The following is a 57,671-nucleotide window of genomic DNA, read 5'->3' on the forward strand; positions in this document are numbered from 1 at the left end:
TGGCTTTTGAAGCCCCAAGCACCGAGGCGGCGGCAGGCCAGAGCCCGGCCACAGTCAGCACCCAGAAGATGGGCGTGGCAATGATCGAGCTGCCAAGGGCCATCAGGACCACCGTTCCGGCGAGCACCGACACCATGGCCCACAACGGGATGGCCCTGCTCCTGTACAGCGCCACCGCCAAGAGTGGAAACCACAACGCAATGCCGGCGATCGCGGGCACAATCACCATGGCCGTGGCCCAGTGCAGGTTCAGCGCATCGTACAAGCGTGCGGCACCGCCCGTTCCGAGCTGGTCGGCCAGGATCAGCGGCAGCCCGTACGCCGTAAACGTGTGGGTCACCCTCCCGAAGACAAAAAGCACTCCGAGGACCGCGGCGGCCCAGGCCATGACCCGTGCCGTTGGGGCACCGAGCCGCCAGCCAAGGATGACGGCGGGAACGGCGGTGAACGCGGCAGCAAACGTCAGGACGGCTGCCACGCCAAAGAGTTCGGGATTGTCCTGGATGGACTCCATCATGGATTCCGTGGCCGCGGGGCCGCCCTCGCCGCCGAGGCCTCCCGTCGCCTGGACGCTGCCGTCAGCTGCCATCCGCAGCAGGTCCGCCACGACCACCAGGATAGGAGTCGCCAGCAAGGCCAGCGCCGCCGCCACTGCCTGCCGGCCCCGGGGAATGGGTTGTCCTTCAGATCCGTTGCGTTGCCTGGTCATTGCCGTGCCTCATTTCTTTTTGTCTTTCCGCGTTGGTCCGCGTTGGTCCGGTTTCAAGCCGCGTCCGGGGTTCTGGCGTCCGTTGCGGCGGATCGGGTTGATGGCTTGAGTCTGCCGCGGGCAGGCCGTCCGCGGATCAGCCGCGGCGCACCCTCCTTCCCGCTGCGGGCCAGTCCGGCACCATCCCAAAGCAGGTGCCCGGGTCATCCGAAAGTTGGTCGATTGTTTCCACCGCTTCCCGTATCCTCAGGGCATGGGACGGTCCTGGAACATCTGGGAGCAATGTTTGGCGGCAGCTGCGGCCGGCCTCTGGGCGGCCGGGTTCCTCGCGGCAGATGGTCCGGCAACCGCGCCAGCTTCCTTCGGCCCCATTGCCATCACGGCCCTGTCCCTGGCCTGGGCCGCTTCAGCATTCCTCGCCCGCCGGTTACCGCTGCCTGCGGCCGCACTGTGCGGGGCAGTGCAGGCGGCCGCGGTGCTGCTCGGCCTGTCCATGGAAAACCCTGCGCCGCTGGCCGCCGCCCTGCTCTCCGCCTATGCTTGCGGGCGCTTCGTGGCCGACGCCGCCGGCCTGCTGGGGCTTCCCCTCCTGTTGGCTGCACTGGCCCTCCCTGCTGCCGGAACGCAGGCCGGCGACGCCTTGTTCGGGTCCGTCCTCTACGGCATGGCGTTCGCGTACGGCCGCCTGGTCCGCCGGCGGTTCACGGCATCCATGCAGGCAGCGCTGGCCGAGTCACGCCTGGCCGCGGCTGATCCGCAGCAGGCGGCCGAGGCGCAGGCCGCAACCGAGCGGGAGCGGACCACCGCCGACGTACTGGCCGTGGTGGGCACCGCCATGGACTCGATGCATCGGGCGGCCCTGCGGGCCGCGAAAACCTTGGCGCCCGCCGACATCCAGCGCATCACAGCCGACGGTGCGGCCGCCGTGGGACAGCTGAAGATGCTGCTGGTGGCGCTGCGCGGCGGTGCCGCCGCCCCGCTTCCGGTGCCCGCCTTGGGCGAAGCGGCTGGTGCGACCCACGCGAAAGCCGGGGGCAGGCGTCGGGCCACGTCCGGGGCGGCCTCCCTGGCCGGATGGCTGGCGCCGACGGCGGTGGTCCTGGCACTTCTGGCGTCCGAGTGGCCGTTCCTTCCGCCGGGGCCTGCCGTGACCGGTGCGGCGCTGGGCATTTTCACGGCCGCGCTGCTGCTTGTACGCCGCCGCAGCCCGGCCCTGGCGTGCCTGGCGTCGGCCGGTTTGCTCGGCGCCGGCGGGCTGGCCGGCATTCCGCTGCCGCAGGGCTTGGGCCTGGCGGCCGCCTGCGTAGTGCTGACATGGGCGGCGCTTGCGGACGGGCGGCTGGCGGTTCTGCTTGCCTGGTGCGTCTTTGCCGCCGCCCTGCTGCTGGTCCTGGCCGCGCAGGCGCCGCAGAATGTGCCAATCAACCTGGGCATTGTCGGATTCACCGGATTTGCCGCACATGCGTGGCGGACACACGGCCGGGCCGAGTGGGCCGCGCTGGGCCGTTCGGAGGTCCTCGCCCTGCGATTTGCAGCCGACGTCGACGCTGGGCTGGCCGCGGAGCGGCTGGAGCTGGCCCGCACCGTCCATGACCTCGCCAGCCATGCCCTTGGCGGCATGGTGATGCAGGCCGGCGCTGCCTCCGTCCTGGCCCAAGGGGACCCCGCGGAGGCCCGCCGGGCGCTGGCCCTCGTGACGGAAATCGGCAGCAGCGCCCGGGCTGGGCTGGCAACCCTGGCCGCCGGTTCGGGCGATGCCGGCCAGTGGTTTGGCGGCCAGGAACACGGCAGCCCGGAAACCCTGGAGCAGGCCCTGACCAGGGCGCACACGGCCGGGCTGGTGGTTGAGGTGGCCCGCGCCGACACCACCCCACCTCACCAAGCCGTCCTGGTGCACCGGATCGTGCGGGAAGCCCTGTCCAATGCGATCCGGCATGCCCCCGGCAGCACCGTGAGGATTTCCGTATGTGCCGGCCCGACCGGCTGCACGGTGACGGTGGAAAACGGTCGGTCCACGGCGCCCTCCCCCGGGCCCGGCGCCGGCTTTGGGCTGCGCGGACTCCGCGAGCTGCTTCACGCACGCGGCGGCTCCCTCGACGCCGGGCCCACCGCCGGGCCGGCACCCGCTGCCGTCACCTCCCCGGCCCCGGCAGCCGGCGCCGCCCGGACCCGGGGGTCGAGTCCGGCGTCGGGCTTTGTTGTGCGCGCGGTCCTTCCGGCACTCCCCCAAGCCGTTCCCGGGCCCCGGAAGGCGGCGCCATGGGGGCCGTGAAGGTGGTGGTCGCCGACGACCAGGACCTCATCCGCGCCGGGCTGGGGGCAATCCTCGCCACCGCGCCCGGGCTCGAGGTGGTGGGCCTGGCGCACGACGGCGGCACGGCAGCCGCGCTGGCCCGCCACCACAGTGCCGACATGGTTTTGATGGACATCCAAATGCCGGGCGTGGACGGCCTGGAGGGGCTGGCGCGGATCGCGGCCGCTGGCCTTGCCACGCGGGTGCTGATGCTGACGATGTTTGACCTTGACGAGTACGTGTACGCGGCGCTGCGGACCGGGGCGAGCGGCTTCCTGCTGAAGACCACCCCGCCGGCCGAACTGATCCGGTCAATCTTTGCCTGCCACGCCGGGGACGTGCTGTTTGCGCCGGAGGTGACACGGAAACTCGTCGAGTCATATGTGGCGCGGCCCCCCGCTGTGGCCGGGGTGCCGGTGGAACTTGCCGCGCTGACATCCCGGGAGCTGGACGTGTTCCGCAGCCTGGCGCGGGGCCTCTCGAACGCTGAAATTGGCGCCAGGCTGTACCTGGGCGAGCCCACGGTGAAGACGCATGTGACCAGGATCCTGGCGAAGCTGGGGCTGCGGGACAGGGTGCAGGCGGTGGTGCTGGCATACGAGTGCGGGCTGCGGCAGGCAGGTGCAAGGATGGACCCATGACCCACAAATTTGACGCCGCGTACTGGGACGAACGCTATGCAGGTCGCGGCAACATCTGGAGCGGCCACCCCAACCCGCAGCTGGTGGCCGAGGCGGCAGGCCTTGCCCCCGGGACCGCACTCGATGTTGGGTGTGGCGAGGGGGCCGACGCCGTCTGGCTCGCCGCCCGTGGGTGGCGGGTGACCGGCGTCGACATTTCCAGTGTTGCCCTCGAGCGGGCTGCCGGGCATGCCTCAGGATTGACACTGTCCGGTTCCATCGACTGGCAGCACCGGGACCTGCTGAAGTGGACTCCCCCGGCGCTGTCCTTCGAGCTCGTCTCGGCACAATTCATGCAGCTTCCTCTGGAAGACCGGCAACCTCTTTTCACCGGGCTGGCAGCCGCGGTGGCACCCGGCGGGACGCTGTTGGTGGTGGGGCACGCGCCGTCGGACATTGAATCCGGCGCCCACCGGCCGAACCGGGCGGATGTCTTTTACACGGCCCAGGAGGTGGCGGCGTTGCTGGATCCCCCACTGTGGAAGATTTTCGTTGCGGAGTCGCGCCCGCGCGATTCCGCGGGGCACGGCGGCGGGCCCGTCACCGTCCACGACGAGGTCCTGCGCGCAGTCCGGAGTCCCTGACAGCTCCCCGATCCAGAACCGGACGTTGCCTGGCTACGCCATAAATTTGTCAAGGTAGGACCCTTGCGGTTTACACGCGCCGCTGGCCCCCGCAGCCGGGGACGCGCCACTGTCCTGGTCCGGGTCGACCGGCCCCGCACCGGGCCGCGGTGGGCAGGCGGCCCCTGGGGCTGCGGCAGGCCAGCCGACGGGTATTGCGAGGCCAACGGCCTGGCGACCACGTGGTGGTCAAGTAGACCTGGGCTGACTTCACCAATACCGGACTTGCCGGGCACCTTGCGGCACTGGGCGTCGATGCCACGACGGACATGAGCGCCGACGCGCACAACAACAGCGTTGACAGAATCTTCCCGCGGTTCGGCGAATCCGGCAGCACCAGCCGGGGCCACGGCTCCTTCATCCCTGCCGCAGGAACCACTCCTTCGCCGAGCCGGATTCCGCGTAGTCCAGGAATGCGCAGCCCTGTTTGATGACCATGCGTTCGGCCAGGTCCAAGTCGAGCCCGTAGTGTGAATTTCAGGGCTCTGGATGCGCAAGAGGCGGCCGGCGGACATCCGCCCGTTCTTCCACCCGCGCCCTCCGCACTTCTGGAAGACACGCCCTGCGTGGCCCGCCGGCGGCTTTCCCAGGGAGAGCCAGAAAAGGCTTCGGCATTGCCTGCGCTGTCAACGTCGCCGGCGTTGTCTGCGAAGCGTGGAGCCCGGCAAGGGCGGTGCGACAGCCGCATAGTGGTGGCCGGTGGGTGTGGTGGTCACGGTGCGGGGCAGCCCGGGGCCGTCGGTTCCAACGACGTTCGTTTCACCCGCGGGCGGCCGCAGTCTGGATGGCGGGGCGCCGCCTGGTTCCGCACTCCACCCGGGGGATTCCCGTTCCTGGTTGCACGCCGCACACAGGCCCCTCCCATTGGCAATGCTGGTGGCGCCGCCGGCCGCCCAGGACTTGATGTGGTCGTAGTGGCGGATGGGCGCGCCACAATAGGGGTTCGCGCAGCGCTGGTACTGGATCCGTAGGAATTCCTTCATCCCGTCGGGGAAGATCCGCGACCGGGAATCCATGGTGAGCAGGGCTCCGCTGTCAGGGTGGGTGAAGAGCCGGCGGAGCCACAGCCGCGGCGAGAACCCGGACCTCCCGGGTTTTTCGACGGTCTGGGATTGGCCGGTGGACCCGCTGCCACCTGATGCGGAGCCACCCTCGCTGCCCGCGGCCGGCCCACGTGGTTCCAGCCTGGGACTGCCGGGCTCGGGGCCGAGGTCGGGTCCGAGCCCGAGCCCGAGGCCGAGGCCGAGGACCATGGCACGTGCCTCGGGAGCGGGGATTGGCTCGTAACCGACAATTATTGCGGGGTCGTTGGCGCCGTCAAATAGTGCGCGGTCGGTCATGACGAGCTCGATCATGATGTCGGGTTCGGCCACAATGGTGCACAGCCCCGGGTTCCGTGGCCGGGCCACGTCCGACTGGCCTGAATCCCCCGCGGAACCCATCTTGGAGGTCTTTCCCCCAGCCACCAGAGAGGTTGCATCTCCGGCCCCGACAGGTCCAGCGGTGGCGTGGCCCAGATCCGGGCCGCGGTGGTCGCCGGTGGTGCCGGCACCTTTGTCGCAGGGCGCATGTTGTGTGAGGCGGTGGATGAGGGCGTCGGCCATGAGCTGGCCCCGGCCGCGCCCGTCACTGGCGGCAACGGCTGAGTCTGCCACTTGGGTCAGGGTATTGATGATGGTGACCCCGTGCCTGAGTGGGATCAGGGCGGTGAGCAGGGTCATGCCGTCTGCGGCCGGGCGCAGCGACACATAGCGGTCCGTTACAGCCTTGTCCCGGCGCTTGACGAAGGCCTCGGGGTCGAGCCGGTATGCGGCGCTTCTTGACGCGGTGGCCAGTTCCCGCGAGCCCATGCCCGCCAATTTTTCCTGGTCGCCGCTGATGAGGGAATCGACTTCGGCACGGTGCTCGGCAGAGAGGAAAACGGTTTCGGCCGCTATGACTCGCGCCCGGTCCTCACCGATGATTCCGGCAGTCATGGCGTCCATGGTGTGGGGCAGTTCGCGCACCACGATGGTGGCAAGCTCCGCCAATTGGCGGCCCCGATGGGCGGATTCGTGCCGTGCGAGCCCGATTTGCGTTCCCACCCCATTGCCGAGCTTGTCTTTGGGCACCCCGGCCCTTGCCTGTTCCAGTCGCTGATGGGCGGCGAAGAGCGCCTCAGCCTTGATTTGTGCGGCCGCAAGCGCGTTCTTGGCTTGTTCCAGCCCGGAGATGAGGTCCACCAGGGCCGGCCCGGAAACCTTGTCGACCACCGCCGGATCAAAGCCCTCGGGTCCCACGCTGCCGCCGAAGGCGGTCACCACGGACGTCGCTTCCGAGGCGAGATCGCCGGCCTTGGTGGCCGCGGCCTTGCCCGCCCCGGCGCAGGCGGCCATCCTCGCGAGTGCCTCCGCAGCCTGGCCGGCCCGAATTCCGTGGTCCAAACGCGCGGCGGCGTCTCCGGCGCGTTCGAGTGCCCGGCGGGCCAACTCATGAGCCAGTGCCGCGTCCAGCTGTGCCAGCACGGCCGGTTCGAAGAACCTTCCGCATATTTCCACCAATGCCAGGGCCGACGCGGCCAGCTCCCGTGTGGAGCTGACTGGGCGGGCGGTGCCGGCAGCGGACTCGACTGCCCCTTCCGCGCCATCTTCCAGTGTGGGGCCGGAGACGGACGCAGGACCTATGGCAGGACCTGTGGCGGGACCTGTGGCGGCGGGACCTGTGGTGGCGGGACCTGTGGCAGGGCATGTGGCGGCGGGACCTGTGGCAGGGCCTGAGCCCGGGCCTGGGACCACGACGGCCGAAGCGTCGCCACTGCGCCATCCCGGTGCGGCCATGGCACCCACCCCCTGCCCGTTCCCTCCAGTTCCGTCCGCCAGCTGCACCCCGGAAGGGGAAACTGTGTTCGGAAAGCCGTAACTTCATCAATGGGTCAAGGCTAGAAGAAAAGGCGCACAGGCGGGGAGCTGACAACCGGAAATGTCGACTGTCACGCACCCGGCACCCCCTGTGGAGGAGCAAGTCGCCAAAAATTCTGCCGGCGACGGGTGAATCGGCGCACCTGCCACACCAGCGGAGCGCCGGTGCGAGGAGCCCCGCTGTCCGGGCCCCTACAGGACCATCTTGAATCCGGCGTGCGAGTGTGCAAAGCCGAGCCGCCCGTAGAAACGGTGGGCGTCGTGCCGGGAGAGGTCGGAAGTGAGCTGGATGAGGGCGGCCCCCCGGCGCCGCCCCTCGGCCACGGCCCACTCCATCATCGCTGTGCCGAGCCCGTTGCCGCGCAGCCGTCCGGCCACGCGAACTGCCTCGAGCTGCAGGCGGCTGGCCCCGCCGCGCGCCAGCCCCGGAAGAAGCGTCAGCTGCATGGTCGCGACCACGGAACCGGCGGCGTCGTCAACCACGCACAGAAGATGCGCGGGATCGGCGTCGATGGCGTGGAACGCCGCCACATAGGGCGCGCGCCGTTCGGGCGCGTCGGAATCGACCGAGGAACGCAGCTGGTCCCGGGCCATCATGCCAACAATGGGCCCAACATCGGCTTCAACGGCCCTGCGGAGCCTGAAATCGCCACCTGCGAGCGCGAATGTTGCCAGTGCCGTGGGTTCCGGGATCATGGCCCCATCCTGCCAGACAGAGGGGGACTGGGCGCAGCAAAATGACGCGCAGCCCCCTGCCGTGTACTAATGGAACACCACACGAAAGGTTCTCCATGACACGCCTGATTGTCCTGCTCGCCGTGCTCGCGGTTACGGGGATGGCCGTTTCCGCCGTTGCCACCAGGATTTCCCGCAGGAAGGCACCGCTTGCCATCACCGCTGGCCCTTCGGTGGCGAGCAGGTCGTCCGAGGACCGTGCCATGCTCGCCGCGCAGCTGCGCGCCGTGGCCGGGATCGCCTTTGCGGTGGTCATGTTCGTGTCCCTCTTCCGCGTGTCCATCGGCGTGACAGGGCAGGTTGGACTGCCCATGGCGCTCACCGCAGGGGTCTCGGCCAGCGGCGGACTGCTGCTGTTTTCGGCATTGCCTGCCGGCGGGAGGAAGGCCGTGAGGAAGGCCTGGCGGAAGGCAGGGAGGAAGGACGGACGGAACCAGCAGGCGGCAGACGCCACTCCAGGCCCCCAAGCCCGTTGGGCCGGCCTCAAGCCCCTCACGCTTGCCCTGCCGCTCCTCACCATGGCCGCCTACGCGGCCCTCCTCGTCGCGACGGGCCTGACCTCCTCCCCGGACAGCCAGGGCCGGTACCGCCTGCTCCACCTTGCGAACACAAACGCAAGCACCGCGGGCCCCTACCCCGGCTGGTATTACGGGGTCCCGCTGCTGCTGGTCACCATGGTCCTGGCGGGCTCGGCATTCCTTGCCCTGCAACGCATTGCCGGCGCCCCGTCCCTTCCCGATCCCCGCATGGCCGCCCTGGACCGGCGCTGGCGCGAAATTTCCGCCACGGTAGTGGTCCGCCTGGCCACCGGGGTGCTGCTTGGCTACCTCGGCGGCACGTCCGTGGTGGCCGGGCAGGCCATGGCAAGCGTTGCCTGGGCGCACGACGGCGGCCACCCCCTCCAGCCGCTCCTCGCCCTGGGCTTCGGCACCGGCGCGCTGGGAGCGCTGCTGGCACTGGCAGGGGCGGCCCTTGTGGTGTTGGCCGCCCGGGGCGCGCTGACCATCCGGGCCGCCGCCCGGGCGCCCCGGCCCTCAAAGGGGCCCCCGCAGCCGTAACGGCATAAACTGGATGGCACCATGACTTTGACTATCACCTACCCCGCCGCGCTTCCCGTCTCGGAGCGCCGCGAGGACCTCATGGCCGCCATCGCCGCCAACCAGGTCACCATCATCGCCGGCGAGACGGGCTCCGGAAAGACCACCCAGATCCCCAAAATGTGCGTGGAGCTGGGATTGGCGGAGAAGGGCCTGATCGGCCACACCCAGCCGCGCCGCCTCGCCGCCCGCACGGTGGCTGAGCGCATCGCCAGCGAACTCGACGTCAAGATCGGCGAGGAAGTGGGCTTCCAGGTCCGCTTTACCGGCCACGTGGGACCGCAGACCAAGATCAAGCTCATGACGGACGGCATCCTGCTCGCCGAAATCCAGCGCGACCGCCTCCTGCGCAAATATTCCGTCATCATCATCGACGAGGCCCACGAGCGCTCCCTGAACATCGACTTCATCCTCGGCTACCTGCGCCAGATCCTGCCCCAGCGCAAGGACCTGAAGGTCATCATCACCTCGGCCACGATCGATCCTGAGCGCTTCGCCGAGCACTTCGCCTCCCCCGAGGGGCCGGCCCCCATCATCGAGGTCTCCGGGCGCACCTTCCCCGTGGAGATCCGCTACCGCCCGCTGTCCGGCCCCGCCTCCGGGGAGAACGACGACGACCCCGCCTCCCCTCCCGACAGCCGGGCGGCGGACCGGCACCGCGACGGCGGCAACGACGAGGAGGACCGGGACCCGCTCGACGCCGTGTGCGACGCCGTGGACGAACTCTCCCGCGAAGCGCCCGGGGACATCCTGATCTTCTTCTCCGGCGAGCGCGAAATCCGCGACGCGGCAGAAGCCCTGCGCGGCCGGGCCAAGACCAATCCGCGGCTCCGCGACGTCCAGATCCTGCCGCTCTTCGCCCGGCTGTCGCTGGCCGAACAGCACGCCGTATTCACCCCCGGCAGCCGCAGGCGGATCGTGCTGGCCACCAACGTCGCGGAAACCTCGCTGACCGTGCCCGGCATCAAGTACGTCATCGACCCCGGCACAGCCCGCATTTCGCGCTACTCGCACCGGACCAAGGTCCAGCGCCTGCCCATCGAGCGGGTGTCGCAGGCCTCCGCGAACCAGCGCTCGGGCCGCTGCGGCCGCGTGTCCGACGGCATCTGCATCCGCCTGTACTCCGAGGAGGACTTCAAAGCCCGCAGCGAGTTCACCGACCCGGAAATACTGCGCACCAACCTGGCGGCCGTCATCCTGCAGATGGCTGCCATGGGCGTGGCGAAGGGGCCCAAGGACGTGGAGCAGTTCCCGTTCGTCCAGCCGCCTGACTCCCGGGCGATCACCGACGGCGTCACCCTGCTGCGCGAGCTGGGCGCGGTGGACGCCCAAGGCGCGATCACCGGCGTCGGACGCCAACTCTCCCAGCTCCCGGTGGATCCGCGGCTGGGACGGATGATTGTGGAGGCCGCGAAGCGCGGTGTGGCCGCGGAAGTCATGGTGCTCGCGGCCGCCCTGACCATCCAGGACCCGCGCGAGCGCCCCCAGGGGGACGCCACCAACAAGCAGCAGCTCGCCACGGAAAAGCACAAGCGCTTCCAGGACGAAAATTCAGACTTCACCGGCTTCCTGAACCTCTGGCGGTACATCAAGGACAAGCAGTCCGAGCTGTCCTCCAGCGCGTTCCGGCGCCTGTGCAAGGCCGAATTCATCAACTACCTGCGGGTGCGCGAGTGGCAGGACCTGTTCGCCCAGCTCAAGCAGATGGGCAAGCCCCTGGGCATCAAGGTCTCCGGCAACGACCTTGACCCGGTGGCGAACCACGACGCCATCCACATGTCCCTGCTGACCGGGCTGCTGAGCCACATTGGGCTCTACGACCAACGCAAGCGCGAGTATGCCGGCGCGCGGGGCACCAGGTTCATGGTGTTCCCGGGCTCGGCCCTGTTCAAGAAGTCCCCCGACTGGGTCATGGCCGCCGAACTGGTGGAAACATCCCGGCTGTGGGCCCGCGTGGCCGCGAAGTTCGATCCCCTGTGGGCCGAGCAGGTGGCCCCGGACCTGGTCAAGCGCAGCTACAGCGAGCCGCACTGGTCCAAGAAGATGGGCTCCGTCATGGCGCACGAGAAGGTCACCCTGTACGGGGTGCCGATCGTGCCGGACCGGCGCATCCACTACGGCCGGATCGACCCCGAGCTCAGCCGTGAGCTGTTCATCCGCCATGCCCTCGTGGAGGGCGACTGGCACACCAGCCACAAGTTCTTCCACCGCAACCAGGCCGTGCTGGCCGAGGTGGAGGAGCTCGAGACGCGCATGCGTCGCCGCGACCTGCGCGTGGACGATGAAACCCTGTTTGAGTTTTATGACGAGCGCGTGGGCGCCGAGGTGGTCTCCGAGCGCCACTTCGACAAGTGGTGGAAGGCCGCGCGTCACGAAAACCCCGCGTTGCTCGACTTCGACACCCACGTGGTCATGGCCGAGGAAGCCGGGCTCGACGAGGCGGCGTTCCCCAAGACCTGGACCGAGGGCGAGTTTGAGCTGCCCCTCTCCTACGAGTTCCATCCCACGGCGCCCGGGGCCACCCCCAACCCGTCCGACGGCGTGACCGTGCAGGTGCCGCTGCTTTTCCTGAACCAGCTGCACGAGGCGCCGTTCCGCTGGCAGATACCGGGGCTGCGGGCGGAGCTGGTGACGGCACTCATCAAGTCGCTGCCCAAGGCCGTGCGGAAGAACTTCATCCCGGCACCCGATGTGGGACGGCAGGCGGCCGCTGCGCTGGCCGAGGACTTTGACCCGGCGGTGGACGCCCTGGAACCGTCCCTGGAGCTGGCCCTGCGGCGGATCAAGGGGCACATCATCCCGCCGGGCTCCTGGAACTGGGACGCCGTGCCGTCGCACCTGCGCATGGCGTTCTCCGTCGTGGACAGGGACGGCCGCATTCTGGAGGAGGGCCAGAACCTCGCCGAGCTGCAGTCGACGCTCGCCGGCGCCACGCGCCGCGCCATCGCCGAACAGCTGGGGGCCACGCCGAAGACGGTTTCGCCCCGTGGATCGAGCCCGTCAAGATCGGGGGTTTCGCTCCCCAGCCGCTCCCCCCACTCGCAAGCTCGCGGCGGGTCCCTCGCGGCCGTGGGCCCAGGCTCAACCACCGAAAGCATTCAGGAACGCTCGGGGCTCACCAACTGGAACGTCGGAGCGCTGCCGCGCGAGGTGAAACGGCTCGTGTCGGGGCACACCGTGACGGGCTATCCGGCACTGGTGGACGAAGGCGCCGCGGCGGGGCTGCGCGTGTTCCAGCGCCAGGACGTGCAGGAGTCCGCCATGCGCGGCGGCGTGATCCGCCTGCTCGCATTGAAGGTCCCCTCCCCCGACAGATATGTCCTGGACCACCTGAGCAACACCGAAAAGCTCACGTTCAGCCAAAACCCGCACGGCTCCGTCACGGACCTGATCGCGGACTGCACGCTCGCCACGATCGACAAGCTGACGCCGGCGGAACTGCCGTGGAACGAGGCGGACTTCAACGCGCTGTACGAGGTGGTCCGGGCGGAGCTCATTGACACGGTGTTCTCGGTGACCGCCGTCGTTGAACGCGTCCTGGCCTCGAAGCTGCGCATCGACAAGGCGCTGCGGGCCAGCAACAGCCTGCCGCTCATCAGCGCGCTCAATGACATCAAACAGCAGCTGGAACTGCTGGTCTTTCCGGGATTTGTGGCGAAGACCGGCTTCGCCCAGCTGAGCCAGCTGCCGCGCTACCTGGCCGCGATCGAGCGGAGGCTGGAGAAGCTGCCGTCCAACGTGGCCCGGGACGGGCAGTCGATGGCCGCGGTGCAGCGGCTGGAGGACGAGTACGACGACGCCATGGCGGCCCTGCTGCCCGGCCAGCGCTCCACCGCGGGGCTGGAGCACGTGCGCTGGATGCTTGAGGAGCTGCGTGTCAGCCTGTTCGCGGTGGAGCTGGGGACCGCCTATTCGGTGTCTGAGAAGCGGGTCCGCGTGGCGCTGTCCAAGGCCCTGGCCGGCTGATCAGCGGGACCCGGACGCCCTTTTCGGACGCTCCCGCAACTCCGGGGCACGGCCGCCGGACGCTCCCGCAGTTTCCAGAAGACGGCCCGCCGGCTCCGTGCCAGCGGAGGGCCTGCCCTTGACCAGGAACAGCGGGGCCGCGAGCGCCAGGACGATCCCTGCCACGACCAGGGCAAGCCCGGTGGAGGCGCCGGTCGCCAGCAGGCCCAGGACGACGGCGCCGAGCGATCCGGCAGGCTGGAGCACCATGGAGGCGAGGGAGAGGACCGTGGCCCGGTGTCCGGCGTCGACCTCGCCATGGAGCATGGTCTCGTAGACCGCCCCAAGGGCGCTGTGCACGGCGTACGTGGCGAAGAACGCCGCCATCAGGCCCAGCGGGCCGGCCACCAGTCCCATGACCACGACCATGGCCCCCTGGCAGGCCACGAGGACCATGGACACGGCAGGCATGGACCAGCGGCGCAGCAGCAGGGGGACGGCCGCGGCCCCCGCCGCGGAAATGCCCCACGCGGCGGCGGACACGGGGCCCATCATTGTCCCGGCCGAATCGGCGCTGCCGAGGATTTCCGACAGCCGGATGGGCATGAACTGTTCAAAGCCAACCATGCCGAATCCGAGGAACAGGCCCACCGCCAGCAGGGCCCGCAGCGCACGGTTTCCGGCGACAATGCGGGCCCCGTCCAGAATTCCCCGGGGCGTTTGGAGGATTGAAGCGAACAGCTTCCCCGCCCGGGCGCTGCGGTCCTCGTGCATCAGCAGAGCGGTCAGCGTGATCTGGAACAGCGTCAGTGCCGCCGCCACCAGGTACGGCGTGCCCAAGGCGTCGAAGGCGGCCACAGGATGCCAGGCAACCAGCCCGCCCCCGAGGACGGCTCCGCTGGCGATGGCCAGCCCGGTCACCGTCCCTGCACCGGAAATGCCGGTGGCCACCGTCTCCCCCGCGCCAGCCGCGATGGTTTCATCGACGTACCAGGCGTTCAGGGGCCCGCTGTCCAGGGCACGGAACACGCCGGCCAGCGCGGACGCCGCCATGAACCAGCCCAGGCTGTGCGCGAAGGCGAAGACCCCGTACGAGGCCAGCGCAAACACGGACGAGGCAACCAGCAGCGGCTTCCGCCCCAGCGAATCGGCGAAGCCGCCGGTGGGGAGTTCCAGGAACAGCACCACGATCCCCTGCACGGCCACCACGGCGCCGAGTTCGGCAATGCTCAGGCCGCGCTCGAGCGGCAGCAGGGCATAGATGGGAATGAGCATTCCGGTGGGCAGCCAGCGCAGTCCCGTCAGGACCCAGAATTTACGCCGGAGGGTCATGACGGCTTCTTCGGCAGGGCCAGCAGGTGCCAGGCGACTGGCTTGGCCCGCGGGTCACTGGACCCGCGGGCCCGGTAGCTCTCAACGAGCTCCTCCATGCGGGCCAGCAGTTCCGCCGCATCCTCGGCGGTGATCCTGAGCAGGTAGTCATTCACGCCCAAGATTCCCTGCCATTCCGGCGCAAAATCTCCGCGCAGGTACTCCTCCACGTTGCCCAGCAGATATTGCACGTTGGAGCGGACAGCGGACTCCATCAGCGTCCGGCCACCCTCGTCGCCGCTGAACTTCCCCGCATGGAAGTTCGTCTGCGCGTGCAACGCCTTCCACCGCCTTTCCCGCCGCGAGTGCTGTTCGTCGTCATCGCCGACGAAGCCGTAGCGTTCCAGCTGGCGAAGGTGGTACGACGTCGAGCCGCTGGATTCCCCCAGCCGCCGGCCGAGCTCGGATGCCGTGGCCGGACCGGACTCGCGCAGAAGGCCCAGAATCTTCATGCGCAGCGGACTCGCGATTGCCTTGAGCGTGTCAAGGTCGTCAACAATCTTCTCTGACTTGTCCATGCCCCCAAGAATAGACCGCAAAGAAACCTTTGCAAAGATAAATTTGCAAAAACTTTATTGCGCCTACACCCGTCCGCCCGGGCCCGGGCTGGCGTGCGCCTGAACGATGCGGGGCGCCTGCGGGTCCGCGTTGTCCACCACCCTCGTGGCGTGCATCCAAGGGCTGGCGTCAGCGAAGTACAGCCGCTGGCCCCCGACATACCGGCGCATGCCTGGATCGTCCGGGTTTTCCGGTGTGCCGTCGCGCAGGGCCATGCGGCGGGCCGTCTCGGTGAACGGCACGTCAAGGAATACTGAGTAATCCCACCGCCGGGCCAGTTCGCGGCGGTGCAGGAACATGCCCTCCACGATGCACACCGTGCCGGGGGCCGCATGCACCAGCGGCGCGTCCAGCCGGACGTCCCGGCCGTGGTCGGTCGCGGCAGCGCGGTAGACGCCGTCGCCCTGCAGGCCGAACGGAGCGAGGACGTGCCGTGCCAGGGACGGGTAGTCGTAGCTGTCCAGCCAAAACCCTTCCGGCGAGTGGCGCCCGCGGCGGTGTCGCACGGCCCGAAGGTTCAGAAAATCATCGGCGTGGATGAGGACCACGCGGCGTCCGAGCTTTTTCAGTGCGGCCGCATATGCCGTGGCGAAGGTCGTTTTCCCGCTGCCGTCCACACCGTCAACTGCCACCAGCATGTAGCCGGAGGCACAGGCAGGCGTTTCGGCGGCCAGCGCGTTGACCAGTTGGTCACGGATTCCCAAGGCCATGCGCCTCACCCAATTTTCGCCGCTCCACAAACCCCCGCAGCTGCGGGAGCGTCACGACTCCGGGACGAACTCACCGTGCCCGGCGGCGCGCAGGGCCCCGCGGATCTTCTCGGCGCTGGCGTCCATCACGACGGGGTCCGGGTGGTTGTCCACGGCCTTGAAGTCGAAGTTCTCCAGCCCGTAGGCCGGGAACACGTGCACGTGCAGGTGCTCCACCTCAAAGCCGGCGATGATGACCCCGGCCCGGGGCGCACCGAACGCCGAAACCTGCGCCTGCCCGATGGTCTGGGAAACGGCCATCAGCTTGCCAACCAGCGCTGGCGACGCGTCGGTCCACTTGTCGACCTCGAGGCGCGGAACCACCAGCACGTGCCCTTCGGTCAGCGGCCCTATGGTCATGAAGGACACGCAGGACTCGTCCTTCCAGACAAATCGGCCGGGAATCTCGCCATTGATGATCTTGGTAAACAGCGTGCTCAAGAAATGCTCCTAAAGGGTCGAGTTGTCCAGGACGAAGCGGTACTTGACGTCGCCGGCCACCATGCGGTCGTACGCCTGGTCCAGCTCGGCGGCGGTGACCAATTCGATGTCGGAGACAATGCCGTGTTCGGCGCAGAAGTCCAGCATTTCCTGGGTCTCGGCAATGCCGCCAATCAGGGATCCACCGTAGGCCAGGCGCCTGCGGATCAGCAGTCCGGGCTCCACGGGCGGCATTTCCGCCGGCGGCAGGCCCAGCTGGATGAGGGCGCCGTCCCGGGCCAGCGTGCGCAGGTACGGGTTGAGGTCGTGGACGGCGGCCACGGTGTCGATGACGACGTTCAAGGTGCCGTTGGCCCCTGCCATCTGCGCCGGGTCGGTGGAGACCACCACGGCATCGGCACCCAGCTCGAACGCGGCGGAGGCCTTGGCCGGGGAGGTGGTGAAGGCGGTGACGGTGGCGCCGAGCGCCTTGGCGATCTTGACGGCCATGTGGCCCAGCCCGCCGAGCCCCACCACGCCCACGGAATCGCCCTCCTGCACGTCCAGGTAGCGCAGCGGCGAGTAGGTGGTGATGCCCGCGCACAGCAGGGGGGCGACGCCGGCCGGGTCCAGTCCGGCGGGCACGTTCAGCACATAGTTCTCATCCACCACGATCGAGGAGGAGTAGCCGCCCTGCGTGAGGCCGCCCCCGTTGCGCCGGTCGGGCGCGCCGTAGGTGCCGGTGTTCCCGTTTTCGCAGTACTGTTCAAACCCCTCGAGGCAGGAGTCGCACTCCCGGCAGGAGTCGACCATGCAGCCCACGCCCACGGTGTCCCCCTCGGCAAAGGCGACCACGTCGGGGCCCACCCGGGTGACGGTGCCCACAATTTCGTGGCCCGGCACCAGCGGGTACGTCGGGGCGGCCCATTCGGAGCGGACGGTGTGGACGTCCGAGTGGCACAGCCCGCAGAACTGGATGGCGATCTCGACGTCGTGCGGCCCGGGTTCGCGGCGGTCGATGGCGCCCGGGGCCAGGCCGGAGGTGGCGGAGGCTGCGGCATAGGCTTTTGCTTGCGTCATGGTTCAACCCTATCGCCCCCCACGCCGGTCTCCACGGGGCGCTCGGGGCGGTTGGACCAGGCCGACCACGACCCCGGATACAGTGCTGCCGTGAACCCGGCAATCTCCAGCGCCGCAATTTCGTGGGCCGCCGTGACGCCGGAACCGCAGTACACGGCCACCTCGGAGCCGTCCCCGACGCCCAGCGCCGCAAAGCGCTCCCGCAGCTCCTCCGGCGGAAGGAACGTGCCGTCGGGCGCCAGGTTGCCCGTGGTCGGTGCGCTGACGGCGCCCGGAATGTGCCCTGCCCGCGGGTCGATCGGCTCGGCCACCCCCCGGTACCGCTCCCCCGCCCGGGCGTCCAGCAGGATGCCCGGCCAGTTCGCCGCGCCGTCCGTGTCCACGGCGGCCCTCGCCCCGTAATGTACGACGGCGTCGCCCGGCACCGCGTGTTCCTCGCCTTGGGCGAGCGGGAGGCGGGCGGCGCGCCAGGCCGCCAGTCCGCCGTCGAGCAGGCGGACATTGCCGACGCCCGCGTACCCCAGGAGCCACCAGGCGCGGGCGGCGGCGGCGGCTCCGGCGTCGTCGTAGGCCACCACGGTGTCCCCGGCGCGGATGCCCCACCGGCGCACCGCGTCCCGGAAGTCGGCCTCGGCGGGCAGGGGGTGGCGGCCGTCGCGCGGCACCCCGTGCCCGGCCAGCTCGGTCTCCATGTCCACGAAGAGGGCGCCGGGGATGTGCCCCTCCACGTAGTGCGCACGGCCGTGCGGGTCGCCCAGGGCCCAGCGCACGTCCAGCAGCACGGTCCGCCCGCCGGCGGCCAGGCGGTCCTGCAGTTCGGCAACGCTCAGCAACACGGTCATCGACGGCTCCTTCTTCCTTGCGGCCTTCCTCAAATCTATCCCCGGGCCCGGGGCAAACCACCGCCCGGCGGGAACGTTAAGCTGGCTTCATGACAACACGGCAGGCGGCACAGTGGTCCTGGACGCACCAGGCGATGCAAAAGGTCCAGGCGGAGAACAACCGCAGCGCGGACACCCACCTGTACAAGGTGGAGCTTCCCGGGCGCTGGGGCGTGGACCTGTACGTGAAGGACGAATCCTGCCACCGCACCGGCAGCCTCAAGCACCGCCTGGCCCGCTCGCTGTTCCTGTTTGCGCTCGTCAACGGCTGGATCCACGAGGGCACGACGGTGGTGGAGGCCAGCTCCGGGAGCACCGCCGTGTCCGAGGCGTACTTTGCGCAGCTGCTGGGCCTGGACTTCGTGGCCGTCATGACCCGCGGCACCAGTGCCGAAAAGATCGCCCTCATTGAAAGCTTTGGCGGGCGCTGCCACTTCGTGGACCAGGCCGGTGAAGTCTATTCGGCCGCGGCCGCCGTCGCGGCCGACTGCAACGGCCACTACATGGACCAGTTCACCTATGCCGAGCGGGCCACGGACTGGCGCGGCAACAACAACATTGCCGAGTCCATCTTCAGCCAGCTCGCGCACGAACGCCACCCCGAACCGTCCTGGGTGGTGGTGGGCGCCGGCACGGGGGGCACGTCCGCCACGATCGGCCGGTACATCCGCTACCACGGGCATGCGACGCAGCTGGCCGTGGTGGACCCGGAGGGGTCGGCGTTTTACCCGTCCTGGCAGTCCGGCGACGCCGGCGTGGTGACGGGGAAGTCCTCGCGCATCGAGGGGATCGGGCGCCCGCGCGTGGAACCGAGCTTCGTGCCCGGGGTCATCGACGCCATGGTCCAGGTGCCCGACGCCGCGTCGGTGGCCGCCATGCTTCACTTCACGGAACTGACGGGGCTCCATGCCGGCCCCTCCACCGGCACGAACCTGTGGGGCGTGTGGCAGCTGGTGTCCACGATGGCGGCGGCCGGGGAGCGGGGCAGCATCGTCACGCTCATGTGCGACGGCGGGGAACGGTACGCGGGCAGCTACAACAACCCCGCGTGGCTGGCCGGCAGGGGGCTGGACCCGGCACCGCACCTGGCGTCCCTGCGCGCGTTTTTCGACACCGGGGTGTGGGCCGGCTAAACCTCGACGGACTCGCCTGGCGCAAGGTGCCGGAAGTCGGTGCCGTGTTGGGCGCCAATCCGGGCAATGTGGGCCTCCGTGAAGCCCAGGCCCGCCTCGTTGAGCAGGGCGTCGTGGATCTGGAACGCCCTCGGCGCCCGCACGGACACCACAAAGTCCACCACCTCCGCCACCTTGGACCACGGCGCATGCACCGGAACCAGCAGCGTGTCCACCTGGACCCCGGGCGGGACGATCAGGGAGTCGCCGGGGTGGTAGACGGCGTCGTCCACCAGATAGCCCACATTGGCCACCACGGGGACTGCCGCGTGAATCAGGGCGTGCTGGCCACCGAAGCAGCGGATGGCGAAGCCCGCCGCGGTGAAGGCGTCCCCGGCAGCGGCGGCATGGACCTGTCCGGCGGCCCGCGGGGCGGCCGCCCGCAGCGCGTCCGCCACCACGGCGGGGGCGTGCACGGACAGGCCCGGGTTGGCGGCGAGCGCGGCCAGGACGGCATCCTGGTCGATGTGGTCGGCGTGCTCGTGGGTGATGAGGACTGCGTCCGCACCGGCCAGCGCCAGGTCCGTTTCCGAGAAGGTGCCCGGGTCCAGGACCAAGGCGCGGCCTTCGTTTTCGATCCGGACACAGGCGTGGGTGTATTTGGTCAGCAACATGGTGCCAGCCTATGCCCGCCCGCGCACCTCGCCAAGGGAACCCCGGGCGGCACGCCGCGGTGTGACGTTGCGCTGTGAGATAGGCTGGTTAATTGGATGAAAGCCACGTGAAAGCAGGTTGTCGACATGTCGGAAGTGCCGGTCAAGGAGCAGCGCGTCACCAAGCAGCGCCTGGCCATCAGCGCGGCCCTGGACGGCCTGGCGGACTTTGTCAGCACCCAGGAACTGCACCGCCTCCTGCACGAACGGGACGTCCGCGTCTCGCTGGCCACCACCTACCGGATCCTGGCCTCCATGGCCGACGACGGCCTGGTGGACACCCTGCGCAACGGCGAGGGCGAGGCCGTGTACCGTCGCTGCTCGGCCACCAGCCACCACCACCACCTGCTGTGCCGCAACTGCGGGAAGACCGTGGAGGTCGAGGCCCCGGCCGTGGAAAGCTGGGCGGCGGCTGTCGCCAAGGAAAACGGCTTCACACAGGTCCAGCACACCGTGGAAATCTACGGGCTGTGCCCGGAGTGCGCCGCCGCCTGAGAAGCCTCAGCCGCCGCGGCTGATGGGCGGGACAAAGTCGCCCAGCGGCTCGCGCACCCACCAGTCGCCGGTTGCGCGCCACTCCCGCCACGTGCTGTAGCGGTAGCGGAACACGCGGGCGCGCACCCAGTCCGGGCGCTGCCCGCCGAAGGGGTCGCGGCGCAACAGCCGCAGGGAGGCGCGGTCGGCGTCGAGCAGCTTGTTCAGGAACGGCACAAACCAGTTCAGCCCGGGCGAGCCCAGCGCCAGAAACCACATGAGCCAGTCGAGCCGCAGGTGGTAGGGCGCAAACTGCCGGGGCATCCGGCCCGGCTCCCCCGGCTTGCCCCGAAAGCCGTACTCCAGCCACGGCCCGGACCCGGGATCGCCGGTGGTCCCTTCCACCACCACCTCGTACCGCTCGCGCGTGATGGAGCCGAACGCACCGTAGGCATTGGCAAGCCGCCACCGGTTGAAGCTGCCGTTCATGACCTGGTTGCGTGAGAAGAGGTTTCGCAGCGGCCACCAGCTGAGCACCACCATCAGTGCCCCCATGGCCAGTACGACGACGGCGAACCAGCCTGGCGTTCCCGGTCCGCCTGGCGCTGCGCCCGGGACCGCGGCCGGCGTGGCGCCAGGAGCGGCCGGGATTGCCACGGCGGAGAACGCGGCCACGATGGTGACGGCGTTCAGCCACGCGAAGTTGCCGGAGAGCACCAGCCAGCACTGGGTGGCGATGATGACGGCGGCGGCCACGGTGGCCACGGGCTGCGGGGCAAACAGGAAGAACGGAACCACCAGCTGGGCGACGTGGTTGCCCAGCACCTCGACCTTGTGCAGCGGCTTGGGCAGGTGGTGGAACCACCAGCTCAGCGGGTTGGGCATGGGCTGGGTTTCATGGTGGTAGTACAAGGCTGTCAGGTCGCGCCAGACGGGGTCCCCGCGCATCTTGATCAGCCCGGCGCCAAACTCCAGCCGGAACACGAGCCAGCGAAAGGCAAACAAGGTGATGGCCGGCGTCGTGGTCTGGTCCGAGCCGAGGAAGGCGGCCAGAAAGCCGGCCTCCAGCAGCAGGATTTCCCAGCCGAAGCCGTAGAACACCTGGCCCACGTTGACGATGGACATGTACAGCAGCCACATCGACGCGAACACCAGCATTGGCACCCAGGCAGGCCCGCGCTGCGGCAGCCCCGCCACCACCGTGAGCCCCAGCGCGGCCCCGGTCCAGGCGACGGCACGCAGCAACCGGTCCGAGTACCGCCATCGGAACAGGGTGGGGCCGGGCGGGCGCGCCACGCGGGCCAGGTAACGCGGGACGGGAAGCAGGCCGTGCTCGCCCAGCAGCGCCGGGAACTGGAGGGCGCCGGAGACAAAGGCCAGGACGAAGATGGCCGCGATGCCGCGCTGGAGCACAAACCGCGCCACCCCGAAGTCCGCGGAGCCAAACCAGCCTGCAAACCAGTCCATGCACCAACGCTAGACCCTTGAACCGCGCGGCGCTAAGAGGCTGCGCGGCGCCAAGAAGTGGAGCAGCGGCAGCGGCTACGCGTGCGCCCGAAGCGAAGCGGCCCGCGCCGACCAGCCCCGGCGGCGCCGCCACGAGCCCGCCACCCGGCACACCAGGTAGATGGCGAACGACAGCGTGGTCACGTACGGGGAGATCGGGATCCGTCCGCCCAGCGCCAGCATGATCCCACCAACCGTGGAAAGGATGGCAAACGCGACGCTCAGCAGGACCACCATCCGGGGCGCCGCCGTCACCTGCAGGGCCGCGGCGGCCGGGGTGATGAGCAGGGCCAGCACCAGCAGGGCGCCCACCACCTGGATGGACAGCGCCACGGAGATGCCCAGCAGGAACATGAACGCCATGGACAGCGTCCGGACGGGGATGCCCCGGGCGGCCGCAATGTCCGGGTCCGCGCTGGCAAAGGTCAGGGGCCGCCAGATGAGCACCAGCCCCGCGATGACCACCAGGGCGGTCACGGCCAGGGCGGACAGCTGCGTGGAGTCCACCGAGACGATCTGGCCCGTCAGGAGGCCGAACTTGTTCGCGGCCCGTCCCTGGTACAGCGAGAGGAACAGGATGCCCAGGCCCAGCCCGAACGGCATGATGACGCCGATGACGGAGTTCTTCTCCCGTGCGCGCACGCCCATGGCGCCCAGCAGCAGCGCGGCCAGCACCGAACCGACCAGCGAGCCGAGGATGACGTCGGCGCCGACCAGCAGGGCGAACGCCGCGCCGGCAAAGGACAGCTCGGCGATGCCGTGGACGGCGAACGCGAGGTCGCGCATCATGACGAAGGTGCCGATCAGCCCGCCCACCAGGCCCAGGATGGCGCCGGCCAGCAGGGAGTCGCGGAACAGCGGCAGCAGTTCCGCGTAGTCCGTGAAGTTGAACACCGCGCCGGTGAAGTCCGTCCAGCTCACGCGGCCTCCCCCGCCGGCAGTACCTCCGGGTGGCCGTCCATGACGGCCTCCGGCATGCCCACCACCACAATCCGCCCGTTGCTGTGCAACACCTCAACGTGGGTGCCGTACAGCTTCGAGAGGACTTCGGTGGTCATGACCTCGCCGGGGGTGCCGATGGTGAAGCGGCCGCCGGCCAGGTACAGCACCCTGTCCACGTGCTCCAGGATCGGGTTGATCTCATGCGTGACGAAGACGACGGCGGTCCCGTTCGCCCTGGCCTGGTGCCCCACCAGCGCGCTGACCGCCTTTTGGTGGTTGAGGTCCAGTGAGAGCAGCGGCTCGTCGCACAGCAGGACCCGCGGGTTGGGCGCCAGCGCCTGGGCGATCCGCAGCCGCTGCTGTTCGCCGCCGGAGAGCAGTCCCACGGGGATCCGCGCGTACGGCGTGGCCCCGACCTGCTCAAGCAGTTCATCCACGCGGCGGCGGTACGCCCGCCCGCGCAGCCTGACGCCCCACTTGTGCCCGTCCACCCCGAGCCCCACCAGGTCCCTGGCGCGCAGGGGCATGTCCGGGGCAAAGTGCTTCTGCTGGGGGACGTAGCCGATGCCGCGGTGGCCGCGGCGGGCGGGTTCGCCGTCGACCGTCAGGGATCCGGCACTCAGGGGGGCCAGGCCGAGCAGGACCTTCAGGAAGCTGGTCTTGCCGCTGCCGTTGGCGCCGAGCACGGCCAGGAATTCGCCCGGGGTGATGTCAAGGTCCAAGCCGTCCCAGAGCACCCTGTTACCGTAGGCGAGCCGCGCGTCGCGCAGGGTGACGGCGGGCCTCCCGGCGGGGTCCTCAGCCGGCGGGGCGGGGACGTCCGGTCTCACTTGGCGGTGGCCGTGGACTGCTCCAGGGCCTTGGCGATGTTCGCGGTGTTGGCACCCATCCAGGTCAGGTAGCTGTCCCCGGCCGGCAGGGTCTCGGTGAAGTCCACCACGGGGACCCCGGCCGCCCGGGCCGCCTTCTTGACCTCCAGGGTCTGCGGACCCTCGGTTTGTTCGTTGTAGGCAAGCAGGCCCACGGTTCCGGAACTCATGAGTGCCACTGTATCGCGAAGCACCGTGGTGGGGACGTCGGAGCCGTTTTCAATGGCCGTGCTGAATGCGGCCGGGGTGGCATTGGCCAGCCCGGCCTCCTGGAGCAGGTACAGCGGCACCGGTTCGGTGATGGCCGCCGTGGCGCCGGCGTGCGCCGCCTTCAGGGCCGACAGCTTGCCCTCAAGGCCGTCCAGGCCCTTCTTGAAGGCCGCGGCGTTCACGGTGAACGTGGAGGCGCGGGCGGCGTCGAGCGCGGTGAAGCGCCGGGCCAGCTCGTCCGCCAGCTTGGACATGGCCGGCAGCGAGTACCAGACGTGCTCATTGAAGTCGGCGCCCTTGTCCAGGCCGGACAGGGCGCTGACGTTGACAACCTTGGCGGGGTCCAGGATGCCGCTGGCCAGCTGGCCGAAGAAGTCGTCGTAGCCGCCGCCGTTTTCAATGCCGACCGCGGCCTTGGAAACGGCCAGCTTGTCCTGTGCGGTGGCCTCATAGGAGTGCGGGTCGGCGTCGGGCCGGTCAATGATGGAGTGGACGTCCACGGCGTCCCCGCCCACGGCCCCGGCGATGCTGCCGTACACGTTGGTGGAGGCCACCACGGAGATTTTGCCACTGTCCGGCGGTGTGCCGGTGGAGGCGCCGGAACCGCCGGCGCAGGCGCCCAGCGCCACCGAGACGGCGACGGCAAGGCCAAATGTCAGGCTGGTTCGGCGCAGGCGCATGCAGGGGTCCTCCAGGGAATGCTAATGAGAATAGTTACCAATAACTCTTTCTCCAGCATAGCCTAATTGGGAACGGTTCGCATCAAGCCTTGCGCCGCCCCTGAACCTGCGTCTGCGTGGCGTCGCGAATTTCGCCCACCAGCTGCTCAATGACATCCTCAAGGAACAAGACGCCCACCGTCCGGCCGTCGGGGGATATCACGCGGGCCACATGGGAACCCGTGCGCTGCATGATCGCCAGCGCGTCCTCGATCTCCTCATCCACGGCCAGGTTGACCAGCGAGCGCACCCGCCCTTCCCCGATCGGCAGCTCGTACCGCGACACCGGGATGGGCAGGACGTCCTTCAAGTGCAGGTACCCGAGGAGCGTGCCGGCGTCGTCGGCAAAGACAAAGCGTGAGTAGCCGGTCTTGCCGACCATGTGCTCAAAGTCCACCGGGGTGGCCGTCGGCGGCAGTGTCACCACCTGCCCCAGCGGCACCATGATGTCCCCGGCCGTTTGGGTGGAGAACTCCAGCGCGCCGTTGATCAGCCCGGTCTGGTCGTCCACCAGGCCGCTGCGGGTGGACTCGGCGACGATGGACTGCACCTGCTCGAGGGTGAAGGAGGAGGCGACCTCGTCCTGGGGCTCAATCCTGAACAGGCGCACAATGTGGTTGGCGCTCCAGTTCAGGGCCACGATCACGGGGCGCACGCCCTTGCCGATGAACACCAGCGGCGGGGCCAGCAGCAGCGCCGCCTTGTCCGCGGCGGACACGCTCATGTTCTTGGGCACCATCTCGCCAAAGGTCACATGCAGGAACGTCACCAGCAGCAGCGCCACCACGAACGCCACGGGCGCGGAGATGCTTTCCGCAATGCCGAGCGCATGCAGCGGGACGGACAGCAGGTGGTGGATGGATGGCTCCGCCACGTTGAGGATCAGCAGCGAGCACACGGTGATGCCCAGCTGCGCGCAGGCCAGCATGAGCGAGACGCTTTCCATGGCGCCCAGAGTGACCTTGGCCCGCTTCGAGCCGGCCTCGGCGAGCGGCTCAATCTGGCTGCGCCGCGCGGACATGATGGCGAATTCGGCCGCGACGAAGAAGGCGTTGCCGAGCAGCAGCACCACCAGCCAGGCAATTCCTGACCATGCGCTCATTTGCCGCCACCCCCGGACGGTTCCCCGCGGGGCACGGCGCCGGGTTCCCCCGTCGCGGGGGCGGGCGCCGGAACGAACGCGATCCTGTCAATGCGGTGGCGTTCAAGGCGGTCGACCACCAGCATGCCGCCCTCGACGGGGACGGTGTCGCCGACGACGGCGATGCGGCCGAGTTCGGCCATCATGAAGCCGCCCACCGTTTCATAGCCGGCCTCGTCGGGCACGTTGAGGGGGCCGATGCGCTCTGAAACCTCGTCGGGGCGCATGAGGCCGGGGAAGAACCAGCTGCCGTCGGCGCTTTGCAGGATGCCGGGCTTGGTGCGGTCGTGTTCGTCGGAAACCTCCCCGACGATTTCCTCCACCAGGTCCTCCAAGGTGGTGACGCCGGCGGTGCCGCCGTATTCGTCCTGTACCACCGCCATTTGCAGGTTGCCTTCGCGCAGCTCCAGGATCAGGGCGTCCAGATGGACGGTTTCGGGCACGCGCAGGACCTCGGTCATGATGGCTCCGGCCTCGATGTCGCGGCGCTTGCGGAACGGGATGGAAACGGCCTTCTTCAGGTGTACCACTCCCAGAATGTTGTCCGGGGAGTCGCCGATGACGGGGAAGCGGGAAAAGCCCGTGCGCCGGGCGGCGTCGATGATGTCCGCCACTGACCGCTCGGATTCAATGGTCTCCACGCGCATCCGCGGCGTCATGACGTCGGCGGCCGTGCGCCCGCCAAAGCTGAGCGTGCGGGCCACAAAGCGCGCCGTGCCCTCGTCCAGCGTGCCCATGGCGGCCGAGCGGCGGACCAGGGACGCCAGTTCTGCCGGCGACCGCGCGCCGGAGATTTCCTCCTTGGCCTCCATGCCGAAAAGGTGCAGGACCTTGTTGGCCACGCCGTTCAGGAGCAGGATGGCCGGCTTGAAGATGGCGGTGAACACGAGCTGGGGCCGTGCCACGGCCCTGCCAATCTCGAAGGACTTGGCGATCGCCATGTTTTTCGGCACCAGTTCGCCTATGAGCATGGACAGCAGCGTGGCGATGGCCATGGCCACTGTGAGGGCCGCGGGGGCCGCCGCAGCCTCGGGCACGCCCAAGGCGGCCAGCGGCACGTTCAGCAGCGCGCCGAGCGAGGGCTCCATGAGAAAGCCTGTCAGCAGCGTGGTCAGGGTGATGCCGAGCTGGCAGCTGGAGAGCTGCGTGGAGAGGGATCTGAGGCAGCGCAGAAGCGGTTCGGCCGCCTTGTCGCCGGTGTCGACGGCCCGCTGCACGGTGGCCTGGTCGAGCGCCACGAGGGAAAATTCCACGGCCACAAAGAATCCGGTGCCGAGGATGAGCAGCAGGCCTGCGGCCAGGAGGAGCCACTCCATTAAAGGTCCCCCGTTTCAGCGCGTGCGCTGCGGGGGTTGGCCGCCGGCGGAGGGTGGTCGGCGCTGGGGCCGGCCGGCGTGGGCGTGGGGGTATGGTGGGCTCTTGTGCGGGGTTTGCCGGCTTGTGCAACGTTCGCGGAGGGGCGTCGGGGGACGCCCTGCGAACCGTTGTGCCGGCCCCTAGATTTACTTTCCATAGGGTTTTCAGTGTACATGAGCACCCATGCCGCGGGCCGGGGCCGCCGCGGGCAGCGGCGCCCAGGAACGGTCAGCTTCCGGGCAGCACCGTGTGGCCGCCGAGGCCGTGGAACAGGCGGCGGTGGTAGACCATGGGCTCCCCCGGCGCGGCGGGGGCAATGACCTCGACCACCGAGGCGGCCACCAGCAGGGATCCGCCCGCGGGGGTCCGGCTGAGGACCCGGCAGCGGAGTGCGTAGCCGGCGTGCCGGAGCAGCGGCTCGCCGGTTTCCAGCGGCGTCCAGGCCATGGAACGGGTGAAGCGCTTGCTGACGGGGCTCGCGAAGATCCTTGCCAGCTCGAGGTCGTCGGCCGTGAGCAGGTGGATCACCAGGAATTCGGCTGCGGCAATCGCTGCGGCCGAGCCGGACATGGAGGCGAGCGAGAAGGCCAGGATGGGCGGCTCCGCGGACACGGAAGCCACGGACGACGCCGTGATTCCCACCGGCCCGGTGGGTGAGGCCGCCGTGATGACCGAGACACCCGCCGGATGGCCGCCAAAGGCGGCCTTGAAGGAGGTCGCGTCGGCCAGGCCCCCCGCGGCAGCTGCCGCCCCCGGACGGCCTTCCTCCGAATGGCCCGCAGCGTCCGCGGCCATCATGGTGTCCGGCTGGGCCGTCATGTCGTCTTCCTCTCGCAACGCGTCCGCCCACGCGGCGGGACCACAGTCTACCTTAGAACCTCAACCTTGGTTGAGGTCAAGTTCCTGAGGTCACATTCCCTCGGGGGTCCACCCCGGGCCGCGCCGCAGTGATGCCGCCGCCAGGGCACCTGCAAAATGGCGGCCTCCGCGACAATGGTGCAAACCCGCGATCGCACCGGCATGAATCCGGCAAGAAGACGCACCGTCAGAGCGGCTTGGCCCCGTCGCCGGCGAAACGGCCCGCCCCGGCGGGCAGGACGGGCGGGCGCGGCGCGCCGGCCGGCCCGTCAAAGGCGCGGGCACCAGGCCCCCGTCCGGCAACCTCGTCGTCCGGGTTGACGAACCCGCATTCGGCCAGCGACAGGCAGCCGCAGCCGATGCACCCGCCCAGGCTGCCCCGCAGTTTTTCCAGGGCGGCAATGCGCGTGTCCAGCTCGCCGCGCCAGTGCTCGGACATGCGCTGCCAGTCGTCGTGCGTGGGCACGGCGTCGCCCGGCAGCTCGGCAAAGGATTCGGCCACCACGGACAGCGGGATGCCCGCGCGCTGGGCTGCCCGGATGACGGCCACCCGGCGCAGCACGGCCCGGGAAAAGCGGCGCTGGTTGCCGGCCGTGCGCCCGCTGGTGATCAGCCCGCTCCGCTCGTAAAAGTGCAGGGCCGAAACACTGGCGCCGCTGCGTTCGGCGACCTGGCCCACGCTCAGCTGTTCGGAGGAGCGCACCCCGGCGTCGGCGTCGTTCATGGAAGGAAGGCTACTGCCCGGCCACGCGCTTGATTCCGGCCACGGCCTCTGCCAGGAGGTCGTTGATGCCGGCGGAAATGTCAATCACCACGGAACGCTCGTCGGCACCCAGGGGTTCCAGGGTGGCGAGCTGGGATTCCAGGAGCGCGGGCGGCATGAAGTGCCCGGAGCGCCCCTCCAGCCGCGAGCTCAACACCCCCAGGGAGCCGTGCAGGTGCAGGAAGATGGTGTCCGGGGCCTTGCCGCGGATGACGTCGCGGTAGCTGCGCTTGAGCGCCGAACAGGCAATGACCATTCCCGAGGCGGTGGTGTCCGCGAGCTCGTTTCCGACGATTTCCAGCCATGGCCAGCGGTCCTCGTCGCTGAGCGGGGTGCCGGCGGCCATCTTGTGGATGTTCGCCATGGGGTGCAGGGAGTCGCCGTCCAGGAACGGGATGTCCATGGCGTCGGCCACCAGCGCCCCGATCGTGCTCTTGCCGGAACCCGAGACCCCCATGACGATGACGCGGGTGGCGGCGCGGGGGGCGGCCTGGCCTTCAGTGTGCTGCTGGGGCATGTCCATACTCTCTTGTATACCAAAGCCCGGCGCCGGCACCCGCATTGTGCCGCGGGGGCCGGGCTTGGCCGTCCTGTGTGACGTCAGAGCCGGGTGTCGAAGGAATCGCAGAACACGTTCTCGTTGAAGGTGCCCTGAAATGCGGAAAGGCCCTGGATTTTCTGCACCGTGGCCCGGATCGCTTCCCGCGTTCCGGCATGGGCGTGGATGGCCGTCTTGACCATGGGCACGTCGATGAGGTGGTTGGGCTGGTTGAGCGAGACAAAGACCGTGGGCACCTCGGTGGTGTACCACGGGATTTCCGCGGCCATCGGGGTGGACCACTTGATCCGGATGGCTGCCTCCTGGGCGAAGCCCTTCACGTTCGCGAAGACAAAGGCGGCGTCGTACTTGTCCGCGTAGTCCGCGGTGCCCTCTTCGGAGATGACTGTCATGAAGTTCACGCCTTCCTCCCCTGCGGCCTTGCGCTGGTCGGCGGTCTTGAAGGTGTGCACCTCAAAGCCGGCCCGCTCCAGTTCCTCGGCCACGACGTCCACGTACCCCAGGGGGTCGGCCATCGTGAAGTCGGCGCCGCCGGAAATGCCGTACAGGCGGATCCTTTTGTGCGTCGCCGGGGTGATGGGCAGGTTGCCCTGGGTGTCCTTGACCAGCGTGACGGTCTTGTCCGCGATTTCCGCCGCGATGGCGCGGTGTACGGCGGAGCCGATGGCTGCCAGCGCCTCCACCGGCGGGACCAGCGAATCCCGCTCCCTGACGTGCAGGCCCAGGGACGCCTTCAACGCCAGGATCCGGCGCAGCGCGTCCGTCAAACGTGCATCGGTGATGACACCGCTGCGGTAGCCCTCCAGCATGAAGCCGAAGTCCTCCGCGGGGTTGCGGAAGAACAGGAACATGTCGCAGCCGGCGGCAATGGCGGCGGGCACCAGGTCCCGGCGCTTCATGGCCTGGGTCATGCCAACCATTTGCGTCGCGTCGGTCAGGACCAGGCCGTTGAAGCCGAGCTCGCCGCGCAGCAGGTTCCCGAGGAGTTCCGGGGCCAGCGTGGCGGGCAGCAGTTCGCCGTCGGCCGTGTCCGGGCGGAAGTGCCGGGTCAGTGCCGGGGCGCCGATGTGGCCCGCCATGATCGACTGCACGCCGTGGCCGATCATCTCGCGGTACACGTGGCCGTACGTCCTGTTCCACTCGTCCCAGCCGAGCGTGTTCCAGGAGGTGACCACGTGCTGGTCGCGCTCGTCGATGCCGTCGCCGGGGAAATGCTTCATGGCGCACGCTGTCGGGGATTCGCTGATGCCGTCGAAGTACTCCTTGGCCCGCTCCACCACAACCTCCGGCGTGTTGCCAAAGGAGCGCGTGGAGATGACGGTGTTGCGCCAGTTGTAGTGGATGTCCACAATCGGCGCGAAGGCCCAGTTGCAGCCCAGCGCGGCGGTTTCCACCCCGGCCACCTGGCCCATTTTGCGCGCAATGGACTTGTCCGGGTGGGAGCCGGCCTGCAGGTGGGTGGAGACGAACGTGCCGTCGTCGCAGCTGCCGGCCCCGCCCATTTCCGGATTGGAGGCGACCAGCAGCGGGATCTTCGTTTTGGCCTGGGCGTGGCGGATGTGCGCCTGCACTGCCGCCGACGGGCCCGGGCGGTAGCGCATGCCTCCGACGTGGAAGTTCTCCAGGACGCCGTCCAGGTACTCCGGGGTGTAGCTGTTGTTGTGGTTGATGAACAGCTGGCCGATCTTCTCTTCCAGCGTCATCGACCCGATGGTTGACTCCACCCATGCCACGCCCGCGTCGTCCAGGTTGAACGGGGCGGCCCGCATGTCCACTTCGTAAGGCACTGTTTCTCCTGATGCTTGGTCTGGTTTCGTCTGCCGGTCAGGCTGCGTGGCCCGGGGCGCTGCCCCGGAGCCGGACGACGGCGTCGCCCACCAGGGCGTCCACGGGCGCCGAAATGTCCATGACCACGGCGGGCTCGTCCGCGCCGAGCGGTTCGAGGGTGGCCAGCTGGGATTCGAGCAGCGCCGCCGGCATGAAGTGGCCGGAGCGTCCCTCGTGCCGGGAGTCCAATATCTCGCGGCTCCCGTCCAGGTGCAGGAACACGGCGTCAGGGGCCTGGGCCCGGATGGCGTCGCGGTAGGAACGCTTCAGGGCGGAACAGGCCACCACCAGTCCATTCACAGACCCGGCCAACTCGCGTCCCACCGTGTCAAGCCAGGGTCCGCGGTCGGCGTCGTCCAGAGGCGTTCCGGCGGCCATCTTGGCGATGTTTTCCACCGGGTGCAGGGAGTCCCCGTCCGTGAACGGCAGGCCGAGCTCGTGCGCCACGAGGGCGCCGATCGTTGTCTTGCCGCAGCCGGAGACCCCCATCACCACGATGTTGCGTGCGGGATTTGCTGCCTCGGTCACCAGTCGTGCACCGTGCCGTCGATGAGGCGGTTGTACGGCAGGTAGGCCTGCTGGTACGGGAAGGCGTTGGCGGCCTCTTCGTTGAATTCGACGCCGATGCCGGGCTTGTCTCCGGGGTGCAGGTAGCCGTCCTTGAAGGTCATGGACTGCTCGAACACCTGGTTGGTGGCATCCGAATGCTGCATGTACTCCTGGATCCCGTAGTTGTGGATGGCCAGGCCGACATGGAGCTGGGCGGCGAAGCCGATCGGGGAAATGTCCGTGGGACCGTGGAAGCCGGACTTGATCTGGTACTGCGCGGCAAAGTCCATGACCTTCTTCAGCGGCGAGATGCCACCAAAGTGCGTCGACGCGGCCCGGACGTAGTCGATCAGCTGTTCCTTGATGATGGTCTGGAAGTCGTAGACCGTGTTAAAAATTTCACCGATGGCCAAGGGCGTGGTGGTGTGTGAGCGGACCAGGCGCAGGGCTTCCTGGTTTTCCGCCGGGGTGCAGTCCTCGAGCCAGAAGAGGTCGTACGGTTCCAGGGCCTTGCCGAGCTTGGCGGCCTGGATGGGGGTCATGCGGTGGTGGCCGTCGTGGAGCAGCGGCAGCTCGGGTCCGAACTCGTTGCGCACCGCCTCAAAGACCGTGGGCAGGTGGCGCAGGTAGGCGCGGGTGTCCCAGTCCTCCTCCTGCGGGTAGGTGCCGCGGCCGGCGGGCTCGTAGTCGTAGCGCTCCCCCGAGGCCTGGGCCTGGGCGGCGACGCCGTACACGGCCTTGATCCCGGGGATGGCCGTCTGCACGCGGACCGACTTGTAGCCCAGCTCCAGGTGTTCCCTGATGGAGTCGAAGAGCTGCGGGATGTCGGTGCCGGAGGCGTGGCCGTAGGCTCGCAGCCCGTTGCGGGATGCCCCGCCGAGCAGCTGGTAGACCGGCAGGCCGGCAATCTTGCCCTTGATGTCCCACAGGGCCATGTCGACGGCGGCGATGGCGGCCATGGTGACCGGGCCGCGGCGCCAGTAGGAGCTGCGGTAGATGAACTGCCAGGTGTCCTCGATGCGGTGCGGGTCGCGGCCGATGAGCAGCTGCGCCACGTGCTCCTTGAGGTAGGCCGCCACGGCAAGCTCGCGTCCGTTCAGGGTGGCGTCGCCGATGCCCACCACGCCTTCGTCGGTGGTGACCTTCAAGGTCACGAAGTTGCGGCTGGGGCTGGTCACAAAGACTTCTGCGGAAACAATTTTCACGTCAGGGATCCTTCCGGGATGTTGGCAGTGTGGGGTGGCAGTTATTTGGACGGCGCTTCGGGCGCTGCGGGCCCCTCCGGCATGTGTCCATCCAGGGCCTGGCTGGCGGCGGCATTCGCGTCGCCCCCGGCGGCGTTCAGGCGGGAGGCGTGGATGCGGACGGCCCGGCGGGCGCTGATTTCGCGGACTATTTCCTGGTGCTTGGCGTCGGTCAGGGGATAGATGACCATGACCAGAAGGGCGAGAACCGCGAAGACCATGGGCAGCAGCCCTGCGCCTGCACGGATCCCCAGGAGTGCGTGGTCGCTTTGCTGCGCGGCGCCGGCCGAGTAGCCGCCCCAGGCGAGGGCGAAGGCAGCCAGCGCGCCGCCGACGGCCTGGCCCGTCTTGCGGGTGAAGGAGAACAAGGCGTAGGTGATCCCTTCCGTGCGGACGCCGGTCTTCCACTCACCATATTCCACGGTGTCGGCTTCCAGTGCCCAGACCAGCATGCTGACCAGCAGGATTCCCACCTGGGTGACCAGGACGCCGGTGAACGCAAGCCACACCATGGTGGACGGTGCGAAGAAGACGATCAGGCCTCCGCCAGCCATCAGCACCCCGGCCGCCAGGTAGATGTTCTTCTTTCCGAAAGCGCGCACCAGGCGGGGCAGGATGCCGGCCATCCCGAACGTGAGGAAGATGTTCACGATCGACATCACGGCGTACAGGCCCAGCGAGTGGAGGACATCGCGGAAATAGTAGATCTGGACGGTGCCGACGGCCAGCTGGCCGGTCAGGAACAGGAAGGAACTGATGCACAGCAGCAGGAGCGGCTTGTTGCCCTTCAGGGTGGCGAAGCTCTGCCTCATGGAGACCCTGGCGACCTCGCGGACCACGCGCTCCTTGGTGCTGAAGACGGTGAACATGTACAGGGCGGTCCCGACGACGGCGAATATCAGCGTCATGGTGGTGAACAGCGGCTGCAGCTTGGCACCGTCCTTCATCAGTGGTGCGATGAAAATGCCCAGGAACGAACCAACGGCCACGGCGCCAATGGTACGGGCGCTGGCCAGCTTGGCCCGTTCGCCGGCGTGCTGCGTCATGGCTCCGGCCAGCGATCCGTAAGGAATGTTGACGAAGCTGTACGCCAGGCCCAGCAGCGCGTAGCTAACGTAGGCCCAGAGCAGCATGCCGGACTGGCCGATCTGCGGGATGGAGAATGCCGCCACGCTGAGCAGCAGCAGGGGCACCGATCCGAACATGATGAAGGGGCGGAACTTGCCGAACTTCTTGTGGTACGTCCTGTCCACGAAGCGGCCCGCCAGGACGTCGGAGAAGGCGTCAAAGATGCGAACCACCAGCAGGAGGGTTCCGGCGGCCGCGGCACTGATGCCGGCCACGTCCGTGTAGTACAGCAGCAGGAACATGGTGGCCGTGGTGAACGCCAGGTTGTTGGCGGCGTCGCCTGCGCCGTAGCCCAGGATGCTGACCTTGGGCAGCGGCCCCATGGGCTTTGAGGCCGGGGCAGTGGCCCCTTCGGTTGGATTTGATGCAGTCATGGTCATTACGGGCTCCTTTACCCATTTCCGCCGCGTGTGCGCTTCGGCGGATAAGTTCACGATGCCGGCCCCCCTTGGCCCTTCGGTGGACCGCTGCTCCGGCCGCCCGGTTCCGGGGAAGCACGTCGCAGGCTGTAAAACCGGCATGTGAGCTGTATTACGATCCAGTTAACCAGCTCCGACAACAAATGGCAACCGATTGCCAATAATTTCTTAAATTTCCTTGAAGTTCGAGACCACCACCGCTCCACGCCGCCGCCCTGATGGCAGTGCGCCTGCAACCCTGGGCGGGCCGAACCCGCTCCCAAACCGCAAAGGTGGGGCCAACCTTACGCTGTGCCGTTCCCTGTTGCGCGAGGAAGGGGCCATCCCGCGAGGAAGGGCCAGTCTCGAACCTCGACCGCGCGGGATGTCGTTGTCTCGACCCTCGACGCTGGAGGGGAGGCGAAACTGTGGCGCTCCCCGTTGCCTGGAAGCGCCACAATGCCGCTGCCCGCGGCGGCCGCCCCAGCAACTGTCTCAGCCGGGGGCGGAGGTCAGGCTGAGCGCGCGAGTCCGGCCGCGAACCCGGCCGCCAAGCCGGAGACGGCAGCAACGGCCGTGTCATCACCGGCCAACTGTGCATCCAAAACCAGCAGCAGCGCGCGCAGGGCCTCCCCCGCGGGCAGGGCCAGGGCGGCCTGCAGTTCCGCCGCCGCGGAATCGGCGATGGGAGCCCCGGAGGCATGCGCGCGGCGCAGGAACGCCACCCAGGCCGCGATCAACCGGGCGGCGCCGTCGCCGGTGCGCCCTGCGGCCAGCTCCGCCTTGAGCACGGGCACGGCGCGCATGCGCAGCTTGTTGGAGCCGTCCATGGCGATCTGCGCCAGGTGGTGGGCGATGCGGGCATTGCCGAAGCGCTCCAGCAGTGCGGCGCGGTAGGCCGGAACGCCGAGGCCCTCGGCCGGCAGGTTGCGTTCGGCCTCGTCCCAGAATTCGGTGATCCACCCGAAACAGGCGGGATCAGCCAACGCCTGGGCCACCGTTGCATGACCGCGCAGTTGGCCCGCATAGGCCATGAGCGAGTGGGCGCCGTTGAGCAGCCACAACTTGCGGTTTTCGAAGTCCTCAATCTCGTCCACGAACACCGCCCCTGCGCTGGCCCAGTCCGGGCGTCCCGCCGGAAAATCGCCGCACAGGACCCAGTCGCTGAACGGCTCGGTGACCACGGGCGAGGAGTCCGCGAAGCCGCATTCGGCCTCGACCAGCGCAATTTCGGCGTCCGTCGTGCGCGGGGTGATCCGGTCAATCGAGGTGCCGACAAAGCTGACGTTCCCGGCAATCCAGCCACCCAGCCCGGCGTCGACCGCGTCGGCCAGGCCGCCGATGGCAGCCCTGGCCGCCGAGGCGTTGTTGGCCAGGTTGTCGCAGGAGACCACGGCGATGGGCCCGCTTCCGGCCCGCCGCCGCGCCGCGAGCGCCTGGACCAGGCGTCCGGCGGCCGTCGCGGCGCCGCGAGCCGGACCCCCGGCGTCAGGCGCCGACGAAGCGGGGGGCGCGTGGCCGGCGTCGTCCGCGGCGGGACAAGCGGCCAGGGCGGACCGGAGCAGATCGATGTCCGCCTGGACGGCCGGGTTGGCGACGTCCAGGGTGCCGTCGGCGGCCAGGTTGTAGGCTGCCTCCGTGATGGTCAGCGTGATCAGGGCGGTGGTGGGTGCGGCCACGAGCCCGCACAGCGCGCCGACGTCGGCGCCGTCGTGGGCTTCAACAATGCTGGTCATCAGTTCAAAGGTGTCGCCGTCCCCGCCACGCTCGATCAGCGTGTAGAGGCCGTCCTGGGCGGCAAGGGCGGTGGCGGCGTCGGGGCGGCGGCCGGTGAAGGCGGCAATCCCCCACTGCGCGCCGTCGCTGGCGTGCTGGGTGTACCAGGCCTGGTGGGCGCGGTGGAACGCGCCCAGGCCCAGGTGGACGATGCGCACGGGTGCGGCCGGGGCGGTCTTCACCGTGCTGCGGTTCAACGGCGCCGTCACAGCTTGAACGCCCGGCGGGGTGCTGCGTCGACGATGTCGACGATGATCTCGTGGGCCCGTGCCTCGCTGATGCGGCTCTCGGCCACCAGGCGGGCCAGGAACGCCGACTCGACGCGGCGCGAGGTGTTGTGCCGCGCCGGGATGGAGCAGAAGGCGCGGGTGTCGTCGATGAAGCCCGAGGACCGGGAGAAGCCGGCGGTTTCGGTGACGGCGGCCCGGAAGCGCAGCATGGCGTCCGGGGCGTCCAGGAACCACCACGGCGCCCCGATGAACACGGAAGGGTAGAAGCCGGCCAGCGGCGCAATCTCCCGGGAGAAGACGGTCTCGTCGATGGTGAACGGGATGAAGTGGAAGCCCGGGGCCGTGCCGAAGTCCTCCAGCATGGGGCGCAGTGCCTCGGTGTAGCTGACCGCGAACGGTATGTCGTGGCCGGTGTCCGCGCCGAACTTGTTGAACGAGTCCGTGTGGTGGTTGCGGAACACGCCGGGGTGGATGGTCATGACCAGCCCGTCCGCGACCGACATGCGGGCCATCTGGTACGTCATGTGGGCTTCGAACACGTCGGCGTCGTCGGCCGTGGCCTCGCCGCGGCGGGCCTTGTCGAAGAGTGCCGCAGCCGCGGCGGCATCCAGGCGCAGCGTCTGGGCCGTGCGGACGCCGTGGTCCGCGGAGACGGCGCCGTGCTCCACAAAGTACTGGCGGCGGTTTTCGAGGGCGCGGATGTACCCTTCGTAGCCGCCGAGGCCATCGCCGGCAGTGTCGATCAGTTTCTCCACGCGCCCGGCCCAGCCGGCCGCGGCGAACTTGATGTAGGCGTCGGGGCGGAACGTCGGCAGGACCCTGCCGGTGAACGTGGGGTCCTTGGCGATGGCCGCATGGGAGGCGAGGTTGTCCAGGGGATCGTCCGTGGTGGCCAGGACCTCAATGTTGAAGTCCTTGAACAGCTGGCGGGGGCGGAACGACGCACTCTTGAGCTTGGCGTCGAGCTCGTCAAAGAGCGCGTCCGCATTCTCCTCGCCAACCTCCTTGGACAGGCCAAACACGTGCTCAAAGGAGTCACGCATCCAGTAGCCGGAGGCGGTGCCGTCGAACAGGGGCCAGGCCTTGGCGAATTCGCGCCAGGTCTCGCGGGGTTCGACGGCTTCGGTGCCGCCCACGCGCAGGCGCTCCAGCGGCACGCCGCTGGCGTGGATCAGGCGGGTGACGTAGTGGTCCGGGCTGACCAGCAGCGTTGCGGGGTCCGGGAACGGGGTGTCAAGCTCCAGCATGGCCGCGTCAATGTGGCCGTGCGGAGAGATGATGGGCAGATCCTCCACCCGTGCCAGCAGGTCACGGGCAATCGCCCGGGTGCCGGGGTCTGCGGGCAGCAGACGGTCCGGGTCTGAGGCCGGGGAGAGCCTGGCCGGTGCGTCGCCGGGTGCGGAATTGCCGGGTGCGGGGGTGACGGGGGTGAGGGCAGCATGTGACATGGATCAATCGTCGTCGTCCGCCATCCATTTTGTCAACCGGTTGCCAAAGAATTGCCACTCATTTTCTGCCCTTCGCGGGCCTGTCCCGTGGACCCCCGCAGCACCAGCTCCGTGGGCAGGGCCGGATCGTCCTGCAGCTGCGCAGCCCGGTCCCCCGCCGCGAGCAGGCTTTCGAGGGCGGAGGCGCCCAGCGCGTGCAGGGGGGATTTGATGGTTGACAGCGGCGGAGTGGTGAAATCGGAGCCAAAGATGTTGTCGAAGCCGAGGATGCTCAGGTCCTCCGGGATGGCCAGCCCGGCCGCCTGAAGCTCCCGCATCAGGCCGATGGCCATGAGGTCGTTGTAGCAGAAGACCGCCGTCGCCCTCCCCGCGCGGACCGCAGCGGCTGCACGGCGCCCTCCGTCGACCGTGGGCTGCTGCCCCGCCTCCATCGTCGCCTCGATTCCGTGCCAGTCGCACCGTGCCTTGATGCTTTCCCAGCGTCGCTGCGACATCCACGACCGTTCAGGCCCCGGCACATAGGAGATGGCGGCGTGTCCCATGGCCGCCAGGTGGCGGACGGCGTCGGTCACACCCGCTTCAATGTCGGCCACCATCGACGTCACGCCGGCGACACTGCGGTTGATCACCACGACCGGCTTCGTGGACGACAACCGGCCGATTTCCTCGTCCGAGAGTCGCGGGCTGGCCAGGATCAGTCCATCCACGGTTGCCAGCATGCGCCGGGCCGCGGTCATTTCAAGGTCAGCGGACTCGGCGGATTCCGCAAGCATCAGCGTGTAGCCATGCGCCGAGGCGGCGGTTTCCGCACCGCGGATCACTTCAAAGTAGGCCGGGTTGGTGATGTCGGAGACGATCAGGCCGATGGTCTGGGTCCGCCCGGTGGGCAGTGCGCGGGCAAAGACGTTGACTTGATAGTTGAGTTCCTCCGCCGCTTCCATGATCTTCTGCGCGGTCTTGGCGCTGACCCGCCCGGGCTTGCTGAGCGCACGCGAAACCGTTGACGGGTTGACGCCGGCCAGGACCGCTATGTCATAGATGGTCGGGGGCGCCTTGGGCGTTCGGGGGTGGGCAGCAGTCCGCCGACCTGCTTCGCCGCCCGCTTTGCTGGTGTCAGTCACGCCGGACTCCTTGCCAATTGCTTGCCAGTTGCCAGCTTAACGCACGGCGCGCCCGCACCACGGAAACCACGGCCGGGGGCTGCCTCGCCGCTAAGCCCTTTCCGGGTACCTGCCTTCCCCGCGGATGTGTTCGTTCAGCAGCGCCAGGAACTCGTCCTCGTCAAAGTCCAGGCCCACTTCCGCGCCCTTCCAGCTGGAGAGGTGGATGGCGTTGGCCAGGCGGACGCCGTTGATGCCGTCCGAGCCCGGGGCGAGCAGCGGCGTGCCGTCCAGGATGTTGGCGGCGAAGTTCTGCAGGACGCCGGCATGCTGGCCGCCCCAAACGGAGTCAAATTCAACGGTCTCGGTGGTGAGGTAGTCGTCCATGTTCAGCTGGCCCATGAAGAGCCTGCGGACGTCGTCCATGCCCATGTTTTGGCTGATGTCGCGTTCCTTCTGCTTCAGGCGCGTGACGGTGGCGGTCCTGCTGCCCTCGACCACGATCTTGCCGGCATCGCCGAGGATCTCGAAGCGGTCCGTGCCCACCATGTCGTGGGTTGCCGTGACGAAGGTGCCGGTGGCGCCGTTGCCGTAGTCCACGACGGCGGTGACCTCGTCCTCCACGGCGATGTCGCGGCGGAAGCCGTAGGAGACCTTCGCGAAGACGGACTTCGGCACGCCGCATATCCACTGCCACAGGTCCAGCTGGTGTGGCGCCTGGTTGACCAGCACGCCGCCGCCCTCGCCGCCCCAGGTGGCGCGCCATTCACTGGAGTTGTAGTAGCCCTGCGGACGCCACCAGGTGGTGATGATCCAGTTGGTGCGCAGGATGCTGCCGATTTCGCCGGCGTCGACAATTTCCTTCAGGCGCTGGTACAGCGGGTTGTTGCGCTGGTTGAACATGATGGCGAAGGACAGCTCCGGCTTGCTCGCGGCAAACTCATTGAGTTCCCTGACCTGCTTGGTGTAGACGCCGGCAGGCTTCTCCACCAGGGCGTGGATGTTCCTGCCCAGCGCCGCGATGCCGATTTCCGGGTGCTGGTAGTGCGGGACGCAGGTGACGACGGCGTCAACGTCGCCGCTGTCCAGCATCGCCACGTAGTCGTCGTAGACGGCGACGCCGGGGTAGGTCTCGGCGGCGAGCTGCCGCTTGGCCGGGTCGGTATCGGTGATGGCGCCGATCACCATGTTGGGCACCAGGCCGTCGGTGATGAACTTGGCGTAGGCGCCGCCCTGCTGGCCCAGGCCGATGATGCCCAGGCGTACTTTCGTGCTCACTTTGCATTGTCCTTTTCGTTGCTGAAATTCAGTATGTGGTGATTTCACTCCCCGGCCGGTGCGCGGGATCAAAGTGTCAGAAGAGGTTGCCGAAGCCCATGGACGTGAGGTTGCGGTGCGAGATTTCCAGCGCGTCCCAGACGGTGCGCCCGTACAGTTCGTCCTGCTCGACCAGCAGGTACCGCGCGCCCGCAGCCTGGGCCGCGGGAACGATGGACGGGAAGTCAAGGTTTCCCTCCCCCACCTCGGCGAATTGGACCACGTTCTTGAACTCGGCCATGAAGCCTCCGACGTCGCCGGCGTCGAGCAGGCCGAAGGCCGATTCCGGAAGCACGCCGATCCGGTAGTCCTTCAGGTGCACCATGGCGGTGCTGCCGGAGTACTTCTCGAGGGTGCGCACCGGGTCCAGGCCGCCGCGCTGCACCCAGTGGACGTCGATTTCCAGGCCCATGGCCGGGGAGTTCTCGTTGATGATGTCCAGCATGTACTTGCCGCCGAACTTGGCGAATTCGATGTGGTGGTTGTGGTAGTAGAGGCTGATGCCCTCTTCCCCGAGGCGCTCGGCATAGTCGTTGGCCTCCTTCGCAAAGTCGATGACGGCAGCAAGGGACTTCATGGCCGCGAAGGGCAGCATGCCGATCCGCAGCAGCTTGGCGTCAAGGCGCTTGGCATCCGCGACGATCTTCTCGAAGTCGTCCTTGAGGGACTCCCCCGGCCGGCCCACGGGCTTTTCCACCATGACCGACAGCGACGCCACGTCCATGCCCAGTTCCGCCTGGGCCTTCTCGAGTTCGGCGACGTTTTTTTCGTCCATGGGGACCTGTGAAATTTCGACAGCGTTGTACCCCAGGGCGCTGACCTTGCGGAGCGTCTCAAACGCCCCCACGTCCGCAAAGCTGTCCTTGAGCATCATTGCCTGTACACCGATTTTTGCCACGATGTTCCTTTCGAGTGCTGAATTTTTTTTGGATAAGGGCAGGCCTAGGAAATCGCGGCGAGTTTGTCCGGGTAGCTCTGGGCGTAGACGGCCTTGATGATGCGCAGCGTCTTCAGGGCCTCGGCCGGGTTGATCCAAAACGGACCTTCCTGGCCCAGCTGCGCGTAGAAGTCGGCGATGTACAGCTGGTGGGAGACGCCCCAGTAGTCCCTGCCGCCGGAGTCGGCCCGGCGCTCCTGAACGACCTCCTCGCGTCCGTCCCCGTGCGTGATGGTCAGGTCCCCGCGCAGGTGCAGGGTGGCCTTTTCCGCGACGATGTCCACCGTGATGGGGGCATTGGCGGTGTTCGCCAGCGTCGCGTAGAAGACGCTGCGCATGCCGTTGCCGTGGGTGAGGGCGAGCTCGGCCGTATCCTCAACGTCGATGACGCCGCCCAGGGCGCGGGTGGCGGCGTGGCCGGAGACCCCAGTGACCTCGCCCATCATCCACTGCAGCAGGTCCAGCGTGTGGATGGCCTGGTTCATGAGCAGGCCGCCTCCGCCGCCCGCCCAGGTGCCGCGCCACGGCCTGCTGGCGTAGTAGGCAGCATCCCGGTGCCACATCACGGTCGCGGATCCGCCCAGGACGGCGCCGAATTCGCCACTGGCGAGCCGCCCCTGCATCGCCTGGACGGCCGCGTTGTAGCGGTTCTGGAAGCAGATGCCGATCCGCGCGGTGCTGGCGGCCGCAGCGGCAGCCAGCCGTTCGCCGTCGTCCATGGTGCTGGCGAGAGGCTTCTCGCAGATCACGTTGATGCCTCGCTGCAGCGCCGTGATGGCAGGGTCCGCGTGCTGGTTGTGCGGCGTGCAGACATGCACGACGTCGGGGCGCACCGTTTCGAGCATGGTGGCGTAATCGCTGTGGCCAGGGACGCCGTGGGCCTGTTCGGCCGCGGCGCGCCGGCCCGGGTCCGTGTCGCACACGGCCACCAGTTCGGCGCCCGGGACGGCTGCCAGGGCCTCGAAGTGGACCGTGGCGACGTCCCCGCATCCAATGACGGCAACTCTGGGCATGCTGGCTCCTTGTAGTCTGTCGTTGGGTCCGCCTGCTGACGGTCCGCGTAAGGTGTTGCCGCTCAGGCGAGCGTAACGCCGATGGCGTCCGTGGCGGAGCGGAAGGCGCGGGCCGCCACGCCGAAGGCCGCCGGCCCGGAATAGCCGCCGAGTTCGTGCTGGGCGGCCAGGTGTGGCTCCAGCGAGGCAAAGCCGGCGTAGCCGTCCCGGCTGAGGGCCGTCAGCGTCTCCATCAGCTCACCGTCGCCCTGCCCCGTCGGAACAACTTCGCCGGTCGCCGCGATGGCGTCCTTGACCTGCAGGTACACCAGGTGGGGCCGGAGCATGGCGTAGGCGTCCGTGTAGGGCTTGACGCCAACCTGGACGAAGTTGGCATTGTCCCAGGCGGCCTTCAGGGCCGGGGAGTTGACGGTTTCCAGGATGTCCAGGACCCGCTCGGGGGTGTCCCCGTAAATATCCTTCTCGTTTTCATGGATCAGGACGACGCCGGCCTGTTCGGCTTCCGCTGCCAGCAGCCGCATACGCTCCATGACGGCGTCGCGGATCCCCTCAGGCGTCTGGTTTTCGGCACGGAAGAAGGAAAACAGGCGAATGTACCTGGTGCCGAGGGCATTGGCCACCTCGATAATGCGGCGCAGGCGTGTTACCTCGTGCTCGGCGGGCAGGCCCACATCCACTTTGCCGATGGGGCTCGCCACGGCGGAAACCTTCAGGCCGGCGCCGTCGAGGATGGATTTGAGCTCAGCCACCTGGGTGTCATCCAGGTCCACCACGTTGGTCCCCCAGGCGCTGCGCACCTCGATGTGGGAGGCGCCGAGGGCGAGAAGCACGGCGGCTTGAATTTTTGGATCCGGATCGACTTCGTCGCCAAACCCGGAAAGGGTCCAGCTGGGGTTTGGGGCATTGGACATTGGGGCCTCCACTTTAGGCGTCCTGCACCTGGGCCACCGGCGTTGGCCGGCCCCCCCGGTGACTCACTTCACAAGTCTCTTCCCAAGTAGCCTAACCCCGAAGCAAGCCAATGACAACCGATTGCCAAAAATTGCTTCCCCACGTATTCTGGAGCCTGCGGACAGTGCCGTCCATCACACCCGCGACCTCTTGCCGGGACGGCACCGCCCGGCCTGGGATCCCGCACCACCCATCCATTCTCCACGAGGACGTGCCTTCCATGAGCGACAGCCCGGCCGACGCCACGCCCCGGCGTCCTGCGACGATCCGTGACGTAGCGGCACTTTGCGGGGTTACGGCCTCGACGGTCTCCCGCGCCCTGACCACCCCGGGCCGGGTGAATTACCGCACCCGGGCCCGCATCGAGGCGGCCGCCTCGGAGCTCAACTACATTCCCAATGCCCAGGCAAAGGCGCTGAGCTCGGGCCGTACCAGGACCGTGGCAGTGCTGGTGGCAGACATCACCAACCCGTTCTACTTTGACATCATCCGGGGCACCCAGCTCCAGCTCAAGGCGGCGGGCTACACACAACTGCTGGTGGACACGGAAGAGTCGGAGGAAGTTGAGGCCAACACGCTCGAACAGATGCGCCGGACGGCCGACGGCGTCATCCTGACCGCCTCCCAACTCTCGGACGCCGCCCTGGTCGCCGCCAGCGGAAGGATGCCCCTCGTCACCATCAACCGGGACATGGCCGGTGTGCCGTCGGTCATCCTGGACACGCCCACGGCCACCAACCAGGCGCTGGACCACCTGATCTCCCTGGGCCATTCACGCATCGCCTACCTGGGCGGACCCGAGTCGTCCAGTTCCAACATGCGGAGGTGGGCGGCGCTGTCGACAGCGGGCCGGGAGCGCGACGTCGACGTGGTTAGGCTGGGTCCATTTGCACCGCGCACCTACTCCGGCGCAGCGGCCGCCGACGCGCTCGTCCATTCCGGTGCCACGGCCGGCATCGCCTTCAATGATCTGATGGCCATCGGCATGTTGCAGCGCCTGCATGAGCGTGGCGTGCAGGTGCCCGAGGACTTGAGCATCGTGGGGTGCGATGACATTTTTGGGGCCGACTTTTGCAGCCCGCCGCTGACCACAGTCACGGCGCCCATCGAACAGGCCGGCCGGGTTGCCGTCACCATGTTGCTGAGTCAAATATCCCCCGGCGTCGGCTTACTCCAGCGCAACCAGGAGGTGCTCCCCACCTACCTGACCGTCCGAGGGTCAACAGGCACCGCGCCCGCCGGGTCCCCGCGTCTGGACCGCTGACGTTTTGTTCGATGGTGCACCCTCCGTCCGGATGGCAAGGGTTCAGCGGTCCGCGGCCGCCATTCCGGTCGATTCGCGCACGGTCAGGTGGGTGGGGAGCTGGGCAATCTGGCGCGTCGCCAGGGATCCACCGTCGAGCCGGTTCAACAGCATGCTGGTGGCTACACGCGCCGCCTGTTCAATGGGTGCGGTGATGGTGGTAAGCGGCGGGTTGCAAAAATCTGCGCCGAAAATGTCGTCACAGCCAATGATGCTCACGTCCGCGGGCACCGTGACGCCCCGGGTTCGCAGGCGCGCCAGCATGCCAATGGCAAGCAGGTCGTTGAATGCCAGGCAGGCTGATGCCCTACTGGTGAGCAAGGCGTCCGCGGCCGCCGCACCAGACGTCTGTTTCGGCGCGTACGGTCCCAGGCGGACAGCCTCAATGCCGTAGTTCCTCGCCGCTTCCTCAAAAACCTGCCAGCGCCATTGGCTGGACCACGATTGCGCGGGCCCGGAAATGTAGGCAACGCGCCTGTGGTCCAGGGAAACCAGGTGCTGGAATGCCTGGTGAATGCCGTAGCTGGGGTCGATCAGGACGGCGGGAACGCCGGCGTCGTTCCGGTTAAGTGCAACAAGGGGTATGTCCCTGGCAGCCCTGGCCAACGCATCCGTCGACAGCCTGGATGCGGCCAGGATGACCCCCCGTGAGGATGAGAGCATGCTGTTCAGCGACGATTCCTCCACGTCCGCCGATTCCTCCGTGTCAACCAGGAGCTGGATGTAGCCTGCCGCCTTAAGCTGCTCCTGGGTGCCGTGGATGATGTCAAAGTAAAACGGGTTGGTGATGTCCGGGACCAACAGCGCCACGGCCCTCGGCTTTCCCGCCAGGCCGGCCGGGCCATGGGGCCTGGCCTCGTAGCCGAGTTTCCGCACGGCATCCATGACCGCCGCTGCCGTCTTGGGGCTGATGCGGCCGGGATCGGACAGCACCCGGGAAACAGTTGACGTCGCCACCCCCGCAGCCTTGGCAACGTCGCGGAGGGTTGCCCTGCCCGCGCCCTCCCTGGGATCCATCGAAATACCTTTCCTGTCGGTGCGCCCGGTTGCAGGCCAACTCTTGGCTTTGCTGGCCAAAAAGACCAATTTCGTCAGTCAAACCGTGGCCGTGGATTGGTTTGGCAATTTTTTGGCAACTGATTGCATCTGTATTGCCAAGTCTATAGAGTCTGATCATCAGCGGCACTCTATGACGCAGCTCACACGGAGTCATTTCATTGTTCAAGGAGGATCCAGATGGAAATCACTCGTAGAAACTTTATCGCAGGGGTAGGCGGGGTCGGGGCCCTGTCCCTGGCACTGGCGGCCTGCGGCGGCTCACCCAAGTCTTCTGGGTCAGGCACCGGAAAGGTGGACGGCACGGGCAAGACCCTGACCGTCCTGGTCAGCACCAAGCCTCAGTATCCCGACGAGCAGAAGGCATGGTTTGCCCAGACCGCGGCCGATTTCAAGACGCTCACCGGCGCCGGCATCCAGTGGGAAACCTACCCCACCGCCAATGACGAGATGACGCGGATCCAGACCTCCGTGGTCTCGGGCACCGGTCCGGACGTCTACGGACTCGGAACCACGTTCACCCCCACCGCCTACTCCACCGGCGCCTTCGTCAAGCTGGGGGACGCCGAGTGGAACCAGGTGGGCGGCAAGGACAAGTTTGTTCCTGCCACGCTGGGCATCTCGGGCCCGGACGCCAACAACCAGATCGGCATCCCCTTCGTCAGCCGCCCGTTTGTCATGGCTTACAACACGGAACTGCTCAAGGCCGCCGGCATCGAAAAACCCGCCACCACCTGGGATGAATTTGCCGACCATGGCAAGAAAATGACGAAGGCGGGGCAGTACGGCCTGGCCATTGCCTACAAGGACAACTTCGACCCCTGGAAGTTCATCTGGGGCATGTCCATTCAGGGCGGCAACCCCATCATTGACGGCAAGAAGGTCCGCATTGACGACCCCACGGTCCTCGCGGCTTATGAGGCCTACTTTGGCTGGATGACAAAGGACAAGTCCGTCGACCCCGCTGCCGTTGGCTGGGGGAATGCCCAGGCGCTGGCCGCTTTCGCCGCGGGCAAGGCCGGCTACTTCCCCATGACTTCCCCGCTGAGCATTCCCACGCTCGACAAGTCAGCCGTCAAGGGCAAGTACAAGTACGCGCTGCTGCCCATGGTGCCCCCGGGCCAGACCGCCCGACCCTCCGGCGGAGTCGCGGCCGCCAGCATCCTCTCGGGCGACAACCTGGTGGTGGCGGACTACTCACCCAACAAGGACCTGGCGTTTGCGTTCATCAAGATGATCACGGACACTGCGGCCCAGGCAAACTACTACAAGATCTTTGGCGAGATCCCCACCAACGTCGAGGCGGCGAAGGCCCTCCAGTCGGATCCGCTCGTGGCCCCGGCACTTGACGCCGCGTCCAAGTCCGTGGCGACGCCGTTCAGCGGCGCGTGGGGCGATGTCCAGCTGGCCCTGACGAACGTTGCCGTCCAGACCATCCCCGACCTGTCCTCCGGCTCCGTCAGCGAAGCAAGCCTGGCCGGGCGGCTCAAGGACGCCCAATCCAAGGCGCAGGCTGCCCTGGACCGGGCCAAGTAGAGCGCTGCTGAAAGTTACCCACCATGTCTAGTGAAATCGCCGGGGACACCCTGCGGGACGAGCTCTCCCGCCCCGCAGGGCAGCAGAAGGCCCCCCATGGCAAGAAACGCAAGGGCGTCACCGAGCGCGACCGGCCCCTGTGGCTGCTGGCGCCGGGCGGCATCCTCATCACCGTCATCATTCTCATCCCGTTGGTGCTGGCGGTCTACATGTCGGTCATCGACCTGGACCAATACACGCTGCGCAAGTGGCTGGCCACCCCGTTCATCGGCATCGAGAATTTTGTCGAGGCCATCACCAAGACGGATCTCCTGCGCTCCATCTGGATCAGTGTGTCCTTTGCCGTCATCTCCACCGTCGTGACGGTGCCGTTGGGCGTGGCCGCGGCCGTGGTGACGCAGAACCCCTACCGGGGACGCGCCGTCGTCCGGGCAGTATTCCTCATCCCCTACGTCCTGCCGTCGTTCGTGGTCGCCACTGTATGGCGCACCATGCTTCAGCCGGACGGGATCGTCAACGGCGTCCTGCACAACGTCGGCATCGACCCGGGGCTGTGGCTCAACGGGCCCTTGTCCTACTGGACGCTGGTGTTTGTTGAAATTTGGGCTGCCTGGCCGTTCGTCTACCTGCTGGCGCTGGCTGGCCTCCAATCGGTGGACCACGAGGTCCACGAGGCAGCCGCGATTGACGGCGCCCTCTGGTGGCGCAAGCTGCGCGAGGTCATCTTCCCGTACCTCAAGGGTCCCGTGTCGCTGGCATTCCTGCTCGGAACCCTCAACCACATCAACAACTTCACCCTGCCGTTCGTGCTGTTCGGGGCGCCGGCGCCCGCAGATGTCAATGTCCTGCCCATCCTGGTCTATGTGACGAGCTTCCAAAGCTTCCGCTTCGGCTTGAGCGCGGCAATGGCAGTGGTCTCCCTGATCCTCATCGCCATACCGCTGTTCATCTACCTGCGGGCCGTGAAGCTCGACGTGTCCGACGACGGAGGCAAGAAATGAGCACCCTGACCCGCCCGCGCACCCCGGCTGGGCGCACCACGAACAAGGCTGCGCGCAACGGCCGCAGCGCACAGGTCACCCGGCTGATGCCGACTTGGTTGATTGCCGTGCTGACAACGTTGCTGTGCATCCTGGTGCTGGTGCCCATTGCCTATATTTTCCTGGCGTCGCTGAACACGGACACGGGCGTGGCGAGCGGCGAATTCTGGCCCAGCCAATTTTCCCTTGACAGCTACTCCAAGATTTGGGGGAGCGTGGGCCTGGGCAAAGGCATCATCAACAGCCTGGTGGTTGCAGGTTCCGTTGCAGTGGTGTCCGCCGTTATTGCCGTCGGGACCGCCTACGTGCTGGTCCGCTTTACCTTCGTTGGCAGGCTGACCGTGTTGCGGGGGCTCCTGGGCCTGCAAAGCATTCCGGGAACCCTCATGCTGCTGCCCGTGTTCGTCCTGTTCGCCTCGATCGGCGCCTGGCTGGGGATCACGATCATCGGGACATTGTGGGGATTGTTCATCGCCTACCTGACGTTTGCCCTGCCGTTCTCGACATGGGTCATGGTGACCTACCTGCGCGGCCTCCCCCGCGAACTGGAGGAGGCGGCCCGCATTGACGGCGCCTCCAACCTTGGCATCCTGTTCCGGATCATTGTGCCGCTGAGCTGGCCGGGCATTGTGGTCTCCGGAATCTTCGCCTTCCTCCTGGGCTGGAACGACGTCCTGTTTGCCTCAATCTTCACAAAGCCGGACACAGCGACGGCAGCCATTGTGCTGCAGGTGTTCAGCGCCAGCCAGGAAGGTGGCGCGATTCCGGTCTACAGCCAGATGATGGCCGCCGCCCTGGTCTGCGCCGCGCCCGTGGTGATCCTGTACTTCATCTTCCAGCGCTACCTGGTGGGCGGCCTGACGGCCGGCGGCGTGAAGTAGGGTGGACAGCCGGACGGAAAAACGTCGGTCTGGCCCCCGGCCGCGAAGTTACCAGCTTTGCGGGAGCGGGCGGCCCTCCTCGTAGCCGGCCGCGGACTGGACGCCCACCACGGCGCGCTCACGGAACTCCGCCAGGGAGGCCGCGCCGGCGTAGGTGAAGGAGCTGCGCAGGCCTGCCGTGATCATGTCCAGCAGGTCCTCCACGCCGGGGCGGGCCGGGTCCAGGAACATCTTGGAGGTCGAGATGCCCTCCTCGAACAATCCCTTGCGGGCCCGTTCAAAGGCCTGGTCGCCGGAGGTCCGGTTTTGCACGGCCCGGGCCGACGCCATGCCAAAGCTTTCCTTGTAGCGGCGCCCGCCGGCGTCGACCTGCAGATCCCCCGGGCTTTCATGTGTGCCGGCAAACCAGGACCCGATCATGACCTGGCTGGCACCGGCCGCCAGGGCGAGGGCCACGTCGCGCGGGTACCGCACGCCCCCGTCGGCCCACACGTGGGCACCCAGCTCGGCAGCCGCCGTCGCGCATTCCAATACGGCCGAGAACTGGGGCCGGCCCACGGCTGTCATCATGCGGGTGGTGCACATGGCACCCGGCCCAACCCCCACCTTGATGATGTCGGCGCCGGCGGCCGCCAGGTCGCGCACGCCGTCCGCGCTGACCACATTGCCGGCCGCCACGGGCACCGGCGGCTGCAGGGACCGCACCGACCTGAGGGCGGCAAACATTTTTTCCTGGTGCCCGTGCGCCGTGTCCACCACCAGCGCGTCCACGCCATAATCCAGCAGGGCCCGGGCCTTTCCGGCCACGTCGCCGTTGATGCCCACGGCCACGCCGATGCGCAGCCGCCCGGCCGCGTCGACGGCGGGCTGGTAGATGGTGGAGCGCAGGGCCCCCGTTCGGGTCAGGGCGCCAACCACGACGCCGGCCCGCAACACGGGCGCGAAGTCCGCCCCGGCCGCGTCCAGGACGGCGAAGGCCTCCCGCAGGGCCGTGTCCGTGGCCGCCCTGGCCTCGGCCGCGGAGAGCGTTCCCGCATCGGCACGGGCGCGGATGCCGTCAAAGGGGGCGGCGTCGAGCGTGAGGACATTGCTGCGCATGATGGAGGCCAGCGAGGCAAACCTGTCCACGCCCTCGCAGTCGGCACCGCGCACCACGCCGGCAAAGGCGCCGTTGTCCACCACCACCACGGCGTTGTGCGCCCGCTTGGGCAGCAGGTGCACAGCGTCCACCACAATGTCTGTCGGCGCCATGATGAGGGGGGTTTCAAAGAGCGTGTCGCGCATTTTCACCCACTCCGTGACGGCGCCCAGGACCTCCAGGGGAATGTCCTGGGGCAGGACCGCCAGGCCGCCGCGGCGCGCCATGGTCTCCGCCATGCGCTTGCCGGACACGGCCGTCATGTTGGACGCGACCAGCGGAATGCTGGTCCCTGTGCCGTCGCCGCTGGAGAGGTCCACATCCAGCCGGGACGTGACGGTGGACCGCGACGGGACCAGGAAAACGTCCGAATAGGTCAGGTCGGTGGTGGGCTGGGTGAGAAATCGCACGTGCACTCCCAAAGTGAGTGAATGAAAAGGGTCGGCCGACACGGCTGCACCGGATCCGGACCCGGCCGCCACCGAGCAGTCTAGCCACCTAAAAAATACGCCGTCCGCCGAAACGTCTCGAAAATCACATCCCGGACGGGACGCGCCGCCGCCCGGATTGGCCTGCACCCAGATTTGATCATTAGACTTACAGGCGGCAAGGGTTTGAAGAAACCCGTCCATCGATCAAATAGGTCCTGCGGTTTTTTACCGTTTGCACCCGTTCCGACGGGTGGATCCGGGCTGTGCGGCCTTGCGCAGCGGGCAATCAGAACTCATGGAAGAGGCGTATCACACGTGCCAGAGCAATCCATCCACCGTCTACCCGAGGAATTTGGCGGAAACGAGTGGCTCGTCGATGAGCTATACGAGCGGTACCAGGCGGACAAGAACTCTGTGGACACAAAGTGGTGGCCGCTCTTCGAATCCTTCGACGCCGACGAATCCGCCACGAACGGACGCCACGCCGCCCCCAATTCCGCCCCTATCACGGCGCAGATCCCCGTAGTGCCGGCGCGGGTCCCTGCCCCGGCGGCGCCCGTTGCGAGCACGACGCCGGCACCCGCCGCCGCGCCCGCCGCAGCCGCGGCACCCGCCGCCGCGCCCGCCGCAGCCGCGGCACCCGCCGCCGCGCCCGCCGCAGCCGCGGCACCCGCGGCGCCCGCCAAGGCCCCGGCCGCACCGCGCCCGCCCGCACCGGCCAAGGACGCCGCCCGCACCGGCACCACGCCCATCCCGGCCCAGCTGCCCAAGACCGCCAGGGACACCTCGGTTCCCGAGGAGGCCGTCAACACCGTGCTGCGCGGACCGGCCAAGGCCATCGCCACGAACATGATCACCAGCCTGGAGGTGCCCACCGCCACGAGCGTGCGCGCCATCCCGGCCAAGCTGCTCATTGACAACCGCCTGGTCATCAACTCCAACCTTGCCCGTGCCCGCGGCGGCAAAGTTTCCTTCACCCACCTGATCGGCTACGCCGTCATCCGGGCGCTGAGCCAGTTCCCCTCCATGAACGTCTACTACGACGTGGTGGACGGCAAGCCCGTGGCCGTCCAGCCCCCGCACGTGAACTTCGGCATCGCCATCGACATGCCCAAGCCGGACGGCACCCGCCTGCTCATGGTGCCCAACATCAAGAAGGCCGAGACCCTCAGCTTTGCCGAGTTCTGGCACACCTACGAGGACCTGATCAAGCGCGCCCGCGCCGGCAAGCTCACCGCCGACGACCACGCCGGCACGACCGTCTCGCTGACCAACCCCGGCGGCATCGGCACCGTGCACTCCGTACCCCGCCTCTCCAAGGGCCAGGCCGCCATCATCGGCGTCGGTTCCCTGGACTACCCGGCCGAGTTCCAGGGTGCCAGCGCCAAGATCATCGCGCAGAACGCCGTCTCCAAGATCCTGACCCTGACGTCCACCTATGACCACCGCGTCATCCAGGGCGCGGGCTCCGGCGAGTTCCTCAAGAAGATCCACCAGCTGCTGCTCGGTGCCGAGAACTTCTACGACGACATCTTCGAGTCCCTGCGCATCCCCTACGAGCCCATCCGCTGGAGCCTGGACCTCCAGGTCGACCCGGCCGACGAGATCAACAAGGTGGCACGGATCCAGCAGCTGATCCACTCCTACCGCGTGCGCGGGCACCTCATGGCGGACACCGATCCGCTGGAATACCGCCAGCGCAAGCACCCCGACCTGGACGTGCTCACTTACGGCCTGACGCTGTGGGACCTGGACCGCGAATGGCCCACGGGCGGCTTCGGCGGCAAGGCGAAGCTGCCGCTGCGCGACATCCTCGGCGTGCTCCGCGACGCCTACTGCCGCACCACGGGTGTGGAATACATGCACATCCAGGAACCCGAGCAGCGCGAATGGTTCCAGAACGAGCTGGAGCACCCTTACTCCAAGCCGAGCCGCGAAGAGCAGCTGCGCATCGTGTCCAAGCTGAACTCCGCGGAGGCGTTTGAGACGTTCCTGCAGACGAAGTTTGTGGGCCAGAAGCGATTCTCCCTGGAGGGCGGCGAGTCCCTGATTCCGCTGCTGGACTCCATCATTTCCGACGCCGCGGACGACGGCCTGGACGAGGTCGCCATCGGCATGGCCCACCGCGGGCGCCTGAACGTGCTGACCAACATCGCCGGCAAGACGTACGCGCAGGTCTTCCGCGAATTTGAGGGCACCATTGACTCCCGCAGCGTGCAGGGATCCGGGGACGTGAAGTACCACCTCGGCACCGAGGGCACGTTCACCTCCGACGCCGGCAACGAGACCAAGGTGTACCTGGCCGCCAACCCGTCCCACCTGGAAGCCGTGGACTCGGTGCTCGAGGGCATTGTCCGCGCCAAGCAGGACCGCCTGGACCAGGGCGAGAACTTCCCCGTGCTGCCCATCATGGTCCACGGCGATGCGGCGTTCGCCGGCCAGGGCGTGGTGGCGGAGACGCTGAACCTCTCCCAGCTGCGCGGCTACCGCACGGGCGGCACCATCCACGTGGTGGTCAACAACCAGGTGGGCTTCACGACGGCGCCGTCCTCCTCGCGCTCCTCCGTGTACTCCACGGACGTGGCCAAGATGATCCAGGCCCCCATCTTCCATGTCAACGGGGACGACCCCGAAGCGGTGGTCCGGGTCGCGGAGCTCGCATACCAGTTCCAGCAGCGCTTCCGCAAGGACGTTGTCATCGACATGGTCTGCTACCGCCGCCGCGGCCACAACGAGGGCGACGACCCCTCGATGACGCAGCCCCTCATGTACAACCTCATCGAGGCCAAGCGTTCCGTGCGCCGCCTCTACACCGAGGCCCTGATCGGCCGCGGCGACATCACCGAGGACGAGGCCTCGCAGCTGCTCCGCGACTATCAGGAGCGGCTGGAGCGCGTCTTTGCCGAAACCCACGCGGCGCAGACCTCGCCCATTCCAATCATCACCAAGGACACGCACGCCGTCTCCGACCTGGAGCGCCCCATCGCCCAGCAGGCCGACGCCGGCGTGAACGATCCCAAGAACACGGCGATCAGCGCGGACTTGCTGGCGCGCATCGGCGCCATCCACACCGCAATCCCGGAGGGCTTCACCGTCCACCAGAAGCTGAAGTCGCTATTGGAAAAGCGCGAAACCATGTCCCGCGAAGGCGGCATTGACTGGGGCTTTGGCGAACTCGCCGCGTTTGGCTCGCTGCTCGTTGAAGGCGTGCCGATCCGCATGGCCGGCCAGGACACCCGCCGCGGCACCTTTGTGCAGCGCCACGCCGTCTTCCACGACCGTGCGAACGGCAATGTATGGACCCCCATCGCCGGCCTCAGTGAAGACCAGGCCAAGCTGTGGATCTACGATTCGCTCCTGAGCGAATTCGCGGCCATGGGCTTTGAATACGGCTACTCGGTGGAACGCCCCGACGCCCTGGTTATCTGGGAGGCCCAGTTTGGCGACTTCGCCAACGGCGCCCAGACCATCATGGACGAGTTCATCTCCTCCGCCGAGCAGAAATGGGGCCAGCGGTCCTCGCTGGTGCTCATGCTCCCGCACGGCTACGAGGGCCAGGGACCGGACCACTCCTCGGCCCGGATCGAGCGCTACCTGCAGATGTGCGCCGAGGAAAACATGGTGGTGGCCAACCCGACCACGCCGGCGTCGCACTTCCACCTGCTGCGCCGCCAGGCCTACAGCCGCCCGCGCAAGCCGTTGATCATCTTCACCCCCAAGCAGCTGCTGCGCCTGAAGGCCGCTGCCTCGGCCGTGGAGGACTTCACCACGGGCGGCTTCCGCCCCGTCATCGGCGAGCATGCCGCCCTGGATGCCAACGCCGTCGACCGCGTCCTGCTGGTCTCCGGCCGCCTGTACTACGACCTCCTCTCGGCGCGCGAGAAGGCCGGCGACACGAAGACCGCCATCCTGCGCGTGGAGCAGCTCTACCCGCTGCCCGAGGCGGAGATCAAGGCGGAACTTGCCAAGTACCCGAACGCGGACGTCGTCTGGGCACAGGACGAGCCGGCCAACCAGGGGCCGTGGCCCTTCATGGCCCTGAACCTGGCGCCGCGGCTGGAGAGGCGGCTGGGCCTGGTCTCGCGCCGCGCGTCGGCGGCCACGTCCACCGGTTCGGCAAAAATCCACGCCGTCGAGCAGACGCTGCTGGTCAAGCAAGCGTTCGAACGAAACTAAGGCGTTGTGGATGCCCGGTCTGCCCGACAGGCCGGGCATCCTTCATTTGATGTGAAAAACGAAAGGGACACCGTGGATAAGCGGGAGCTGCGAATTGTGGCCGTGGGGGACGAACTGGTGGCCGGCGTCGGCGATCCGCGGGCGCTGGGCTGGCTGGGCCGCGTCCTGGCACGGACACCCGGGGAGGACGTGTCGGTGGCACCGTTTGTGCTGGCCACTCCGGGTGAGGGCACCGAGGCGCTGGCCGGCCGGTGGCTGCAGGAGGCGGGCCGGCGCTTTGACGACTTCCACGAAAACCGGCTCGTCATTGGCCTTTCCGGGCGCGACATCGAGTACGGGCTGACCACGGCACGCAGCCGGCTGAACCTGGCCAACATCCTCGACGGCGCCACCCAGCTGAACATCCCGGTGTTCGTGGTGGGCCCGCCGCCATCGCTGGACCCGGCCCTCAACCGCAAGCTCGCGGAGCTGAACACGGCCTTCGCCGACGTCACCACGCGCCGCAAGCACCACTATGTGGACACGTTCTCACCCCTGCAAAACCATGAGCAGTGGCGCAACGACCTCGCCGCGAACGCCGGCTCCCCGGGCCAGGCCGGCTACGGCCTGATGGCCTGGCTGGTGCTGCACCGCGGCTGGTACCAGTGGCTGGACCTCCCCGAGGCGTCCTGACCACGTCCGCGCCACTCCCGGTTAGGTTCGCACGTGCCGTTTATGGGAGACTTGAGGGCAGATCTTATTCGGATCTTTGTGAAAGATTGGAGGCAGCTATGTCAAAGCGTTCACGCAAGCGTCGGGACCGCAAGAATGGCGGCGCAAACCACGGTAAGCGTCCCAACACCTGAGTCTTGACAGACCCAAACAAGGGTCCGCCCCACCAAGTCGGTGGGGCGGGCCCTTGCGTTGCCCGGGACTGGGATGCACCGTTGGACGCAACGGCCGGCCCGGCCAGTGCGCATGACACTGCGGGGCGTCCGTCCGGCCTCCGGCCCGGCGCAGAACAGGACCGGTTGGGGCCCGCAAGCGCCCACCTGGTGAATAAGCCCGGAAAGAGCCGTGTTTATTGATAGGATGGTGACGTCCCCCTTGATGGTCCACCGCATTGAGAAAGCCCGCCATGCCCGCTGCCGCCTTGCCTGCCCTGCTGCCCTTTGCCTGGTCTGGCATGGGGGCCCCCCTTTCCTGCCTTGAAACGCCGCTGAAATTCCGGGCCCCCGGCATGAGCCGTCCCCTCACCGCGGGCATTGGCCGGCTGGTCGTCAAGGCACTCAACTCGATTGAGGCGGGGGCCGGGACCTCCACGCAGATCGCCCACGTGACGTCGGAGGCGCCCAAGGCGCTTGCCTTGCCGGTCGCGGGCAGCCTCACCGTCGTCGGCGTGGCGGTGTAGGGCCGGTGGACACTCCGCGTCCCGTGCGCCCACATGTCAACTCCGGAAGGACGGCGTCGGACTTGGAAGCCTACCGCCCGTCGGCGGGAGGCGGCACGGAGTTGGGCGACATCGCCGGCCGGGACGACATCCTGCACCTGGTGGGCACCTTTTACAGCCGGGCGTTTGCCGACGAGCTGATCGGCCCCATCTTCACCGACGTGGTGCACATGGACCTGGTGCGGCACATGCCCATCATGGCGGACTTCTGGCAGACGGTGCTGTTCAAGGCGGGCCTGTACAGCCGCAATGCCCTGGCCATCCACTTTGACGTCCACGCCAAGGCGCCGCTGGGGCTGGACCACTTCAACCGGTGGCTGCAGCTCTGGACCAACACCGTGGACGAACTGTTCAGCGGCGGGAAGGCGGAGATGGCGAAGGTGCAGGCCCACCTGATCGCGGGATCGCTGCACCGACGGGTGACGGGCCGGCCGGCAAGCCAGTACAGCACCATCCCGGTGCGCCCGGCTGGGGGCGACGGTGCCGGCGGGGGCCAGTCCGCAGGGGGCTAAACCCCGGCGGGCCGGCCTTCATGCAGCCGGGCCAGGATGGCGTTCTTGAGCGTCTCCGGGGCGGCCTCCTTGCAGGAACGCTTCACCACGGATCGGATCACGCACTCGAGGTCGTACTCGTGGGCGCAGTCGGTGCACCCGTCCAGGTGCACCTTGATCTCCACGAGGTCCTCGCGTGACAGCGCACCGTCGAGGTACTCGTAAATCCGGGCAATCCGTTTGTCGTCGCAATCACCCAGGCTCTGGCAGTCGCCCATGGTCAGTTCTCCGTTTCCTTAAGTTCATTCCCGGCTTCCTTGAGGTAGCCGCGATCCACTGCGTACTCCGAAAGCATGTCCCGCAACAGCTTCCTTCCCCGGTGCAGGCGTGACATCACGGTGCCGATGGGGGTGTTCATGATTTCCGATATTTCCTTGTAGGCAAAGCCTTCAACGTCCGCAAAATAGACGGCGAGCCGGAACTCCTCGGGTATGGCCTGCAAGGCGTCCTTGACGTCCGAGTCCGGGAGGTGGTCCAGTGCGTCGGCCTCGGCCGAGCGCAGCCCGCGGGAGGTGTGCGACTCAGCCCGGGCCAGTTGCCAGTCCTCGATCGAATCCGCGTTGGACTGGAGGGGTTCGCGCTGGCGCTTGCGGTACAGGTTGATGTAGGTGTTGGTCAGGATCCGGTAGAGCCACGCCTTGAGGTTTGTGCCGGGCTTGTACTGGTGGAACGCCGAGAACGCCTTGGTGTAGGCCTCCTGGACCAGGTCCTCCGCGTCGCTGGGGTTGCGCGCCATGCGCATCGCCGCCGAATACAGCTGGTCGACGTACTGCATGGCGTCGCGTTCAAACCGGGCGCGGCGGGCGGCGACGCTTTCGGTGGCAACATCCACCGTGGCCACGTCGGTGTTCGCCGCCGGTGCGGCGGCGCTCTCGCCCGTCACCGCCCGCCACGCAGTGGTCTCATTGGCTTGCTCAGGCTCGGAAATGTTCATCACAGACGAGTCTACTGT

General features: G+C 68.0%; 48 protein-coding genes and 1 pseudogene (1 of these 49 cut by a window edge). 16 read left to right on the plus strand and 33 right to left on the minus strand.

Annotation, left to right across the window (positions count from 1 at the left end; translation table 11 throughout):
- Nucleotides 1-709 carry the 5' portion of a hypothetical protein gene (locus G6034_RS03930; protein WP_176633792.1) on the minus strand. Its footprint begins 44 nt before the window's first position, so 709 of the gene's 753 nt are visible here — the first part of the coding sequence; it begins with the start codon at nucleotides 707-709; its stop codon lies off the left edge, out of view.
- Between the two features lie 286 nt (nucleotides 710-995).
- On the opposite strand from G6034_RS03930, the gene G6034_RS03935 reads away from it, so the two are divergent.
- The 3 genes from G6034_RS03935 to G6034_RS03945 are packed head-to-tail and all read left to right on the plus strand — an operon-like array spanning nucleotide 996 to nucleotide 4,266.
- Nucleotides 996-2,981 carry a sensor histidine kinase gene (locus tag G6034_RS03935; protein WP_218063519.1) on the plus strand — a complete coding sequence of 662 codons (1,986 nt, stop codon included), beginning with the start codon at nucleotides 996-998 and terminating at the stop codon, nucleotides 2,979-2,981.
- Entirely contained in the window at nucleotides 2,969-3,643 is a 675-nt protein-coding gene (locus tag G6034_RS03940; RefSeq protein WP_176633794.1) for a response regulator, read from the plus strand. Before G6034_RS03935 ends, G6034_RS03940 begins: the two co-directional genes overlap by 13 nt.
- Complete coding sequence (locus G6034_RS03945) at nucleotides 3,640-4,266, plus strand: class I SAM-dependent methyltransferase (RefSeq protein WP_176633795.1); 627 nt, start codon at nucleotides 3,640-3,642, stop codon at nucleotides 4,264-4,266. The genes G6034_RS03940 and G6034_RS03945 overlap by 4 nt, the downstream gene beginning before the upstream one ends.
- Before the next feature lie 665 nt (nucleotides 4,267-4,931).
- Here the strand turns inward: G6034_RS03945 and G6034_RS03950 are convergent.
- Both G6034_RS03950 and G6034_RS03955 read right to left on the minus strand, forming a co-directional pair.
- On the minus strand, nucleotides 4,932-6,809 hold the full coding sequence (locus tag G6034_RS03950) for an HNH endonuclease (protein WP_176633796.1): 1,878 nt from the start codon (nucleotides 6,807-6,809) through the stop codon (nucleotides 4,932-4,934).
- A gap of 585 nt (nucleotides 6,810-7,394) precedes the next feature.
- A complete protein-coding gene (locus G6034_RS03955; RefSeq protein WP_176633797.1) occupies nucleotides 7,395-7,898 on the minus strand; it encodes a GNAT family N-acetyltransferase in 504 nt (167 codons plus the stop codon).
- Between the two features lie 95 nt (nucleotides 7,899-7,993).
- Here G6034_RS03955 and G6034_RS03960 point away from each other — a divergent pair, with 95 nt between their 5' ends.
- Together G6034_RS03960 and hrpA are read left to right on the plus strand one after the other, a co-directional pair.
- A complete protein-coding gene (locus G6034_RS03960; protein ID WP_176633798.1) occupies nucleotides 7,994-8,995 on the plus strand; it encodes a hypothetical protein in 1,002 nt (333 codons plus the stop codon).
- Nucleotides 8,996-9,016: 21 nt separating this feature from the next.
- Nucleotides 9,017-13,000: an ATP-dependent RNA helicase HrpA gene (gene hrpA, locus G6034_RS03965; protein WP_176633799.1), complete on the plus strand. Its 3,984-nt coding sequence runs from the start codon at nucleotides 9,017-9,019 to the stop codon at nucleotides 12,998-13,000.
- On the opposite strand, the gene G6034_RS03970 is transcribed toward hrpA, so the two are convergent.
- The 6 genes from G6034_RS03970 to G6034_RS03995 form a co-directional block, all read right to left on the minus strand.
- Nucleotides 13,001-14,311: an MFS transporter gene (locus G6034_RS03970; RefSeq protein ID WP_176633800.1), complete on the minus strand. Its 1,311-nt coding sequence runs from the start codon at nucleotides 14,309-14,311 to the stop codon at nucleotides 13,001-13,003. It abuts the gene before it with no gap.
- Nucleotides 14,308-14,868, minus strand: a complete 561-nt coding sequence (locus G6034_RS03975) for an ArsR/SmtB family transcription factor (RefSeq protein ID WP_176633801.1) — start codon at nucleotides 14,866-14,868, stop codon at nucleotides 14,308-14,310. The genes G6034_RS03970 and G6034_RS03975 overlap by 4 nt, the downstream gene beginning before the upstream one ends.
- Before the next feature lie 63 nt (nucleotides 14,869-14,931).
- On the minus strand, nucleotides 14,932-15,618 hold the full coding sequence (locus tag G6034_RS03980; protein ID WP_176633802.1) for a nucleoside/nucleotide kinase family protein: 687 nt from the start codon (nucleotides 15,616-15,618) through the stop codon (nucleotides 14,932-14,934).
- 51 nt (nucleotides 15,619-15,669) lie between these two features.
- A complete protein-coding gene (locus G6034_RS03985; RefSeq protein WP_176633803.1) occupies nucleotides 15,670-16,098 on the minus strand; it encodes an HIT family protein in 429 nt (142 codons plus the stop codon).
- A gap of 9 nt (nucleotides 16,099-16,107) precedes the next feature.
- Nucleotides 16,108-17,157 carry an NAD(P)-dependent alcohol dehydrogenase gene (locus G6034_RS03990; protein ID WP_176633804.1) on the minus strand — a complete coding sequence of 350 codons (1,050 nt, stop codon included), beginning with the start codon at nucleotides 17,155-17,157 and terminating at the stop codon, nucleotides 16,108-16,110.
- The gene (locus G6034_RS03995; protein ID WP_176633805.1) at nucleotides 17,154-17,999 is read right to left on the minus strand and encodes a sulfurtransferase; all 846 of its coding nucleotides are present in this window, start codon (nucleotides 17,997-17,999) and stop codon (nucleotides 17,154-17,156) included. Before G6034_RS03995 ends, G6034_RS03990 begins: the two co-directional genes overlap by 4 nt.
- An 89-nt stretch (nucleotides 18,000-18,088) precedes the next feature.
- Between G6034_RS03995 and G6034_RS04000 the strand changes: the two genes are divergently transcribed.
- The gene (locus G6034_RS04000) at nucleotides 18,089-19,171 is read left to right on the plus strand and encodes a PLP-dependent cysteine synthase family protein (protein WP_176633806.1); all 1,083 of its coding nucleotides are present in this window, start codon (nucleotides 18,089-18,091) and stop codon (nucleotides 19,169-19,171) included.
- Here the strand turns inward: G6034_RS04000 and G6034_RS04005 are convergent.
- Entirely contained in the window at nucleotides 19,168-19,824 is a 657-nt protein-coding gene (locus tag G6034_RS04005; protein ID WP_176633807.1) for an MBL fold metallo-hydrolase, read from the minus strand. The genes G6034_RS04000 and G6034_RS04005 overlap by 4 nt on opposite strands.
- 126 nt (nucleotides 19,825-19,950) lie before the next feature.
- On the opposite strand from G6034_RS04005, the gene G6034_RS04010 reads away from it, so the two are divergent.
- Entirely contained in the window at nucleotides 19,951-20,358 is a 408-nt protein-coding gene (locus tag G6034_RS04010; protein WP_176633808.1) for a Fur family transcriptional regulator, read from the plus strand.
- Nucleotides 20,359-20,364: 6 nt separating this feature from the next.
- On the opposite strand, the gene G6034_RS04015 is transcribed toward G6034_RS04010, so the two are convergent.
- From G6034_RS04015 to G6034_RS04110, 19 genes and pseudogenes are all read right to left on the minus strand, one after another.
- Complete coding sequence (locus G6034_RS04015; RefSeq protein ID WP_176633809.1) at nucleotides 20,365-21,804, minus strand: lipase maturation factor family protein; 1,440 nt, start codon at nucleotides 21,802-21,804, stop codon at nucleotides 20,365-20,367.
- Between the two features lie 75 nt (nucleotides 21,805-21,879).
- Nucleotides 21,880-22,764 carry a metal ABC transporter permease gene (locus tag G6034_RS04020; RefSeq protein ID WP_176633810.1) on the minus strand — a complete coding sequence of 295 codons (885 nt, stop codon included), beginning with the start codon at nucleotides 22,762-22,764 and terminating at the stop codon, nucleotides 21,880-21,882.
- Nucleotides 22,761-23,615, minus strand: coding sequence for an ATP-binding cassette domain-containing protein (locus tag G6034_RS04025; RefSeq protein ID WP_176633811.1), 855 nt, complete (start codon nucleotides 23,613-23,615; stop codon nucleotides 22,761-22,763). Before G6034_RS04025 ends, G6034_RS04020 begins: the two co-directional genes overlap by 4 nt.
- Complete coding sequence (locus tag G6034_RS04030) at nucleotides 23,612-24,544, minus strand: metal ABC transporter solute-binding protein, Zn/Mn family (protein ID WP_176633812.1); 933 nt, start codon at nucleotides 24,542-24,544, stop codon at nucleotides 23,612-23,614. The genes G6034_RS04025 and G6034_RS04030 overlap by 4 nt, the downstream gene beginning before the upstream one ends.
- A gap of 82 nt (nucleotides 24,545-24,626) precedes the next feature.
- Complete coding sequence (locus G6034_RS04035; RefSeq protein ID WP_176633813.1) at nucleotides 24,627-25,685, minus strand: hemolysin family protein; 1,059 nt, start codon at nucleotides 25,683-25,685, stop codon at nucleotides 24,627-24,629.
- The gene (locus tag G6034_RS04040; protein ID WP_176633814.1) at nucleotides 25,682-27,040 is read right to left on the minus strand and encodes a hemolysin family protein; all 1,359 of its coding nucleotides are present in this window, start codon (nucleotides 27,038-27,040) and stop codon (nucleotides 25,682-25,684) included. Before G6034_RS04040 ends, G6034_RS04035 begins: the two co-directional genes overlap by 4 nt.
- Nucleotides 27,041-27,308: 268 nt before the next feature.
- Entirely contained in the window at nucleotides 27,309-27,899 is a 591-nt protein-coding gene (locus G6034_RS04045; RefSeq protein WP_246295269.1) for a flavin reductase family protein, read from the minus strand.
- Between the two features lie 226 nt (nucleotides 27,900-28,125).
- Complete coding sequence (soxR, locus tag G6034_RS04050; protein WP_176633815.1) at nucleotides 28,126-28,662, minus strand: redox-sensitive transcriptional activator SoxR; 537 nt, start codon at nucleotides 28,660-28,662, stop codon at nucleotides 28,126-28,128.
- Nucleotides 28,663-28,672: 10 nt separating this feature from the next.
- The gene (locus tag G6034_RS04055) at nucleotides 28,673-29,218 is read right to left on the minus strand and encodes a gluconokinase (protein ID WP_176633816.1); all 546 of its coding nucleotides are present in this window, start codon (nucleotides 29,216-29,218) and stop codon (nucleotides 28,673-28,675) included.
- 83 nt (nucleotides 29,219-29,301) lie between these two features.
- Nucleotides 29,302-31,576 (minus strand): annotated as a pseudogene (locus G6034_RS04060) (gluconokinase, GntK/IdnK-type).
- A gap of 35 nt (nucleotides 31,577-31,611) precedes the next feature.
- A complete protein-coding gene (gene manD / locus G6034_RS04070; RefSeq protein WP_176633817.1) occupies nucleotides 31,612-32,841 on the minus strand; it encodes a D-mannonate dehydratase ManD in 1,230 nt (409 codons plus the stop codon).
- A gap of 41 nt (nucleotides 32,842-32,882) precedes the next feature.
- Nucleotides 32,883-34,388 carry a glucuronide transporter gene (gene uidB, locus G6034_RS04075; RefSeq protein WP_246295270.1) on the minus strand — a complete coding sequence of 502 codons (1,506 nt, stop codon included), beginning with the start codon at nucleotides 34,386-34,388 and terminating at the stop codon, nucleotides 32,883-32,885.
- A gap of 530 nt (nucleotides 34,389-34,918) precedes the next feature.
- Nucleotides 34,919-36,379, minus strand: a complete 1,461-nt coding sequence (locus tag G6034_RS04080; RefSeq protein WP_218063522.1) for a mannitol dehydrogenase family protein — start codon at nucleotides 36,377-36,379, stop codon at nucleotides 34,919-34,921.
- Between the two features lie 8 nt (nucleotides 36,380-36,387).
- Nucleotides 36,388-37,860 carry a glucuronate isomerase gene (gene uxaC, locus G6034_RS04085; RefSeq protein WP_176633819.1) on the minus strand — a complete coding sequence of 491 codons (1,473 nt, stop codon included), beginning with the start codon at nucleotides 37,858-37,860 and terminating at the stop codon, nucleotides 36,388-36,390.
- Between the two features lie 32 nt (nucleotides 37,861-37,892).
- Nucleotides 37,893-38,981 carry a substrate-binding domain-containing protein gene (locus G6034_RS04090; RefSeq protein ID WP_176633820.1) on the minus strand — a complete coding sequence of 363 codons (1,089 nt, stop codon included), beginning with the start codon at nucleotides 38,979-38,981 and terminating at the stop codon, nucleotides 37,893-37,895.
- Nucleotides 38,982-39,071: 90 nt separating this feature from the next.
- Entirely contained in the window at nucleotides 39,072-40,238 is a 1,167-nt protein-coding gene (locus G6034_RS04095; protein ID WP_176633821.1) for a Gfo/Idh/MocA family protein, read from the minus strand.
- 76 nt (nucleotides 40,239-40,314) lie between these two features.
- Nucleotides 40,315-41,175 (minus strand): sugar phosphate isomerase/epimerase family protein, encoded by an 861-nt coding sequence (locus G6034_RS04100; protein WP_343037927.1) that lies wholly within the window; start codon nucleotides 41,173-41,175, stop codon nucleotides 40,315-40,317.
- A gap of 44 nt (nucleotides 41,176-41,219) precedes the next feature.
- Entirely contained in the window at nucleotides 41,220-42,227 is a 1,008-nt protein-coding gene (locus G6034_RS04105) for a Gfo/Idh/MocA family protein (RefSeq protein WP_176633822.1), read from the minus strand.
- 62 nt (nucleotides 42,228-42,289) lie between these two features.
- Nucleotides 42,290-43,138, minus strand: a complete 849-nt coding sequence (locus G6034_RS04110) for a sugar phosphate isomerase/epimerase family protein (RefSeq protein ID WP_176633823.1) — start codon at nucleotides 43,136-43,138, stop codon at nucleotides 42,290-42,292.
- Nucleotides 43,139-43,398: 260 nt separating this feature from the next.
- On the opposite strand from G6034_RS04110, the gene G6034_RS04115 reads away from it, so the two are divergent.
- Entirely contained in the window at nucleotides 43,399-44,442 is a 1,044-nt protein-coding gene (locus G6034_RS04115; RefSeq protein WP_176633824.1) for a LacI family DNA-binding transcriptional regulator, read from the plus strand.
- Between the two features lie 42 nt (nucleotides 44,443-44,484).
- Here the strand turns inward: G6034_RS04115 and G6034_RS04120 are convergent, their stop codons facing one another.
- Complete coding sequence (locus G6034_RS04120; RefSeq protein WP_176633825.1) at nucleotides 44,485-45,498, minus strand: LacI family DNA-binding transcriptional regulator; 1,014 nt, start codon at nucleotides 45,496-45,498, stop codon at nucleotides 44,485-44,487.
- 219 nt (nucleotides 45,499-45,717) lie between these two features.
- On the opposite strand from G6034_RS04120, the gene G6034_RS04125 reads away from it, so the two are divergent.
- From G6034_RS04125 to G6034_RS04135, 3 genes are read left to right on the plus strand one after another with little or no spacing between them, the layout of a single operon-like run.
- Entirely contained in the window at nucleotides 45,718-47,073 is a 1,356-nt protein-coding gene (locus G6034_RS04125) for an ABC transporter substrate-binding protein (protein WP_176633826.1), read from the plus strand.
- Nucleotides 47,074-47,096: 23 nt separating this feature from the next.
- Nucleotides 47,097-48,074, plus strand: a complete 978-nt coding sequence (locus G6034_RS04130) for a carbohydrate ABC transporter permease (protein ID WP_176633827.1) — start codon at nucleotides 47,097-47,099, stop codon at nucleotides 48,072-48,074.
- Nucleotides 48,071-48,994, plus strand: a complete 924-nt coding sequence (locus tag G6034_RS04135) for a carbohydrate ABC transporter permease (protein ID WP_176633828.1) — start codon at nucleotides 48,071-48,073, stop codon at nucleotides 48,992-48,994. The genes G6034_RS04130 and G6034_RS04135 overlap by 4 nt, the downstream gene beginning before the upstream one ends.
- Nucleotides 48,995-49,042: 48 nt before the next feature.
- Here G6034_RS04135 and guaB1 read toward each other — a convergent pair whose 3' ends face one another.
- Nucleotides 49,043-50,542, minus strand: coding sequence for a GMP reductase (gene guaB1, locus G6034_RS04140; RefSeq protein ID WP_176633829.1), 1,500 nt, complete (start codon nucleotides 50,540-50,542; stop codon nucleotides 49,043-49,045).
- Between the two features lie 336 nt (nucleotides 50,543-50,878).
- Here guaB1 and G6034_RS04145 point away from each other — a divergent pair, with 336 nt between their 5' ends.
- From G6034_RS04145 to G6034_RS04160, 5 genes are all read left to right on the plus strand, one after another.
- Complete coding sequence (locus G6034_RS04145; RefSeq protein WP_176633830.1) at nucleotides 50,879-54,739, plus strand: multifunctional oxoglutarate decarboxylase/oxoglutarate dehydrogenase thiamine pyrophosphate-binding subunit/dihydrolipoyllysine-residue succinyltransferase subunit; 3,861 nt, start codon at nucleotides 50,879-50,881, stop codon at nucleotides 54,737-54,739.
- A gap of 72 nt (nucleotides 54,740-54,811) precedes the next feature.
- Entirely contained in the window at nucleotides 54,812-55,411 is a 600-nt protein-coding gene (locus G6034_RS04150) for a GDSL-type esterase/lipase family protein (RefSeq protein ID WP_176633831.1), read from the plus strand.
- 98 nt (nucleotides 55,412-55,509) lie between these two features.
- Nucleotides 55,510-55,584, plus strand: a complete 75-nt coding sequence (locus G6034_RS20380) for a 50S ribosomal protein bL37 (protein ID WP_371130803.1) — start codon at nucleotides 55,510-55,512, stop codon at nucleotides 55,582-55,584.
- Between the two features lie 272 nt (nucleotides 55,585-55,856).
- A complete protein-coding gene (locus tag G6034_RS19470) occupies nucleotides 55,857-56,129 on the plus strand; it encodes a hypothetical protein (protein WP_218063527.1) in 273 nt (90 codons plus the stop codon).
- Between the two features lie 62 nt (nucleotides 56,130-56,191).
- Entirely contained in the window at nucleotides 56,192-56,680 is a 489-nt protein-coding gene (locus G6034_RS04160) for a group III truncated hemoglobin (RefSeq protein ID WP_176633833.1), read from the plus strand.
- Here G6034_RS04160 and rsrA read toward each other — a convergent pair.
- Both rsrA and G6034_RS04170 read right to left on the minus strand, forming a co-directional pair.
- Entirely contained in the window at nucleotides 56,677-56,937 is a 261-nt protein-coding gene (rsrA, locus tag G6034_RS04165; protein ID WP_176633834.1) for a mycothiol system anti-sigma-R factor, read from the minus strand. The two genes, G6034_RS04160 and rsrA, sit on opposite strands and share 4 nt — an antisense overlap.
- Nucleotides 56,938-56,939: 2 nt before the next feature.
- Nucleotides 56,940-57,653, minus strand: coding sequence for a sigma-70 family RNA polymerase sigma factor (locus G6034_RS04170; RefSeq protein ID WP_246295272.1), 714 nt, complete (start codon nucleotides 57,651-57,653; stop codon nucleotides 56,940-56,942).
- Between the last annotated feature and the right edge of the window lie 18 nt (nucleotides 57,654-57,671).

The organism is Arthrobacter wenxiniae, assembly GCF_013376105.1.
GTDB classification, from domain to species: domain Bacteria; phylum Actinomycetota; class Actinomycetes; order Actinomycetales; family Micrococcaceae; genus Specibacter; species Specibacter wenxiniae.

Excerpts from the sequence above, each read along its gene's own strand:
- G6034_RS03940 (WP_176633794.1), top strand. The coding sequence starts at position 2,969 with ATGGGGGCCGTGAAGGTGGTGGTCGCCGACGACCAGGACCTCATCCGC.
- G6034_RS03945 (WP_176633795.1), top strand. The coding sequence starts at position 3,640 with ATGACCCACAAATTTGACGCCGCGTACTGGGACGAACGCTATGCAGGT.
- G6034_RS03955 (WP_176633797.1), bottom strand. The coding sequence starts at position 7,898 with ATGATCCCGGAACCCACGGCACTGGCAACATTCGCGCTCGCAGGTGGC.
- G6034_RS03960 (WP_176633798.1), top strand. The coding sequence starts at position 7,994 with ATGACACGCCTGATTGTCCTGCTCGCCGTGCTCGCGGTTACGGGGATG.
- hrpA (WP_176633799.1), top strand. The coding sequence starts at position 9,017 with ATGACTTTGACTATCACCTACCCCGCCGCGCTTCCCGTCTCGGAGCGC.
- G6034_RS03970 (WP_176633800.1), bottom strand. The coding sequence starts at position 14,311 with ATGACCCTCCGGCGTAAATTCTGGGTCCTGACGGGACTGCGCTGGCTG.
- G6034_RS03975 (WP_176633801.1), bottom strand. The coding sequence starts at position 14,868 with ATGGACAAGTCAGAGAAGATTGTTGACGACCTTGACACGCTCAAGGCA.
- G6034_RS03980 (WP_176633802.1), bottom strand. The coding sequence starts at position 15,618 with ATGGCCTTGGGAATCCGTGACCAACTGGTCAACGCGCTGGCCGCCGAA.
- G6034_RS03990 (WP_176633804.1), bottom strand. The coding sequence starts at position 17,157 with ATGACGCAAGCAAAAGCCTATGCCGCAGCCTCCGCCACCTCCGGCCTG.
- G6034_RS03995 (WP_176633805.1), bottom strand. The coding sequence starts at position 17,999 with ATGACCGTGTTGCTGAGCGTTGCCGAACTGCAGGACCGCCTGGCCGCC.
- G6034_RS04000 (WP_176633806.1), top strand. The coding sequence starts at position 18,089 with ATGACAACACGGCAGGCGGCACAGTGGTCCTGGACGCACCAGGCGATG.
- G6034_RS04005 (WP_176633807.1), bottom strand. The coding sequence starts at position 19,824 with ATGTTGCTGACCAAATACACCCACGCCTGTGTCCGGATCGAAAACGAA.
- G6034_RS04010 (WP_176633808.1), top strand. The coding sequence starts at position 19,951 with ATGTCGGAAGTGCCGGTCAAGGAGCAGCGCGTCACCAAGCAGCGCCTG.
- G6034_RS04015 (WP_176633809.1), bottom strand. The coding sequence starts at position 21,804 with ATGGACTGGTTTGCAGGCTGGTTTGGCTCCGCGGACTTCGGGGTGGCG.
- G6034_RS04030 (WP_176633812.1), bottom strand. The coding sequence starts at position 24,544 with ATGCGCCTGCGCCGAACCAGCCTGACATTTGGCCTTGCCGTCGCCGTC.
- G6034_RS04035 (WP_176633813.1), bottom strand. The coding sequence starts at position 25,685 with ATGAGCGCATGGTCAGGAATTGCCTGGCTGGTGGTGCTGCTGCTCGGC.
- G6034_RS04040 (WP_176633814.1), bottom strand. The coding sequence starts at position 27,040 with ATGGAGTGGCTCCTCCTGGCCGCAGGCCTGCTGCTCATCCTCGGCACC.
- G6034_RS04045 (WP_246295269.1), bottom strand. The coding sequence starts at position 27,899 with ATGACGGCCCAGCCGGACACCATGATGGCCGCGGACGCTGCGGGCCAT.
- soxR (WP_176633815.1), bottom strand. The coding sequence starts at position 28,662 with ATGAACGACGCCGACGCCGGGGTGCGCTCCTCCGAACAGCTGAGCGTG.
- G6034_RS04055 (WP_176633816.1), bottom strand. The coding sequence starts at position 29,218 with ATGCCCCAGCAGCACACTGAAGGCCAGGCCGCCCCCCGCGCCGCCACC.
- uidB (WP_246295270.1), bottom strand. The coding sequence starts at position 34,388 with ATGACCATGACTGCATCAAATCCAACCGAAGGGGCCACTGCCCCGGCC.
- uxaC (WP_176633819.1), bottom strand. The coding sequence starts at position 37,860 with ATGTCACATGCTGCCCTCACCCCCGTCACCCCCGCACCCGGCAATTCC.
- G6034_RS04105 (WP_176633822.1), bottom strand. The coding sequence starts at position 42,227 with ATGCCCAGAGTTGCCGTCATTGGATGCGGGGACGTCGCCACGGTCCAC.
- G6034_RS04110 (WP_176633823.1), bottom strand. The coding sequence starts at position 43,138 with ATGTCCAATGCCCCAAACCCCAGCTGGACCCTTTCCGGGTTTGGCGAC.
- G6034_RS04115 (WP_176633824.1), top strand. The coding sequence starts at position 43,399 with ATGAGCGACAGCCCGGCCGACGCCACGCCCCGGCGTCCTGCGACGATC.
- G6034_RS04120 (WP_176633825.1), bottom strand. The coding sequence starts at position 45,498 with ATGGATCCCAGGGAGGGCGCGGGCAGGGCAACCCTCCGCGACGTTGCC.
- G6034_RS04125 (WP_176633826.1), top strand. The coding sequence starts at position 45,718 with ATGGAAATCACTCGTAGAAACTTTATCGCAGGGGTAGGCGGGGTCGGG.
- G6034_RS04130 (WP_176633827.1), top strand. The coding sequence starts at position 47,097 with ATGTCTAGTGAAATCGCCGGGGACACCCTGCGGGACGAGCTCTCCCGC.
- G6034_RS04135 (WP_176633828.1), top strand. The coding sequence starts at position 48,071 with ATGAGCACCCTGACCCGCCCGCGCACCCCGGCTGGGCGCACCACGAAC.
- G6034_RS19470 (WP_218063527.1), top strand. The coding sequence starts at position 55,857 with ATGCCCGCTGCCGCCTTGCCTGCCCTGCTGCCCTTTGCCTGGTCTGGC.
- rsrA (WP_176633834.1), bottom strand. The coding sequence starts at position 56,937 with ATGGGCGACTGCCAGAGCCTGGGTGATTGCGACGACAAACGGATTGCC.
- G6034_RS04170 (WP_246295272.1), bottom strand. The coding sequence starts at position 57,653 with ATGAACATTTCCGAGCCTGAGCAAGCCAATGAGACCACTGCGTGGCGG.